Source organism: Aporhodopirellula aestuarii (assembly GCF_023701485.1).
Taxonomy (GTDB): Bacteria; Planctomycetota; Planctomycetia; order Pirellulales; family Pirellulaceae; genus Rhodopirellula; species Rhodopirellula aestuarii.
Genome location: NZ_JAMQBK010000029.1, coordinates 207,501 through 265,171, shown reverse-complemented (window position 1 = coordinate 265,171; position 57,671 = coordinate 207,501). Strand labels below are relative to the sequence as shown.

Sequence of the window (57,671 nt, the reverse complement as noted above, 5' to 3'; positions counted from 1 at the left end):
GCCGAACGCCAGACGCGGAGGAGATTGAAATCCTGGAACGGTTACTCGATGAACAGCGTGCGGCGTTTCAAGCCGATTCCGACTCGGCACCGAACGAAGAACTCAATCAACGCCTCGAACAAATTACCGGTGTCCCTTTTGCATCGTGTTTGCAATTGACCGGACAAACACCTGCTGAGTTGGCTGCATGGATTGTCGTCAGCCGCACGATTTTGAACCTTGACGAAACGATTACAAAATCATGAGCAGCAATTCCACTTCCAGCATGACTGAAAATGCAACCCGTCTCGCTCGACGCGATTGGCTATTGCGTCAGTGCCGAATCGGACTGGGGCATATCGCGCTGACGACGTTGCTCGCGGAATCAGGACTGGCGTCGGACCAGACGGCATCCGCTCTCGATCCAACGGCGACCAACCCGATGGCGCCAAAGCAACCACATTTCCCGGCCAAGATCAAAAACGTCATTCTGCTGTTCATGGGTGGCGGGCCGAGTCAGTTCGAGATGTTCGACTACAAACCCCAACTCGAACGTCTCGACGGAACGCTGCCGCCGGCCGAACTCCTTGACGGTTATCGCGCGGCGTTCATCAATCCCAACTCGAAACTGCTCGGTCCTCGATTTAAATTTGCCAAACATGGGCAATCGGGTACCGAAATCAGCGAACTGCTGCCGCATACCGCAGGTGTGCTCGACGACATTTGCTTGATCCGGTCGATGAAAACCGATGCGTTCAATCACGCCCCGGCGCAATTGATGATGAGCACGGGGTCGCAACAATTCGGCCGGCCGAGCATGGGATCATGGTTGACCTACGGTCTCGGCAGTGAATCAAAGGACTTGCCGGCATACGTTGTTTTCAACAGCGGCACCAAAGGTCCCAGCGCCGGTGCGGGGAACTGGAACTCGGGTTTTCTGCCGACGCTGCATTCGGGTGTCGAGTTCCGCAGCAGTGGTGATCCGGTGCTGTATCTTTCGAACCCGCCCGGAATGAACGAGCAGACGCAGCGGAGCACGCTCCGCGCAGTCAATGAACTCAATCGAAAAAGACTCGATGTCGTCGGCGACCCCGAAATCGCGACCCGTGTGAACTCCTACGAGATGGCGTTCCGGATGCAATCGAGTGCACCGGAGGTGATGAATCTCGCCGATGAATCCGAAGCGATGCTCAAACTCTACGGCGCCGAGCCCGGCACGATGTCGTTTGCGAACAATTGCTTGTTGGCTCGCAGATTGGTTCAGCGGGGCGTTCGATTTGTGCAATTGTTCCATGAGTCATGGGATCAACACGGCGGGCTCACCGCGGGCTTGAAAGCCAACTGCGAGAAGACCGATCAAGCTTGCGCGGCACTTGTGAAGGATTTGAAGCAACAAGGAATGCTCGATGAAACTTTGGTGATTTGGGGTGGCGAGTTTGGACGAACGCCGATGGTCCAAGGCGGCGACGACGGCCGCGACCATCACCCCAACGCGTTTTCGATGTGGATGGCGGGCGGTGGTTTGAAAGCGGGCACGGTTTACGGCAGCACCGACGAACTCGGTTTTGATGTCGCCGAAAACCCGGTGCATGTGCACGATCTCCACGCGACCATCCTGCACCTCCTCGGGTTCGATCACAAACGTTTGACGTATCGCTTCCAAGGTCGCGATTATCGCCTGACGGACGTTCATGGCGAATTGGTCCAGGGCATCCTCGCCTGACGAGTGAACGCAGGCAGACGCCTCGGCGACATCGATTCGCCAATCCGGCTAGAATGACAGTTCAGGGCCGGCTGGCTATGATCCTGGATCGGCCATCCCGAATTTTCTACGGGGAGTGTGTTCCAGTGCGGGGGAAACAAACGATGAAATGTTCACGACCGTGGGCGGTCTCATTGCTGCATTCCGCTCTCGCGAGCACCGTTTTTCTGGGCCTTTTGGCGATCTGCGACGTTCGCCCCTCGTGCGGGCAAACGGTTCAGTTGCCCGCCATCCGGCAGTTTTCGTACAGCGGGGGCGTCTTGGTGCCGGATCAGGGCAGTGCATTTCTAGGCGGGAACCGCTCGTCGGCGATGTCGTCGTCATCACGCGGGATTCCCCTTCTTCCGAATCTTCCCGGCAGCAATCTGAGTTCACGAGGCTCCGCTGGAGGGGTCTCGGCGTCGGTCACCATCATTGACCTCGATGAGATGGATCGGCAAATCCTCGGTTACGATCCGCACGACCGCAAACGGGGGCGAGCCGTCACAGGGACAAACACCGCTGGTAACGAACGGTCGCGTTCCGATGAAATCGCCGAAGCCAAGTCGCTGGTACGCAACGCCCGCCGGGCACTGACCAACGGACAGCGGACGACCGCCCAATACGCCTATGAGTTGGCGATTGAAAAACTCGATCGGCTGGTCAGACAAAACCGATCGCAACCCGCATCGTCGAATGACGGTCATGGGATTGATACGGGAAATCGAAACGACCAACCCGAATATCTGTTGGCCTACGCACGTGCCGAATACGGCAAGGCGTTCGCGACTGTGGAACGTCCAAACTTCGCGACCACTCGCCCCCACGCGTTTTCTCAAGGAAATGGTTCTTCGCGAAAGGAAGCACCTTGATCGGACAGCGGATGAAATTGAAAGCCGCGAGAGATTTTTGTCGGCGGTTTGGGATCGGGATGCGGGCGGGCGCCGACATGTTGCGGTTGCTCGATAGCGAAAGCAAAAACGGGCCACCGAAACAACGCGAAGCGATGCGGGCGATTCGCGAAGAAGCGATGCATGGCTCGACGCTCGCCGATGCCATGAACAAACGTGCGAAGTTCTTTCCGCCGCTCTTGCGATCGATGACCAAAGTCGGCGAGGCGAGCGGGAGTCTGGAACGCACGATGCTCAAACTCGCTGAATATTACGAACAGCAAGTCACGCTTCGCAATAACTTCCAACGCGCGATCGCCTGGCCGTCGATCCAGTTTGTCATCGGCGTCGGCGTGATTTCGCTGGTGATCTACATCATGGGAGTGATGACTGCGGGCAGCGGGGGCCAGATGGCCGATGTGTTGGGGCTCGGCCTGCGAGGTCCAACGGGGGTTTTGAAGTTTTGGGGGATCCTGCTGCTGTTTTTCGGATTCGTCGCGGCGTTGATCATCGGTTTCCAGAGAAACGTGGGGGGGGTCCAAAACGCCATCCCGTTGCTCTACAAGATTCCCGTCATCGGCGGTTCGCTCCAGACGATTACGTTGTCGCGGTTCACGTGGACGCTGTCACTGGCACTCGAGACGGGGCTCGATCCGATCAAAGCGATTCGCCTCTCCCTGGATGCGACCGACAGTGATTTCTACCGCAGCGGGGCTGACGACGCGGAATTGGCGATTCGAGACGGAGCGACCTTAACCGAAGCCTTGAAGGCAACCGCCGTCTTCCCCGAGGAGTTTTTGACGCAGGTCGAAGTCGCGGAATTGTCGGGAACCGATGCCGAGTCGATTTCCCATGTCGCCCGCGATTACGATGAACGGGCGCGGTCGGCGATGAAAGTGATCGCGGGGTTGGCGACCGGCTTGATTTGGTTGCTGGTCGCCGGATTCCTCATTTTCTTCATCATCCGGATCGTCATGATGATCGCGGGTGTGTACCAGGAAGCCCTCGAACCGATCTAAGCGGGGGAGGGGGGGCAGAAATCGCAGCAAAACAGCGTTTTCAACGGCCGGGACAAAACACTAGACGATCGTTTATACTTCTGCGTCCTCTTGAATGATTTTCCCAGGAACCGGTTTGCATGATTGCTTCGTCGAATAACGCTAACACTGAGCCAAGCGAGTCTGCCACTCCCGCTCGGTCGCCCTTTTTTGTCGATAAAAACGAGCCCAAAAACGATGCGGTCGATTATCCGGCGATCGAGGCTGCTGTCCGGGTGATCCTCGAAGCGGTCGGCGAAGATCCCAACCGAGACGGGTTGCTCGAAACACCGGCGCGGGTCGCCCGCATGTACGCCGAGATGTTTGCGGGCCTGAAATCGGATCCGGGACGGCATTTGGACAAAGTATTCGACGAGGATTACGACGAGATCGTACTCGTCCGCGACATCAGCTTTTGCAGCATGTGCGAACACCATTTGCTGCCATTCACCGGAAAAGCTCACATCGCGTACCTGCCCAGCGGCAAGGTTGTCGGATTGAGCAAGCTCGCCCGGGTGGTCGAAGAAGTCGCGCGGCGGCCCCAAGTTCAGGAGCGACTGACGCACACGGTCGCCAATTTGATTGAAGAACGCTTGTCCGCGCGGGGTGTCGCGGTCGTGGTCGAATCGACGCACAGTTGCATGACGATGCGTGGAATTCGCAAACCCGGCAGCCTGTGCCTGACCAGCGCGATGCGGGGTGCGTTCAAAACCGATCCAAAATCGCGTGCCGAAGTCCTCGGATTGATCAACCGATCGGCCAGCTAGGTTGCTGCAGAGGCCATAAATTCTGCTTTTCCGGGCGTTTGTGTTAGAATAGTGTCGTGCGCAGGCGACGACACACCGAATCGGCAACTTCTCTAGATGGTCCGACCGTCGCCAGTGGTGGTGCGGAAGTGAGTACATCACTACCGATGACGCGTTTAGGACGTCAGATGCGACAAAAAACCATCCACAAAGAGGTGTGGTTCCTCTTCTCTTTTGTCTCGCAAAGTGTTCCCGATCAAGTTGAAATTGATGCACCTTTCACTGAACCGATCTGATTGCTTGCAACCTTGTCTCGGCATCCTGTTCGCCGGACTCGTCAGCGTCGCAACGGCGTCTTTCGCCCCGGCCGCCGGACCAGCGGTGCCACCTCAGGTCGAAATGATCAACGATTCGATCGAACAGGTTTGGCGAGATTACGAGATCCGCCCGGCCGGCGAGGTCGATGACGCACAGTGGTGCCGCCGGGTGTACCTCGATGTGATCGGACGGATTCCGAAGTACGAAGAATTGTCGGAGTTCATGTCAGATCGGTCCGCGGACAAACGCGCCGCATTGGTTCAGAAATTACTTCAGGATGATCGCTACACCGAAGAATACGCCAACCACTGGGGAACGATCTGGACGAACCTGTTGATCGGACGCGGCGGCGGAAACGACCGACGCGATTTGACCAACCGCACAGGCATGCAGAAATACCTGCGTGACAGTTTTGCGCGGAACAAAACATACGACCGAATGGTCTTTGAACTAATCACCGCAGAAGGTTCGACCAAACCCGGGAATCCCAATTTCAACGGGGCGGTCAACTTTCTGATCGGCAAGGTCAATGAGGAAAAGGGGACACTCGCAACAAGCAGTGTGTCACGAATCTTCTTGGGGCAACAAGTACAGTGCACCCAGTGCCACAACCATCCGTTCAATCAATGGAAGCAACAGAAGTTCTGGGAATTCAACGCGTTCTTCCGACAGACCCGGGCGTTGCGTCGATTCGTCGATGGCACCAACGACATCGAGTCGGCGGAACTGGTCAGCGAAGACTTTGCCGGTGAATCGGGCAACCCCGAAAACGCCTTGCTGTTTTATGAACTTCGCAATGGTTTGCAGAAAGTCGCCTATCCGGTCTTCACCGATGGAACTGAAGTCGGCAGAAGCGGCTACATCGAAGACGTCAATCGCCGCGAAGAACTCGCGCGGCTGATGCTCGAAAGCGAGTATCTCGACAAGATGATCGTCAACCGCATGTGGTCGTTGTTCTTAGGCTTTGGCTTTACACGACCGATTGACGACCTCGGTCCACACAACCCATCCTCGCACCCTGAACTCCTCGATTCACTTGGTAAGGAGTTCCGCAAATCGAGCTACGATCTCAAACAATTGATCACATGGATCACGCTGAGCCGCCCCTATCAGCTCGCCGCGGTACTGGGCAAGCAAAACGCGGTCGACGATCCATCGATCGGAGAGTCTCCCAAGTTCTCGCGTTTTTACCTGCGTCAAATGAGTGCCGAGCAACTCTACGCGTCGCTGGTGGCGGCGTCGGATGCGAAGGGCAAAGGAAGTTACGCCGAACAGGAAGCCGAACGACGCCAATGGCTATCACAATTTGTTGTCGCGTTCGGAACCGATGAAGGAGATGAAGCGACGACGTTTAACGGATCGATTCCGCAAGCTTTGATGCTATTCAACGGAGCGTTGACGAAGAACGCGACGAGTGTCGAACCGGGGTCCTTTATCGATCGCCTGTCCAAATCGGGGAGTTCACCGCGTGATCGGCTCACGCAATTGTACCTGACCGGATTGGCTCGCCGTCCGACCAAGATTGAAACGAATGTTGCGGGCAAACTGCTTGCTGCCCGTGGCGGCAACGAAAAAGAAATGCTGCAGGACGTTTGGTGGGCGATCATCAACAGCAACGAATTCATCATGCAGCATTAACAATCGAAAGCATTCGGCGGTCAGCATTCACGTGTGATGCCGCCGTCCCCTCGATCGCTTTCATCCGCCACCTGTTCCCACCTGTTACCTATCACCTGAAGATCTACCATGGACCTCTCAACCCCTTCGGGCATGACCCGCCGTCACTTCATGAGCCATTTGGCGGGATCGTCAGCGGCTGCCGCGGCGGCGTTCTCACTCGGCAACGCGATCCAGGCCAATGCGGCCGAGATGAAGCGGAATCGCAAGTCGGCGATTTTGTTGTGGATGGGTGGCGGTCCGTCGACGATCGACATCTGGGACTTAAAACCGGGAGCACCGACGAGCGGCCCGTTCCGGCCGATCTCCACCACCGGCGACATGCAAATCTGCGAACACATGCCGATGACGGCCCAGCAGATGAAACACCTTTCGATCGTCCGGAGCATGTCGACCCGCGAGGCCGATCACGCTCGCGGCCGGTACTACATGCACACCGGATACGTTCCCAATCCAAACATCGAACACCCCGGTTACGGCAGCGTGATCGCTCACGAGCTGATCTCACAGCGTCCCGAACTGGAAATCCCGCCGTTCGTCGCCGTCGGTGGCGCCGGCACAGGCCCGGGATTCTTGGGCATGGCCTGGTCGCCTTTCGCGGTCTCGAGCAACGGACGTGTTCGCAACCTTGAAATGAAGATGAGCGACCAACGTCTGCTGCAGCGGATGGCGGCGCTGAAACTGATCGAAGATGGTTTCTCCAGCCGCACGCGTGACACGCCCGCAGCGGAACACGCCAAAGTCCTTCAAAAGACGTTCGACCTGATGACGAGCGACCAGATGAAGGCTTTTAAAGTCGACGAGGAGCCCGAAGAGGTCAAAGAACGCTACGGCACCAATGGGTTTGGGCAAGGATGCTTGCTCGCCCGACGTTTGGTCGAAGCCGGGGTCCCGTTTGTCGAAGTCGACCTGGGCGGATGGGACAACCACAATGGCATTCACACCATCCTCAAAGATCAAAAACTGCCCCAACTCGACAAAGCGATGAGTGCGCTGGTCGAAGATTTGGCGCAGCGGGAATTGATCGACGACACCGTCGTGATGTGGATGGGCGAATTCGGAAGAACCCCGAGAATCAACCAGGGCGCCGGCCGCGATCACTTCGCGAGGGCCTGGTCCTGCGTGGTTGGCGGCGGCGATATCAAGGGCGGATTGGCGGTCGGCGAAACCAGCAGCGACGGCAGCGCCGTCGTGACCGAGCCCTACAGCGCCGAAGATTTAATGACCACCGTCTGCAAAGGATTGGGCATTTCGACCGACACGACCTTCACCAGCAAGAACGGGCGTCCGATGAAGATCGCCGGCGGCGGAAAGCTGATCAGTGAACTGATTGCGTGAGTGAGCGTTCTCCCGCCGAATTGATTCAGCGGCACCAGAATGGAATCTGGCGATACCTTCGCGTGCTCGGTTGCGACGCCACCACCGCGGACGATTTGACGCAGGAGACGTTTCTGCGGGTACTTCGTCGTGACAATTTCGTTCAACATTCCGACCAAGCAACGTCGGAATATCTCCGCCGAACCGCGTACAACCTACTCGTTTCCAACCATCGCAAGTTGGGCCGAATGCAGGTCACCGACTCCACCTCGCTGCTAGATGAAAGCTGGCAACGTTGGGCGGGTAAGGATTTGACAGGCGACGAAGCGGTCGACGCGTTGCGTCGATGCATGGAGCAGTTAAGCGACCGAGCTCGGCGAGCTTTGGAGATGCGATTTGTCGAAAACGCCCCGCGGGTCGAAATCGGTGAAGAACTCGGCATTTCCGATCACGGGGCTCGCAATTTGATGCAACGAGCCAAAGCGCAACTGCGAGAGTGCGTTGCCGAACGACTACGGTCCTCCATCGACACCACAAACGTTTGAATTTGTTTTGGAGCGAAACGCTTCCCACCACCGATCGACACACCCCGTCCCCTGAGGCGGCCCAACATGAATCCCTCTGAACCACTCGACTCCGATCTTCCTGACGATTCCCGCGGCGCGAGTCCTGCGGACGCTGAAGATGCGATGCTCGATGCCCTCTTGTCGGAGGTCATCGGCGGCCAATCGCCGCCCGATCAAAGCCGTGTGATCCTGCAACGGCTGGACACCTCAGGTGCCCGCACATCACAAAAGAAATCCCTTCGCACCCAAAAGAACACTTCGTCGAATTGGCGGTTCGCCTTAGCCTCCGCTTCGATCGTGCTGTTTGCGATCGGCACCATCATCGGCCTGCGGTACCGAAACCAAATCAACATCGCCCAAACCCCGACATCGTCGGCCCCCACTGAAACGTTTGCCAACTCGGACCTGGATTCGAATTCCGCCGCACAATCACAACCAACCTTTGCACCGGAGACTGCTGGCGAGGATGACGGCACCGGTGGTACATTGCCTTCGCGGACGATTGAATTGGCTGACGGTTCGACCGATCCCGATGCATTTCGGCCGGATTCCATTGGCCTGTTTGATAACGCCCCGCTAAACGGCAGCGATCAAACCGATGCGTCCAAACCGACTCCCCAAGCATTGACATTGGTGTCGACGGTGATGACCGACCGCTTGGAACGGTATTGGGATCGTGTCGGAGTGCAACCAACCGACATGATGCCAGCGGACGCTGTTTCCAAACGCTTGCACGACAAGTTTGGTATCCGTGTGCCCGAACATGCGATCGGCAACAGCGAACGGATGTTGGCGGCACTCTCCGAGACTCGCAATACAGACGCATTGGCAAGCCAAGTGCTTGCGGCGATCGCGTCTCGGCCGGCCGAATCGCTGACATCGTCATCGGATCGATTGATGGGCAAACAGATCAGCCAAACGCTCAGTTCAGGACACGGATTCGATCGTCTGATTGCGTCGTGGTTCGTTGAACGAAAAACAAGCTCGGGCAAATCAGAAACTGCCAAAGACACCAACGCTGCCGCGACGGCATCGTTTCATGAGTTGTTGCGACCGCTCGGCGAGCATGAAACGTTAGTGACGACGGCGGCCGTTGCACTCAATGCGGACCTCCGTTGCCAACGCTGCCATGATTTGCCGCAGGTCGGCGGTGACCGCAACCAAGCGATCTCACAGCATGATTACTGGCAACTCGCCGCGACGATTTCGCCGTGGCTGCCGATTCGACCCAACGCACCGGCAGGTCGGTTTTACGACTTACCTGATGGCCGGCGTCGCTTGGCCCCAGCCGATCCGGATGCCGACTGGCCGGAACGACTGCTCGGTTCGCGATCACTCGCCGAAGGACTCGTCGGTGCGATGTGGAAAATGGTCCACGGGCGTCCGCTCGCGTCGAGCCCCTACGATTTGTCAGGCGGCGCCGCTGATTCTGACCTGCAACGTTTGCGCAACGAACTCGCCGACGATCTCCTGGCCAGCGATTTCAACCTGCTGCGTACGATCTCATTGATGATGAGTGATTCGATTGTCGCCCGCAGCACGCCATCGGCGATGACACCAGCGGGCGTCTTAACGGCGAGCGACACCGATTGGATCCGCGCGGTAGCGGCGATCGAATCATTTGCCGCGTCACCGCCTGAGTCGATGCCGACATCGCGAGGCCATCGCATGCGTTTGGTTCAGGACAGTTCGCTGCCACGCCTGGGAGCGGGAGGAGCGAGCGGAGCGGTTTTGGCCCAACCTCTTGGCAGTGACGACTCGCCGGGTGCCGACAAAGCAAATTCACGAAACCGGAAATCGGCCGCGCCGTCCAAACCCTCGCCAGCAATTTTGGCGGGCTTGCCGATGCGACCCACCGTCGTGATGCCCGCCTGGATCAGTGAGCTTTCGGACTTTGACAGTCGCCTGCAACATGTCTCGTATTTGGCAGGTCTGGACGGGACGCCGGAACCGGCAGCCAAACTCGCAACCCAAATGCGAGATGCTCGGGTGGAAGAGGCGTTGATTCTGCAGCGGATTTGGTGGATCATTCGGCCGCAAGGTTAATACGCGATCCATCCTCTGTGGCGTCCTCGTCACGCATCCAATCGCCAGGCTCGAATGATATCGATCGATCTGCTCAATCAAATCCATGCCGGCGATTGCGTTGCGGGAATGGCAGAACTTCCCGCAGGCACGGTGGATCTGGTTTTTGCCGATCCTCCTTTCAATATCGGCTATCAATACGACGTCTACGAAGACTCCCTGGAGTCGGATGACTACCTGCGATGGTCTGAAAACTGGATCCGCGGCGTGCATCGTGTTCTCAAATCAGACGGCGCCTTCTGGCTGGCGATCGGCGACGAGTACGCGGCCGAACTCAAAGTTCTCTCCCAACGAATCGGGTTCACGTGCCGCAGTTGGGTGATTTGGTACTACACGTTCGGCGTGCATTGCAAATACAAGTTCACGCGTTCGCACGCACATCTGTTTCATTTCGTCAAAGACCCAAACAAGTTTACGTTCAACGCAGACGATCCGAACCTGCGCGTGCCATCGGCTCGACAATTGGTCTACAACGACAAACGCGCGAATTCCAAAGGGCGGATGCCGGACGATACTTGGATCCTACGCCCGCAAGATTTGCCATCGGGATTTTCGGCCGATGAAGACGTGTGGTATTTCCCTCGTGTCGCCGGCACATTCAAAGAACGAGCGGGGTTCCATGGCTGCCAAATGCCAGAACACCTGCTCGGCAGAATCATCCGCTCTTCGAGCAACGGAGATGAAATCGTTCTCGATCCGTTTAGCGGCAGCGGCACGACGGCGGCCGTAGCCAAGAAACTCGGCCGGCAATACATCACGTTCGACATGAGCGAAGAGTACGCTCAATTGGGTAACGAGCGTTTGCAACAAATCACCGTCGGTGACCCTCTCGTGGGCTCCGCGGATCCATTGCGAAGCGTGCCTTCGACCGCCGCAGGCAAACGCGACAAGAAGATCCCCGACAAACAGCGGGCGGCCGAAAAACGAAAGGCCACTCAAAGCCTGGGACTGCAAATGTCCTTGGAGTTTGGCAGTTCGCCGGACGATGAGAACGATGAAATCGTCATTGAAGCGTTTCGGCAATCGCATGCTGGATTTTCGGTTGATCGCGTCCTGCTCGATTCCGTCATGAATGAGCGATTCATCACCGCATGCCGCGAGGGAGGATCCACCGCCAGCGAACTCGAGCTACGCAAGCAGCTTGCACAGCTTCGGTTTGTCGGCACGTTATCCGCCGAGAACTTGCAACCGAGCGAGCCAACCATCGTGCCTGACGAGACGCTCGAGCGTTATCGTTTTGCGAGTGAAATCGCATGGCGATTGACCGCCGATCGCTATCCCAAGTGGACGCTCGATGATCTGCTGATCGATCCTGAGATCGTGCGTCAGTTTGATACGATTGCATCTCAAGTCGCACCGGCCTGTGACCCGTTCACGCTACGGTGGGGCACATTGAAATTGCGATCACTTGCTCCGGCCGTGATCGCTCAGGCCAACAAGCGCGGCGGCAGGGCAGGGCAGGGCGGCAAGAAAAACGCAACCGACCTGTTTAAGAAAACGACCGCAGTGACACCCGAGAAGATCCATTGGCCGAACTCAAACGAACCGTTTGGCGGTGTCTACAAGATCGAGTCTGGCCAAGGCACCGTTTTGTATGTCGGTGAATCAACCAACCTTCCGATGCGGATGCGTGACCACTTTGATCACGCGTCGTCGCTTGATTTTTGGTCGACACTCGCGGGAGGAACGCCGCGAGTTCGTTTGGCATTCGTCGAGCCGAACGAATCAGACAGCGTTCAGATTCGTCTGCAGCCTTGGTACCGCGAATTGCTGGGTCACGATGATGTCGCCTGCAATTGCGTCGACTTGTGGCTGCCGAGCGAAACAGAAGACTGAGGGTCGATCGGAAAGGCCATCGGGGACTCGCCAGAATTGTTTGCCCTAAGGATTTCTGGCGAATTCCCCTGCGTTGTTCCACTTTCGCTCGGTTTTGAACTGCCGACTTACGGCCAAGTGGCGACTACGGCCAGGTGATGACTTCGCGACCGTTGCGGGTCGAAAGTCCTTGCCACAATTGGCGGTCGACCGAATCGGTGACGAAGCGAACCGAGCCATCGAGGACGCCGACCTGAACACCACCAACGTGATAGCTGCGTGAGGTGACTGCGGAGTAGGTGCGAGCCGGGTCGGTGATGTCCTTGCCTTCTCGCATATTCGTCCAATCGACGTCGTATTCGACACCCGATGCTTCACAAAGCACTTTGGTGTTCGGAGTGAACGTGGTCGTGAAGCCTGCTTGATGGACCCGTCCGTCGACCCACTCGGTGTGACCGGTATCGGTCTTGAAACTACCGCCGAGCGTGCAGATCACCTCCGGTTGAACTGGCATGGTGATGTCGCCGGCGGTGGCCACGTCGCGGTAATAAGGAGTCCAGCCTTTCACTTCGGCGAGTGCGAGCGTGTTACTCAAACCGTCGAGACAATCGCGAAAGCCCATGTAACGGTTTGGACCGAACATGCCATCACCGATGTTGTCGTTAGCCGGATCGAATACGAACCACACGCCTTCATTGGCGGCGTAGTTGAGCTTGTAATTCTCTGGTCCGCTGCTGCCCAAGCGAGGTTGGTCCAACGGATCACTGGGGCACTGATACGCTGCGACACGGAACGACGCGACCGGCACCGGGATCCCATCATCCTGCAACGTGGAGTTGGAATAGCCTTGCGAGAAATCGATTCCGTCGGCGAGTCCGCCTTCTTCGATAAACGGCAAAATCCGAGCCTGCATCGACCATCCGCTGCCGCTACCGCTATTGGTCCATGACGGCGGGAGTTTCTTGTAGGCGGATTCGTAGTTGTGGATCGCCAACGAGATCTGCTTGAGGTTGTTGCTACAACTCATCCGCCGAGCCGCTTCCCGAGCTGCTTGGACAGCGGGCAACAGCAAACCGACCAAGATTCCGATGATGGCGATCACCACCAACAGTTCGACGAGGGTGAAGGCGGCGCGTTCGGGACGCGAGTTTTTTGATGTCGGTACGAGAGGGTACGAAACGGGGCAGCGCATTGAACTTGTCCTGTGGCATGAAGCAATCTCGAAAACTGCACGGCAACATTACCGGGCAGCTTACGGAGAAACGGGATCAAGCATGGCTGGCGACAGACGAACGCTTGCTGATGCATCGATGCACGTTCGGCACCGGGACTCATCGGGAGGTCGTCAAAGAATGGCTGGCTAGCTATTTGATAGGCAAACGTTAATGCGAATCACTTGCATTAGCAAGCCAGGTTGGCGGGATTGTCCTAAAAATGCGACATCGCCGTGGGCCACTTCGTTTTTTGGGTGCACATTGGCACACCATCAGCATGCAATGGCAGCCGCCGCCTCGCTCCTGGGGCCGTCGTCCCTAGGGATGGGAAACCCGTTCTCAGCAGATTATCTTGGCTCGGACGTGAAAGCCCGTTCCCTTTTTGTTTGACTGTAACCCCCACCATGGACTTTCTGCTCTACCTGGCCCTCGTGCCTGCGCTAGGCGTGACAGCCCAATGGCTGGCGTGGCGTACAGGCCTTCCCAGTATCCTGGTGCTGCTGGTGTTCGGCGTCTTGCTGGGGTGGTTCGTCCAACCGGACGCTTTTCTGTCCGCTTTGACCGAAGGCGACCAAACTGCCGGGCCCAACCTGTTGTTCCCGCTGGTGGCTCTGTCGGTCGGCGTGATCATGTTCGAGGGAGGCCTGACGCTTAAGTTCGCGGAGCTCGGCGAATCGGGTTCGGCATCACTGCGGTTGGTCACCCTCGGTGCGCTGCTCGCGTTTGCGGGCAACACCATTGCGGTCCACTTCATCCTGAATTGGGGATGGCAGCTCAGCGCGTTATTGGGTGCGATTTTGGTGGTCACCGGGCCAACCGTGATCGGCCCGCTGCTGCGACAGGTGCGTCCGAGCCGCCGGGTGTCGTCGACGCTGAAATGGGAAGGCATCGTGATCGACCCGATCGGCGCGGTGCTGGCGGTGCTCGTTTACGAGGAAGTGCTGCTTCAGCACTCCGCTCCCGAATGGTCGAGCGTGGTGGCGTCGCTGGTCTGGACGCTGACTGTCGGCTTGGTACTCGGATGCGTCGGTGGTGCATTGCTCACACAATCGCTACGTCGCTATTGGGTACCCGATCACTTACACGGCGTGACCGCGTTGACGCTCGCGTTACTGCTGTTCGCGATCAGCAACAAACTGGCGCACGAATCAGGTTTGATCACCGTGACCGTCCTCGGGATCTGGCTAACGAATCAAAAACACTATGACGTCGAACACATCATTGAGTTGAAAGAGAACCTGCGAACGCTCCTGATCGGGTGTCTGTTCATCGTGCTCGGTTCGCGGGTGAATCTCGCAGACATCGGAGCGATCGGAGTGCCCGGTCTGATGCTAGTGCTGACTTTGGTTCTGATCATCCGTCCGCTGTCGGTCTATTTTTCGTTGCTCGGAAGTCCGCTGAACTACCGGGAACGAACCTTCATCGCCGGTCTGGCGCCGCGTGGGATCGTGGCTGCCGCAGTCAGCAGTGTGTTTGCGTTGGGCATGGAAAGCCGCAGCGATCTGTCGATTCCCGGATCGGAGCAGCTCGCGACGGTCACGTTCCTCGTCATCATCGGCACCGTCGCGATCTATGGAATGGCAGCCGGACCACTGGCGCGATTTCTGAACCTGGCTGACGAAGCCAGCCATGGCGTCTTGATTGCCGGCGCCGACGCATGGGTTCGCGACTTTGCCCACGAACTCAAAGAAGCGAAGATCCCACTGCTGTTAGTCGACACGAACTACAACAAAATTTCGCAGGCCCGCATGGACGGCATACGGGCCGAATGCGTGAATATTCTCAATGAACATGTGCGTGAGGAGCTGGACCTCGCGGGGATCGGCCGGTTTCTGGCGTTGACTCCCAACGACGAGGTCAACTCGCTCGCTCTACGTGAGTGCAAACATCTGTTTGATTCCTCGCGGCTGTATCAATTGACGTTCAAGTCGAAAAACATGGCGGGGCGTCGCGGCCTGACCAAAAACCTAATGGGTCGTGAACTATTTGGCGAAGGGATGACGTTCACTCACCTGCGTAGCCTTCACAGCGCCGGTGCGCTGATGAAGTCGACCAAGTTGACGGCAGAGTTTACGTATCAAGACTTTCTCGAAAAATATGGCGAGCAAACGGTCGTGATGTGTTCGATCGATCAGGACAGCGCGATCAAGATCAACACCATCGACAGTCCACTGGTTCCCACGGCGGGCCAAACCCTGATCGCCCTCGTCAGCGTTACGCCCGTCCCATCAAAACACGCCTCAAGAACCAACGGGGAAAATCCCGCTAATGTTTGATCCGTTCCCTGCGGTGGTCGCATTCACACCGCTGATCGTTTACTTGTTCACCCTTGCGTTGATTCGGATTGGTGGTTTCGTTTGGGTGACCACCGGTGGACGCGACTTGGCCGCCGTCCTGACTGCGATTTCCGGAATGATCGTGATCGGTCCGATGGAACTGTTTTTTCCGAACGCGACGGCATCGTTCCTTGGGGTGTGGGTTTGGGCACCATTGCTGATGTTGTATCTGTTGTTCGCATGCCTGTTGATCCTGGGGGCCCGTCCGAAATTGGTCGCTTATGGCAGAACAACGGAAGAGGTTTACCCGGCCGTGATCCGCGCCGCACGTTCGATGGATCCTGAATCGACCGCAAAGATTGACCAGTTACAGGTCCACCTTCCGGCGTTCCACGCTCACCTCCGCTTGGATGTCTCACCGGGGCACGACTGCGTCAGCGTGCTGGCATTTGAACCCGGTCTGCCCCCGAAATTCTGGAATGCCCTCCGCACGAAGTTACGATCTGAACTTCGGAATACCGCCCCACCGCGGCCAAGGCGTGGCTGGGCTCTACTGAGCATTTCGCTCCTGATGGGGCTTTGGTTGGTTCGATACGTTGCCGCCGAGCCGGCGCTATTGGTCGAGGGGTTCCAGGAATGGATCATCCGCTGACCTGAAGGCTTACGAGCGGGGCGATCAAGAACTATTCTGTGACTCCATGTCAAACAAACCCAAAACGATCGCGATCACGCTCGTCAAATTTCTCGTCCCGGTAGTTATTATCGGGTACTTGCTATGGCGGATGCCCGCCTCGGATTGGACGAATTTATCGGAACGCTCGATCGCCTACCCGGTCTTGTTCGCCGCACTCGGCGTCGCCTTTGCCGCGATCGTGTTGTCGTTTGTGCGTTGGTGGGTTTTGGTGCGATGTCAGGGCATTCCACTTAGCCTGATGGAGGCGTTGCGGCTCAGCTCGATTTGCTTCCTGTTGAGTTTTGTCTCCGCCGGCAGTGTCGGAGGTGACGTGTTTAAAGCCGTGTTCCTTGCTCGCCGAACCCCGGGAAAACGCATCGCCGCGGTCGCATCGGTATTGGTGGATCGCGGGGCAGGGCTGTACGGGTTGCTGCTGCTCGTTTCCATGGGATTGATGATCCGAACATCGACCGATCCGTTTGAATTCAACGGCGTCGGTCTCGACGACATCAAATGGATCGTGGGCGTGTTGTTGGGCACGGGCACGGCGGTGTTGGTCACGCTGGTGTTTGGTGGAAAGATCGTCGACCGCGTTATCAAACAGCTTTCCCAGGTATCGATCATCGGCCCCGTGATCGAAAAGATCGGTCCTCCGCTGCGTGCGTTTCACAACCACCCTTGGGCCTTCGCACTGTCGCTCGTGATGAGCGTCGGCGTGCAGGGGTTGCTGGTCGTGAGCATGTTCTTGATCGCAACTTCGATGTACGCATCACCTCCCACACTCGCCGAACACTTTGTGATCGTGCCGATCGGGATGCTGGCCTCCGCTTTACCGCTCACGCCCGCGGGCATCGGTGTTCTGGAAGCGACGGTCGAAACGCTTTATCACCTCGTCCCCGCTGAAAATACCGACGCGTCGGGCACACTCGTCGCCCTGGTCTTCGAGCTGGTCAAACTCGTCCTGGCTATCGTCGGAACCATTTTTTACTGGACGGCCGGCAAAGACGTTCAGGAGAGTTTGGAATACGCCGAAGAGCACGGCGAAGAATTCGAATCAGACACGCTCGCGGCGTCGTCCACGGTCACCGAAACGTCCTAACACACTCGCGCATCCATGCGATCGGTCTCATCATGTCGCCAATCGAGGAAGATTTCCGGCCCCAAACGCTGCCCCAACAGCTAAGAGAGATCTGGAATCGTAGCGGTATCGGAAACCATCGGAGATTGTGGATCGCGGTGATCGGTTGGGGCATTATCAATCTGTTCTTGTCAGCTGCCATTTACGCGTGGCACTGGGCAAACTCCGCCGGATGGGTGCCACCGAAGTTAAACATCGGTCCGATTGGTACGTTCATTTTCACCTTTAGCTATGCCCTCCAACGAAACGTGACCTTGATTGGCATCGTCCACTTCGTGCTTTGGTCTCAGTGGCGGGCGCCGAATCGCCCACCGACTTGGCAACTCATCCTGGGCGTGTTCCTGTTCGGTTTCTATTCCATGGCGATACAGTACGCGCCGTTTTTCACGCATACTCATACCTCCATTTGGGTACGGTCGTGGGTGAACTATCTCGTGACGTGCGCATGGTACGTGCTCCTATTTCGCTCCACCGCCACGTTCGTTGGACATCAACTCGTTGAGGCAGACCGGAACGATACTTCACCGAATACCCGACGCGACGTCTGGTCGCTTCGAGGTATGTTCCTCGCTGCAACTCTGGTCGCCTCCACGATTGCGATCAAACGCTGGATACACGTTTATTTTATCGAGACCGACCCGCTATCCATGCCGGGCTATTCGGTGTGGATCAATGTGTCGTCCGAGATCGCTGAATTCATCACCACCGTTCTTTTGGTTTACGCCGTCGTGGCAATCGTCACCCGCCGCGGCATACTGGTTCCCGCATCACTCGTATTTGCATCCGCTGTCATCGACTGGAGCGCGATGCATCTCACCTCACGTCTGTTGCCGGCATTCTACGGACGAGCGGAACTCAGCCAACAACTTTCTTACATCGGTATCAGCATCACCACCATCATGATGCTGCACTGGATCGCGTTTCGCGTCTGGCGTTGGGCCGGGTATCAGCTCCGAGAAGTTTCCCCCAACGCAAGAACCGTCTAACGCCCCGTCTCAACCGAAGAGCAATTCATCCTGGGGCGGTTTGCCGCCGTCGGTACTCTTGCGATACAAACCGATTTTCTGCAAGGCGAGCAGCGTCACGTAGGTGGGATTGAGATACAGATAGCGGCGCCAGAGACGTCCGGGCTCGCGGGTTAAACGGAACAACCACTCAAGCCCAGAGCGTTGCATCCAGGGCGGTGCTTGCTTGAGCACGCCGGCGTGAAAGGCAAATGCCGCCCCCACCGCGATCAGTGGCATCGGGAGTCGCTCACGCATCTCGTAGGCAAAGATTTCTTGTCGGGGACAGCCCAGACCGACGAAGCACATTTGCGCACCACTGGCAATAATTTCAGCAGCTAAGTCATCGCGTTCCTGCGACGTGATCTGCCGAAAGGCGGATGCCCGTTGGCCGACGATCTGCAAACCTTCAAAACGCTCGCCGAGCTTCGTGGCGAACCGGGAAAGCATCTCTTCCGTGGCCCCAAACAAGAAAACAGTCACATCTTGTTTCGCCGCGGCCTCGCACAGCCGCAGGGTCAGCTCAGGGCCATACACCCGATCGGACAATTTTCCGCCGGCAAACCGTTTGGCATGCAGCGAGTTAAGGGCCCACCGTACCGGCTGACCGTCGGGACAAACCAAGTCGAACTGGTTTAACCGATATTGATATTCGCGATCGAGAACACCCGTCATCACCCCATGCACCGCGAGCGCCGTGACCGTCATGGCTCGCTTCGCTTTTGCCCCATCGATGATTTTTTCCACAGCGGAGTCGTAGTCAATCGCGTCGACGCCAATTCCGAGAACACTGTGTTTGCCGTAATCAAGCATGAGAGGCGAGGGGCTGAGGACTGAACTGGCAGACTTGATCGTGCATCGTGCTGACGGCGAACTGTTGGCTGTACAGCGTCAACGCCCACGTCATGAATTCGAGCTTGGCGTTTCGTTTCATTATCATCCCTGGGAAATAGGCCATGTCCGCATCGTCCTCGCACCCGAGGAAGTCCGGGGGGTGCAGCAGCAGCGAGGGTGCGGTCCCAAACAGACGACACATCATTAAAGCAGTGCGAAAATAAGCCTTCGCAACCGCAACACTGTATCCGGCGACAAACGTTAAATAGCTAAAGTGGATCGGCGTCCGCAGAAAAGGCAAGACGGTGACAGGAACTTCCCAAATCTTTGCTTCAGCGGCATCCAACGTGTCGGAACGTTCGGGGCAGGGCAGGGCACGCAAATAGGGCCAATTGGGGTTTCTCATCGCCGCGAAACCGCCGTAGAGTTTCTTGGCTTTCTCCCGCTGCTCACCTTCGAGCTTTGTCCTCGCCAGAAACACTGCCCGAGCAATCGGCGCCATCGACGTTGGAAAAATCGACGCGTCGTATTGATATCCCAGCATCCCGAGCACCCGCAGGACTTCCCCCGGACAACTGAAGCCGGGCCCACGAAAACCGACTGGCGTCTGGCCAGTCTTGGAAACAATGAGATCGTGTGTGCCCCCAATTTCTCTTTCGATTTCATCATCATTCATCGTGTGCATCCACGGCAAATGATTGAGCGAATGATTCGCCGCTTCCCATTTCGAAAGAGAGTCGAATGCTGAAATGGACTGCACGTCGTCATCACGCTGCAAATCGCGTCCGACCAAGAACACGGTCAATGGCAGACCGAGCGGCCCTAGAACATCGACGATATTGGAGATCGCGAGTGAGAAGTAACTATCGCACGACTCCCAATTTTCGCGTCCCGCAGCACGAAGGTACGCCCATTTGTTATCAAGGTCGAGCGAAAGACTCGCCGGCGGACACTGCCTCATGCCTGCGGGCCTTGACCTGACGGGCGGTCAGAATGCAATACCGATCGGATCGCCTCGAGGGCACCTGCGGCACTGCGTTGGGGCGTGTACGCCGCAGCGGTCTCGAACGCATTATGACGCATCGCGGCCACCTCCGAGTCATCGACCGCGAGATACTTCTGCATCACATCGGCAAGGCATGCCGCCGAATCTGCGGAATGTGTTTTTGCACTCCGGTGCAACGGATCGTACTGCCATCCGTTACGTCCATCGTTGACCATTGCCGTCACCGCCTGCGCATAGACACTCCCGATCACGGGCAACCCGGCATGCATGGCCTCGTTGACGACGAGCAACCACTCATCGGCCAACGTCGGCGCAATCAGAGCACCATGGGTGCTCATCAGGGCCGGAAGCTGTGCCGCCGGTTGGTTCCCCAACACGTGGATCTTGAGACGTCGATCGGGTGCCGATTGATTCTCAATTGCTCGGCCCGACGCGAGGGTTTCCACCGAGCAACGCAATGGTCCATCACCGACAAGGGTAAGCTCAAGCGACCCGTTAGATCGAACACAAAACTCGCTGAGTTGATCAATCATCGGCAAGACGCCTTTGCGTTTGCTCAACTGCCCGATGCACAGCACCCGACGACGAACATCGTGTTCATCACGCGTCGGCAATTGCGGCGAGATATTTCGATCGTCGGCCGCATAAGGCATGTAGAACAACTGTTCCTGTCGGGCACCAAGCGCTAACAAGTAGCGCCGACAAGACGGGCCGTTATAGGTGATCGCATCGGCATGAGAGATGAGATACTTGCGAGCACGTTGGCGGAGCCATCCTCGCCCCTTCTCGGTGTGTTCGCTCATGAACGTCGCGAGAACCAATTTCGCACCGCTGCGCCGACAATACAGGGCAGCCGAAAGAGAACGTACCCCGAGCTCGTGAGAAAATACGACGTCCGGTCGCAAACTGCTTAATTGGCGATTTGTGTCATAGGGGACGTGCACATACAGAGGATCTTCAAAACCGGCATCACGGTGTCGCCATCGCCTGCAAATGGTGAACGCCTGTTGCACCTCAACGTCCAAACCGGTCCAGTCTGGTTCGAAGTCACGGTTGGGCTCGATCGGCGTACTCAACAGGACTTTAAACTCGGCCAAGCTGCGCGTGAGTTCCTGCAGCACCCGAACCTGATAAAGAGGGATGTAGTGCGTCAGAAAAACAACACGGGCGTTGACGGAATCAATCGGCACGCGACAGTCGATGGATGCGGAACGGGTACTCACACCCCCATCATAACGAGCGATCGACTGCTCGACGGCGCGAAACTTAACTCCAGCCGTCTCACCCCTTGAAGCAGCAGGCCGTGCCCCGCATTCCAGGCTCAACGGGGAACGTCGCGCCGCCTCAATCCAATTACCTTCGGAGCATCCTGCTTCAAACCGTAGATACGGCTGGGTCGAAGGAGCGTCGGGGGCAGTTTTTTTGGGCACAGGGATCCGCAACACGTTTCGGGTTCATATTAGTCGCCGCCCCGTCCGGTTACGGGAACGACCACCGTTCGCGCGATCAACTGCAGATCCTTAAAGAAGCCCAATCGATCGATGTATTGCAAATCCATCCGCATCCAATCGTCGAATGTTTCGGCTTTTGATTTGTCGATCTGCCAGATGCAAGTTAAACCGGGGCGAACGTCTAAACGACGACGGTGCCATCGCTCACAAGCGCGACTTTCATGCCAAGGCAATGGGCGCGGCCCAACCAAGGACATGTCACCTTTGAGTACATTAATCAGTTGGGGTAATTCATCCAGACAAGTCGCTCGTAAAAAGTGCCCCACTTTCGTAACACGTGGGTCTCTGCTGATTTTAAAGGCTGGTCCGTCGCGATGGCTGGCCGCCCGCAAGGCTGCTTGCGACTTTTCAGCGTCAACGACCATCGACCGTAGTTTGTAGATCGTGAAAGGGCGACCGTGGAGTCCTTCACGGGTTTGACAAAACAACGCCGGCCCACCATCGGTCCACTTGATCACAATCATCGACGCGGCGATGAACGGACCGGTTAAAACCAGCCCGACGCAAGCACCCACGATATCAACGGTCCGTTTGACAACCCGAGCCGCCAAAGGCCGATGGTAGGTTGAATCTTCACTGGCAATACTCACTCGACTCTCGACGCCACCGTCCACCCGCGTCGCCGTCAAAGGCTGGCGATGAACCAATGTCGATGCATCGGAAGGTTCCCCCGGAACATGAATCGGTGACGCCATGGCAGCATCCGAATGGAGGGTCGTTTGCTGCAAGACCGCGGTCGCGGTCTGCACCGTTCCGGAGAGTCTGCGTCCCCAATCACCGTCGTTGTTGTCGTCTCCTCGCCGGTTTTCGGATCCGCCGCTCGAAACGATCGCATTCTCTTCGTTGTCGCCGAAACCTTCGGGGTCATAAACTTCTAAATTCAGTTGCACGTGCAGATCGGCCGCTGAAAGAAGCTGCGTCATTCGGTCTAAAACCGCACGCCCGCCCATCTCCGGTGTGTCGACAAGCAACACTCCAAATTGGGTCGCCGAAAGAACCCCTTTCTCATCTGTCATTCGCAGATTGCGGTGCAACAGATCGACGAGCTGACGCGACTCTTTTTTCAAAACTGACGCGCGTCTCCCCAACCGCACCTTTGCGGACGGAGCGGTGGAACGGCTACGCGCTGCCAACACCGCCGCCTCGGCGTATTGCATCTCCACCGTAAGAATGCAAAACGGGATCGAGCGCCGAGTGGACCGAACCCGCTCTCGCGCGACTTCACGCCCAAACTGTCGTGGTGACAACAGCAGCGCGCGGCGACTCCCCAGAGCGGATACGGTCGGCCAAGCCAACCACCCCCGGTCGCGAACTCGTCGTTTAAGGAATGGAAACACGATGTCGTCCTAGATGATAAATAACTTAATACAGTCTCGTCGCGGCCACCGGAGCAAACAAGCTTTGCCCAACAACACCCGGCAGCAATTTTTCAAAGCATCAACGTGGCAGAGTAACGGAGGAACCGGCTCCCGATTTAGGCAAGGAAACAACCTGTGTACCTGTGAATTCTTGCTCGACGTCATTGTCGACCGCACGAACCTCCACTGAGTCTTCGTCCCCGTTTGATTCAAATATGTTGTCATGGTGCTCATCGTCTTCCTCATCAGACGCCGAGTCGTTCTTGGTCTCCGGCAGGTCGCGGGTAGCTCTCGGATCGACAGGGGAATCTCGCAAGATCGCCTGCAATAAACCGAGTGACAAAGCGAACATCGCTCCGACAATCGATAGCAGACCCCGCATCGGGCCAGACTTCTTCAGATTCAACGTCGCGTCCTGAATCACACTCACGTCAGACATTTGGCTTTTGTCCAACTCTGTGTTTACGCGTGCTTCCTCCAACGATCGCGCATGGTCTCGAAATGTTTCTTCCGCCAGCTCAGCTTCCCATGATAATTGGGCCATCGTGGTAATGTCATTATTGAGCCGTTTAAGATCCGATTGAGTCACCCGGAGCCTATCGGCGATCGAATCACGACGGCTTTCCAAACCAACCGCCTTGGCACGAACGGTTTGGAATTGCGTTTCCAGTTGCTGGTATACCGGGTTAATCGCTTCTCGCGTTTCTTGTCGCTCGCCGCGTTCGCTGTCGGCCAAGTTCTCACTCTTCTCGACTTTGTCCTTGATACGTTTGTATCGAGGATGCGACGGACTGAGTCTCGCAAGTTCATCACCGTCTTGAACTTGGACATCGTATAGCTGGCTGCGGACTTGATCACCGGCCGCGTTAGCAATTCCGAGCGTGACTTCCACGGGGACCCACCGGTCCGTTGCAGCCAATTGCCGGCGGAGTTCTTCCGCCTGGCTGATCGCTTCGGCAAACTCGCTATCAGCGGTACTCAACTTAGTTTCCAGGTCGATGATCCGCTCGCTGAGTGTTCGCTCGGCTGACTCGGCACTGATCCACCCCATCTCGTTACGAGTCTCCTGGAGTTTTTTGCGTGCAGCGATCGCCAGTTCACGACTCTCGGATGCCTGGACTTCGAAAAAGCTCTCTGACCCCTTCACCCGGTGAGCTTCCACGTGATAGCTGCCGAATTCATCCATCACCGCTTGGACGATGGATTGCACGAGCAACGGATCGTCTTCCTTACCCACAACCGAGACGGTGTAACCATTTTTAGCCACCTTGATCTGGATCGCGTCGCTAACAACTTTGATGGCCTTCTCACGTTCGATCTGAGCTTCGTATTGCTCGGGAGTCATGTCACCGACGGTCTTGGGCCCGCGACTGGGGATCCAAGACACCCATCTGCTGTCAGAATCCAAGAAGGTCGAGAAATCTTCGGCGGCTTGCTCCATCCAGTTGCGAGGCTGGTTGATCGTGTCCCCCCCGATCCGATCCACGACACGTTCGGCGATTTCACGACTGCCGATCATCTCTCCGATACTGACGACCTCGGCGGTGCGACTCTCCTGCATCGACACTGAACCGGTCGGCTTCGCGGTGGGGTCCCCCCCCATGGCGCCACGTCCCAACCGGACGTACATCATCCCTTCGCTGCGGTACTGATTGGGCCACACAATGAGCATCGCGACGACTGCGACGGTGACGAGAACCGTTGTAAAGAAAACCGAGGGAAGTCGTCGACCGATCGATCGCAACACATCCGCGGGGGTGACCATCGCCCAAGATTCCGCAGTCGGCGGCCCGTTCCACCCCGCTGACTGCTCCGATTTCGATAGTGAACGCATGGCGCCGGAACCGGATTTTGGTCGTTTCATTTATCTCGCCTAAAAATTTCGGAATCAGAATCACCAGAGTATTCCTCTGACGCCATAAATTCCAAGCCTCTTTCCACAACGGCAATAATCCCCTATCTCACGTGACCGCGAAAGTCAGCAGGCTTTGAGTCTACGTTTTAGTTGACAAACCGAGTATGAGGGCCCGGATTTCAGAAAATTTTAACTAAAGCCCCTAAGGCCTCAGACATGGAGCAGTTGGAGGGATTAAAAGCCGGAACAACGCTCTTAATCCTCCCATTCGCCCTATTGCAACTCACTTGTCGATCCACCATCAACCACCGCCAGACACCCCTCTGAAACACCAACGACAACCCACCCTAAAGAACCAGTTGTTATATCTCTCCCGCTCACTGCCGGCAAACAAGACGGAGCCCAGCGATCGAAGCGGGGTAGGGCAGGGCGGTTAGAAAAAGGGCAAACAGGTTGATGCTGTTGAAGACACCTAGTCGTCAACCAAACGCACGTCGACCAATCGGCACAATATTCGAGCACCGCAAAGTCGAAACCCCCAAAGGTTAATGCGTCTTTTTACACCGGCCTAATAGTGCTTTATCAGCATCGAAAAGTGGGTGAGACCGGCCGGCTCGCGCCGTTCCGCTACGCTTTTTAGCGGTAGACCGCGAGCCCAACGCCATCTGCTTTCCCGCTAACCGGGTGGTTTTTATGGCGGAACGGCGCGAGCCGCTCGGTAAATTTCGAACATCTTACTCGCTGCAACCGGGCGGCTTGCGGGAGGGCGAAAGCAAATGTCTACGAATAGGTAGCTTCTAAGACAGCAGCAACTCAAACGGTGGCGGTGAATTCGACTGCGAGATATAACGCCGACCAAGACGTCGTCGACCTCTGCCTCCAAACCAAACCTCCTGCAATGTTGCCCCGTGTTTGCGAACCACCCCCGCTCGATCCCAAGCTCGAAGCCGATGTGTATCGCGAGATGGATCACGGTGACGTCAATCGCGGCTTCGTCCGCGATCTTTTTGAGTCGGGACCTGTCGGCCCCCGGGTAATCGACCTGGGATGCGGCCCCGCATTGATCCCGATCACGCTCTGCGAGACCGCCGCGGCAATCGTCGAGGGATCCCGGCCGGCCGTCAGCCACGGCAGTGACCTCAGCAGCCTGCAGGTGATGGGAGTCGATCATTGCGTCGACATGCTGGAACTTGCCCGCGTCGAGCTGGAGTTTGCGGGAATGCTCGGTCAAATCCAACTCGAACAGGTCGACCTCAACGATCCCGACGGGTTGCAGAGCGAGCTAGCCGAGACCGTCATAAGCAACACGGTGCTGCATCACCTCGAATCCCCAATCAACGCACTGCGTCTGGGGATCAAAGCACTTCGGCCGGGTGGGAGATTGTTTGTCCGCGACCTGTATCGTCCCGAGACGGATCGCGAAGTCGAACGACTCGTTGAACTCCATGGCGGATCGGCAGAGGCGGCAACCTCCGGTATCGACCCTCGCCAATTGCTGCGTCAATCCCTTCACGCCGCGTTGACACTTGAGGAAATCCGAGAGATCGTGGCGACACTCGGAATTGACCCGGGCTGCGTCAACATGACCAGCAACCGCCACTGGACGTTGGACTGTGTTCGTCCCGAACGACAATCATAGTGCCACCGAACTCACCACCTACTTCATAACCACAGCGACCACGACCAAAGAACTGGATTCATGCACGGCTACTTAGAACTCCTCGACGAGGTTCTTCATCAAGGACTCGATCGCGATGATCGAACAGGCGTGGGCACACGCAGCCTCTTCGGCAGGCAAATGCGTTTTGATTTGGCCGATGGCTTCCCATTGCTAACGACAAAAAAACTCCATGTGCGGTCGATCATCTACGAACTGCTGTGGTTCCTCCGTGGCGAAACGAACATCCGTTGGCTCAAGGAAAACGGGGTTTCGATTTGGGACGAATGGGCCGACGCGGACGGTGAACTCGGCCCGGTGTACGGACACCAGTGGCGGAGCTGGCCGGCAAGATCCGCCGAACCTAGCCGAACAAGCGACTCAGCGACGAAGAACAAATCAGCAGCGAAGAGCAATACCGCGGCCAACAACAGCGATCGCGACGTGATCGACCAAATCGCTTGGGTCGAAAACGAAATTCGAACCAACCCTCAATCGCGTCGTCTGATCGTTTCGGCTTGGAACGTCGCCGACGTTCCCCACATGGCCCTGCCCCCGTGCCACTTGATGTTCCAGTTCTACGTGGCCGGCGGACGTCTTTCGTGCCAGATGTATCAACGCAGCGCCGACTTGTTTCTGGGCGTGCCGTTCAACATCGCGAGTTACGCATTGCTAACGACGATGATGGCCAAAGTAACCGGGCTCGAGCCCGGGGAGTTTGTTCACACCCTCGGCGATGTGCACCTGTATTCAAACCACTACGCACAGGCCCGCGAACAACTCACACGGACACCCCGACCGCGCCCCAAACTGATCATCAACCGAGATGTCGCATCAATCGACGACTTCCGATTCGAGGACTTTGAACTGATCGACTACGACCCACACCCGCATATCAAAGCGCCGGTTGCCGTATAAAAGGTCTGCACCGGATCACTCAGGCAGCAGTTCCTTTTTCAGTTTTTCCATCGCTTCCTCGCGTGGTTTCGGATCCTCGATCGGGAAACCGATCTCCATCACGATAAATCCATACTTGGGATGCTCGGCCGATTCGTTCATCCCAAAATCGGCAAGCGAACGATCGCTCAACAAAATGATCGTCGCTGCCGCTGCATCACAGACGAGCGTTTGCACCAACGTGCCCCTGGCGTATTGCTGCTCACTCGCGGGGCGTTCGTCACCAAGGAACTTGGCGACGACGGGAATACTACTCTTGTCCCCGAATCGCGCGATCGCTTGCATTGCCATGCTTATCGTGATCGGATCGGTCGACTTCTCGAGTGTTGCGAATGCCAATGGCAACACCTCGACCAGATCCCAACTCAACGCGAACCACAACATCTCTTCGCGATTGGAAACATCATCGCGTGAAATCCATCCGCCTAGCATGGAACGAAACGGCCCCGACAATTGCGCGTCGCTCAGCAATTTGTTGGTGGCATCGCGGCGCAGCACCGTGTAGATAGCATTTTCCTCAACCCGCGAGACGGGCATGCCGTGATCATTGGCGAGCAGTATGAGGGCGATCAAGTCCGCTTCCGTCGGCAACCGCTGCTCGACAAACATCCCACGCTGGACTCCCACGACGGTCGCCTGAAACGCCAATTGTCGATCCGTCGATGTGCCTTCGAGTGAAGAAGCGACGTCGCCATGTCGCATCAAAAAATCCACAAACAGCTCGCGTATCCGCACCCCGTCCCCAAGAATCTTCTTAAAAACTTCCCAACCGTCGAGCGATACGTCTTGCCCAGCAAGAAACGCATCGATCCGCCCGGCGGTTTCGCCTCCGGTGATTCCTTTGGCAACATCATTCGCCCTCATGCGGACCTCCGGATCGGGGTGTTCACGTGATGTTTTTTCTAACACCGAGAGAGCCCGTTTCCCGACCTTGCGAAGCTTCAAGGTCGCTTGCTCTCGCGCGGCAAACTCGGTCGACCCGAGTTGATCTACCCATTGCACGATTTCAGCGGCAGTTGCTTCCGTGGGATCGGACTGCGATCCTGACGGCGAAGCCGCGTCTTGTTGTTCGTCGGTTGTTCCTTCCTCACCCGCCCGGTCCGGATCGTTCGGTCCCAAAGCATCTACTTCTGAAGCTTCCATTTCGTTCAAGGAATCAAACACCGCTGCGATCTGATCGCTGGGAAGATGCGGTTGAGAACTGATTGCGAGCTTTACGGGTTTATTTGCCTCGCCGGTATCGGTGGCACCGGGCAAGGGTTCCTGCGCCGTCAAAGGCATCGCCAACACGACCAATGTCACCGCGAAAACACTCTGCAGGACACGGCAGCGAGCGGCCGAGCCAGCGTCACCGACGCAACCGACTCGCCGACATCGACGGTGTGTTTTTCGATCTTTTCTAAACATATTCATCAAAGCGAACCGTGACAGTTGCGGTGGTTGATCCTGATTTTGAGGTCCTTTTCGCTCGGTCTCCTTCGGACATATTCACCCCACCCATTCCCGCCGAATCTCCTGCGATCAAGACGAGTTCATTGTAGGCCATCGTCAGGGAGAGCAAAGCAGGACAGCGGTGTTAACGGCTGACAAATATCGGCTTTGGAACTCCGCCCAAAGTTCCCAAAGAAAATCGCTTGCCCAAAAGCGGGCAAGTGGCTAACCTGAGAATCACTCTAGCCGGGTTTCCTCGGAAGTCCGGCTCGCAAACATGTAGGGATTTGCGGCCGCTTGCAGCCTCACTGCTAAAAAGCCATTGAAATGAAAACCAATTCGATTGAATCGGTGGAAACCACCGATTTGCTGACGTGCGTCACCACCGGCCCGTGCACCCCACCGGCCACTTCTTCGTCCGACAACTCGAGTGCGGACACGGGTCTCGTCGCCCCACTCAGTCCCCATGGCACGTCGACGCAATGCGTGCACGGCGGTGAGCGACGACAGAAATCAGAAGGAGCCATTGCGACTCCCATCTATTCGGCGTCGACCTTCACGTTTGAGTCCACCAACGAGCTGCTGGAATTCGTTGAGGGGCGTGAGCAACGCGAAGAGTACGGCCGCTACGGCAATCCCAACGAGCGTGTCGTCGAAGCCAAACTGGCCGCGCTCGAAGGCGCCGAAGATGCCATCCTGTACTCCAGTGGAATGGCAGCCATCGTCGGGCTATTGATGAGCCGGCTGTCAGCGGGCGATGAAATCGTCTTCTTTGACCAGTGCTATCACCGCAGCCGTGAGTTTTGCTCGAAACACCTCGCCCGCTTCGGCGTCGTGACGCGGCAGGTTCCCACCGGCGACTTTGCCGCCATGGAAGCGGCGATTACACCGAAAACGAAAATGCTCGTTTCGGAATCCCCGACCAACCCACACCTCACCTGCGTTGACCTCGAACAGTTCGCAGCGATTGGCAAAGCTCACGAAGTCGAGACACTGATCGACGCGACACTGGCCACGCCGTTCAATCTCAAACCGATTGACTATGGCGTGGACTACGTTCTGCATTCGGCAACCAAGTACCTCGGCGGACATAACGATCTGCTTGCCGGCGTGATCTGCGGTCGGCGAGAACTGCTCGATCCGGTGCGGGCACTTCGTGGATGCTTGGGTAGCGTGAGTTCCCCGCACAGCCTCTATTTACTCGAACGTGGCCTGAAGACGTTCGCACTCCGCATGGCGCGGCACAACGAAAACGGCTTGGCCGTTGCCAAGTTCCTCGAAGATCACCCGCGTGTGGATCGCGTTTATTATCCCGGGCTACCCTCCCATCGCACACACGCAATCGCTCGCGAGCAAATGCGGGGTTTCGGCGGCTTGATCACGTTCACCGTCAAAGATGCCGACTGGCGAGAAACCTCTCGCGTTGTGGACGCAGCCAAACTGGCACGCATCGCTCCGAGCTTGGGCGGCGTGGAATCTCTTATCGAACAACCGCTGGTGATGAGCTATTTCGGCTACACGCCGGAGCAACGTGAGTCGTTCGGGATCTCCGACAACATGATTCGGTTCTCGTGCGGTATTGAGGACTCCGCCGACTTGATCGCGGACCTTGACCAAGCATTGGCGACGCTTGAGGTATGAGCGACCGTCACGAAGCAACCGGTAATCGACTGACGAACGGTTTCCGCACACGAGCGATCCACGTCGGTGGTGAAGTCGACCCGGCCACGGGCGCCGTCGTTCCGCCGATCCACTTTGCAAGCACGTTTCGTCAGCCCGGGGCAGGGCAGTGGGGCGAATATGATTACTCCCGCAGCGGCAATCCGACCCGCACAGCACTGCAAACAACGCTCGCGTCACTTGAGAGCGAAAACACCACCCAGTGCGCCGGGGCACTGGCGTTCTCCTCAGGTATGGCAGCCATTCATGCCGTAACGATGCTGCTGCGATCCGGCGATCACGTGGTGGCGGGCACCGACATTTACGGCGGCGCCTATCGCCTGCTGCATCGGATTTGCGACGCCAGCGGGATTCGCGTCACACTTGTCGACATGACCGACTTGGAAGCCGTCGAAGCGGCGATCTCGCCCGACACCAAATTGATTTGGGGCGAAACGGTCGGCAATCCGAGGCTGACCATCCCCGACCTCCCCGCGATCGCCCGCATCGCCAAACGACACGGAATCCTGACGGGCGTCGACAACACCTTTGGCACCCCGGCTCTCATGCGGCCACTGTCGTGGGGCATCGACATCGTCATGCACTCGGCGACGAAGTACCTAGGCGGACATAGCGATTGCCTGGGCGGCACACTCGCCGTTGCCGACCAAGACCTACTCGATCGGCTTTACTTCATCCAAAACGCGACCGGCGCGGTGCTCGATCCGATGAGCTGTTTCCTGGTTTCCCGAGGGCTCAAAACCCTTGATCTTCGCATCCGCGAACAATCCGCGACCGCGATGAAACTGGCCACGTGGCTGGAGACTCACGAACGAGTTCGCTCAGTCATTTACCCGGGGCTCGATTCGCATCCCCAATCTCGGATGGCTCGCCGCCTGTTCGATGAAAACTTAGCGGATGACCAGAAACGATTCGGTGCCATGATCACATTCGAACTCGACGGGTCGCTGGAAACGGTTCGCAATGTTTGCCAAAACACGCGTCTGTTTCACCTCGCCGTCAGCCTCGGCGCGGTCGAATCGCTGATCGAACAACCTGCCACGATGTCCCATGCTTCCTACGCGGCAGAGGACCGAGCCAAACACGGAATCACCGATTCCCTGATCCGACTTTCCGTCGGGCTCGAACACGTTGACGATCTCAAGAACGACTTGCAGCAAGCTTTTGAAGCCGGCTCGGCCGAGTGAACAACCCCGGCGAGCGAGCAAGCTCGTTCGCCGGCAAACTTTGTCTGAGCCGTCGGACAACCCCGGCGCCATCGGATACGCCGGCGTCATCAGACGCTCAGGTTCAATTACGAGGCGGGAGAAAGCTCGCGCCGTTTGTCCGCGATCAATTTCAGCAACGCACGCTGAGGCTTGACGAACTTATCGACGCCCTCGGCCATCAAGAACTCGTGCATCTTTTGCACGTCGACAGCCGCGTCGATTTCGCTGAGCACTTCGTCGGACGGCATGTCATCAACCGTTCGCGTGAACGTCACGTCGCTCTCCGCGATCGCTGCGTTGGTTTCCGGCGGGTTGGTCTGAATGTCGCTTCCGGCAAGCGCGACGACGTACTTCCACGGCGGGTCTTTGGGATCCTTCGTTCCCGTGCTGGCAAAGATCAACTCTTGCTGTAGCGGCAATCCCTTGTCTGCCCAGAAAGCTTGGTTTTCTTTCCAAACGCGTTTCGCATTCACAATCCCGACCATGCCTTGTGCTTTTTCCGAAAGCGACACGTTCTTGCTCGTATAAACATCGATACGAGAAATGAAAATGCTGTAAACCGACTTGAACTGAGCAGGATCAACCTTCCCATTGACTCCGCGCCAGATCGCTTCGCGGGCAATGCGATACTGCTCGTCGGTGAAGATCAACGTCACGTTGAGCGTGACCCCAGCGGCGGCGAGTGGCTCGAGAGCCTTCAGCCCGGCCGGTGTTGCGGGCACTTTGATCATCCGGTTCGTATGTCCGGCGGACCATTTCTTGCCCAGCTCGATGTATTTCTCAACGACATCATCTTCCTTCAAACCAAGCGAAGGATCTTCCAAAAGCGGATCGAGTTCAAAGCTGACCCAGCCCGCGTTCCCCTTGGTCGCTTTGTGAATGTCGGCGAACTTCGCCTCCGCTTCGCTCACCAACTGGTCCGTCAGCGCCCACGCGATCTCTTCGTCGGTCTTACCATCGGCCAACATCGATTCGATCTCGGAATCGAGCCCGCCCTCAGCCACGATGCCAGAGATAATCGCAGGGTTGCTGGTGGCCCCGACGGCTCCGTACGCGAGATTTTTGTCGACTTCCGCCGGCTCGACCGAATCCAGATACAGTTTGGTGCCGGTGTCGATAAGTGATTTGAGCGGGGTGGACATGTGTGTCAGCCTTACGTTTTAAGGTGTGAAATTGGGTGAACGAGGCCCCGAGCCTCTATTGCATCGGAAAGTTTATCAACTTCCGCCGCCGCTCGGACCCTGACCAATTGTCAACAGAGCGGCGAGACGCATCGACGGTATCGCCTTTTTCAAAGCATACCGTGTTCCAATACCAACGACAGATGCCACGAACTCGCGACCGAGGCAGCACCGATCAAGCAGCTCAGCAGGAATGCTTCGCAAAAACGGGTTCCCACGTTCCTCAATCGCCACAAAGAATACCGCGATGCCGTGAAACGTTGTCGCTCAGGGCTCAAGCAATTGCGTCTACCCCAGCGCCCCCGGTCTGTGCTTGGCCAACACGCTGCGATACATCTTCTCGACACGCTCGCACCAGCGTTCCGCCGAAAAGAACTCCTCGCTGCGTTGCTTTGCTGAACATGCCAATCGCTCAATCAGGGTGCGGTCGTGATGCAACCGACGAATCGCAGCGGCAAGCCCTGCGACATCTTCTTTTTGAAACACCAATCCATCGACCTCGTGACGCACCACCTCAGGTAGTCCACCCGCATCCGAAACAACCGGACAGACACCACACGAAATCGCCTCCAACAACGCCAGACATAACGCTTCCTGGCGAGAAGGCATCACGAACAGATTCATGGCAGGCAAGAATTCTGGCGCGTTGGCGTGATAGCCGATCGCGTGGATTCGGCTACTCATCTCAGAGTTTTGGATCAATTGCTCGACCCGCTTGTCTTTCACGCTACCGACCAGCAAGACGTGGACGTCGTCCAGATCAGAACATTCGATCGCCGCGTTCAACAGCACGTCAATTCCTTTAACCGGTCGCATCGTCGCGACGGTACCGATAACAAACGCTGACGGAGGCACACCCAATCGCGACAACAGCTCTTCCCTCGTTACCTTTGGCTGCACCGGAGGGACTCGGTTATAGGTCACATAACAACGCTCTGCAGCGATCCCCGACGCCACCATCGCATCTCGGACCGCGTTTGACTCGCAGGCGTGACCGACAAACCGAGGGTTGAGGTAGGTCAACCAATCCGACGGATCAAAGCGATGCAAGCGTGAGGTGATTCCCCGAAACGAAACCAGTAACGGCCGCTGCCGCATCGCCGACGTTGCCAACACCGAATGAGACATTGCCCGACCATAAAACGCGTGAAGTAGATCGGGCTTTTCTTCTTGGATCGCTCGCCTCATCTCCATCGCCGATCGCGGATCGCACTTTGCTCGTCCCACCGTGTATTCGTAGCTCTGGCCCCCGACCCCCATTGCTCGATATCGCTCTACTTGATCCCGCGTCGCCAACCAAGAGACTTGCATTTGCGGGTCGGCCTCGAGATGCTCAATGAGCTCCGGGATTGGAGTCGACAACATGATTCGCATGACGTTAGGTCGCGTTCGCGATGGTTCGGATAACAAGTAAAACAGAGCGTTGATCGTCGCACGCACGATTCGCCGCATGCAGGATTTTGATGCCAGAGTCTAGCAAGGTTTGATACCGAGACAGCGCGGCAGAAACCTGACTCCCAACCGGGCTGACCTCGCGTTTCACCGGCATCGATCGTGAAAACTCAGAACGACTGAGCATCGCCGGACCAGGGCAGGGCAGAGTGCGGCGGCGGGACGGCAACCCGTTGTGGATCAGCCGGCAAGGCCTGCCAATAATTGCCGGGAGAGTAGCCTGGGGTCGGCTGCGACGGGGCAGGGTAGGGCGGTAACGAATTCGGCTCGCTCTGCTGCGGATAGAGCGATGCCGGTGACTCCGGCCCCCACGTCGGCTCAGGAATCGCATAACGCTCACGCTCCAGCCGCACGCGCTGCCGAAGCCGATCCAAAATCGCGTGGTCACCCCACGCCAGATAGCACAGCAAAACGAGCTTGCCCCATACCGAGACGTTCGCCCACCAATCGTTCCCGAAAAACTTCAACGCCGTACCGAAGGACTTTTTGACGCGAAACCGACCACTGCTGAAATCCAGACTCCAGATTTCATCCAAAATCAAATGCGTTAAAAAACCGAGTAACACCGCGAGTGATTTGTAAACGCGAATCGCTTCGCTCGGACACGGCATAATCAGATACGCGCCCAGCCCGGCAACAAGCGCCGCCGGAATGCTGTGCCACATCCCGCGATGCACGGTGTACCGCCGAAAGAACTCAACGGCAACAAACCGAATCCCGATGTAGACCAACATCGCGGCGAGCGCCATCGATTCGTTCGAGAGCCCCATGTCGCGAAAACGATCGATCATCAACATCGGCGCGATCGCGGCCATGAAGAGACTCGTCTCTCGCAACGGCACCCCCGAGTCCGAATCGAGATCGGGCAACATCCCCGCGACGCTGCACAAACCGCCCGCCAACAGTCCGCTCTCGAGTGACATTCCCTGAGACGTCACGCCCCAATACCCGTAGGCAACGCCCACCACCGTGCTCGTCGAGATATGGGTCTTGAAGCCAGCCAAGGGAGACGAAATGCAATGAGGGGTGACGGGGACTGAAAAACGTAACGGCAGAGGCGAGGTGCGAGCGGAGCAGGGAAGGGCGGTCGAAAAAAATATTGCCGATCGATCACCCTTCGGGATATCAGAAAATCCTCCAGCAACGCCACCTCGGAAGCACCGCGTCAAGGCTGAAGCGGTCAAAATTTTTTTGATCTACGCCCTACTCCGCTGATTTTGCTACAAGCGACCGATTCGAACGCCTGCCCATCTCGATTCATCCTTTCGGCAAATCCGGTCCTGTGCAAACTTACGACATCTTGATGGCGATCGTTTTGATCGGCGCGATGCTGTTTGGCGCCATCAAAGGATTCGCCTGGCAACTCGCTTCGATCGCTTCGATCGTTGTCAGCTACGCGGTCGCGTACCATTACCGTGAACCGTTCAGCCAGAACATTCACGCCGAACCGCCGTGGAACCGTTTTCTGGCAATGCTGATTTTGTACGTCGGGACGTCTTTGGTGATTTGGGTGGCATTCCGGATGATCAGCGGCACGATCGATCGGATGAAGCTGAAGGAATTTGACCGTCAGATCGGCGCGCTTTTTGGGCTCGGCAAAGGCGCGATTTTCTGCACGCTGATCACGTTGTTCGCCATGACGCTACTCGGCGACCGATCCCGATCGGCGATCATCGAAAGCCGCAGCGGCCGCTGGATCGCGCAACTGCTCGATCAATCCGATGCGATCATGCCCGAAGAACTCGCGTCCGTCGTGCAGCCTTATTTGGATCAATTCGAATCCAAAACGAACAACGACGGACTGCTGCAACCATGGCTCAGCGAAGCACAACAAACGCGATCGACAACCGGCTTTCCGACCTGGCAATCGCAGCCCGATCCCGCCTGGTCAGCGGACAAAAATCCGGCCTCCAATTTCACGCCGAACTTCACGCCACCACCGCAGTGGCAACAGGCAACCGGCCCCGCGCCGTGGCAGAGATAAACGCCGCACAAAGACCGCTCGCAACGAGGCAGGGCGGCGCCTAGACACAGGCGAGATAACGATACAGGACCAGGAGGGCGAAACCTGAATCCGCCTGAAACTATCGTTTCAGACAGATTGAATACAACATAAGAGGCATTATCGGACGTTGCAGGGCGGTCGAATTCCGCTTGATCCCCTGCGGGACATCGCTGAGACGCCTCCGCAAACCGACCGCTGAGCCGTGCTGAAGCCGCGCTGCGGTCGGCACTTTGGACAGCTCAAAACCGGCGACCTAAATGGCCGCATCAAACGGCCACTCCGTCTTCCAAAAACACTCCGATGCGCCGGAACTTTTCATAGCGTGCCTCGACCAATTCTTCGATCGACTGAGCCTCCAAAGTCGCGAGCTGGCGAGACAAATAAGTCTTCATCCGAGTCGCCATTTGGTGATGATCGCGATGAGCGCCGCCGAGCGGTTCTTCGAGCACATCATCGACGACGCCGAGACGTTTCAAATGGTCGCTCGTGAACCGCAACGCGGCGGCTGCCTTGGGTGCGTGTTCGTGACTCTTCCACAAAATGCCCGCACAGCCTTCCGGGCTGATGACGCTGTAATAGGCGTGCTGCATGACGGCGACGCGGTCTCCGACGCCTATGCCCAATGCGCCGCCTGAGCCGCCTTCTCCGATGACGACGCAGATAATTGGAGTCTTGAGTCGACTCATCAAAAACATGCTCTCAGCGATCACCTGAGCCTGCCCACGTTCTTCGGCACCGATTCCGGGATACGCGCCGGGAGTGTCGATGAAACAGATCACGGGGAGTTTGTACTTTTCGGCGAGTTTCATCCGCAGCATCGCTTTGCGGTATCCCTCGGGATGAGCGCAGCCGAAGTGACAGGCGGCGCGTTCTTTGTACGTCCGACCCTTTTGGTGACCGATCACCATCACCTTAAAGCGATCGAGTTTTGCGAAGCCAGACAACATGGCACGGTCATCACCGTAGTGCCGGTCACCATGCAGTTCAACGAATTCATCGAATGCAAGGTTGAGGTAATCTCGCGTGTACGGTCGATTCTTGTGCCGCGCCACTTGCACGGTCTGCCATGAATTGAGCGATCCGTAAGTTTCCTTCAGCTTGGTCACTCGCGCAAGACGCAGCGACCGGATCGCTGACTCGATCTCCGCGTTGCGATCTGTCGTCCGCTCAAGTGATGCGATCTTCTCTTCGAGGTCCGCAATCTCGTACTCAAATTCTAATCCTGGGCCCGCCATCGTTTAGCCTTCCTCGTTGTTGCCGTTGCTTTTGTCTCTTTTTTCGTAGTTGCCGTCCGGGCGCTTGATCATGTCCTCGGCTGACATCATGCCACCAATGTCATCGAACACACTTTCCTCCGGCACGCGTGGCCGTTTCCGCCAAATCTCGATCGTGCGGAACTCCTTTAAGAACTCCCAAACCGACTCGGGACGATCGTCCGGCTTCTTCGCCATCATTCGCTTGACGATTCCCGCGAAGTCCGTCGTCACGTTTTCGTTGTAGACGATCGGGCTCGGGATCGACGCGCTGAGGTGTTTCGACAACAAATCGTTAGGTGTTTGTCCCGTGAACGGCGGCTTGCCCGTCACCAACTCAAACAGCACGCAGCCGAATGAATAGATGTCGCTGCGTTCGTCACACAGCTTGCCACGAATTTGCTCCGGCGACATATAGCTTCGAGTGCCCTGGACCGTCTTCGCCTTGTAGAACAGCTTCTTCAATCCGGTGCGTTTCGGCTCAGCGATCGTGAAGTCGATCAATTTGGTTTCACCGTCGCGGGCAACGAGATAGTTGTCCGGCTTGATATCGCGGTGAATCCAATTCTTGGTGTGCATGTAATAGAGGCCCTCGGCGGCCTGCTCGATAATCTTGTCCAGCATAAAGGCAAGCGAATCAGGCCCCTTCCGCAGCGCCTGCTTCATATTCAATTCGCTGAACAGCTCGAGCACCAAGAACGGTCGCCCCTTGTCCGTTTGGTGGTCAAGAACTTTGATGATCCGCGGACTCGACAATGATTTGCCGACATTGAACTCGTGCTTGAGCAGCGCCAGCTCATTTTTGTCCTCCGCACAGCTTGCCCGGAGCACCTTCAACGCGTACCGCTTGTTGTCCGAGCTCGTTTCGTCGATCGCTTCCCAAACTTCAGCGGTTGACCCCACCCGGATCAATCGGGCGAGTCGGTAGGGACCGAGGAAATCGCGGGATTTGGACATCAGGCAGCCACACGGTAGAAAAGTCGAAAATGCGGATCAGGTAGAATTTGCCGACGCATGATAGCCCAACTCCCCCCGCGAACGAAAGGGAAGAGATCCTGCCCACGGAACCGCCGGAAATCCGGCCGCGTCGCGATCCCGCCGGGAGGCTCGATTTTTGCGGACCGCCCTACCCTCGCCCGCGAGTTTTCCCCAAGAATGGTTGCGTCCGTGAACCTGATTCCAGCCCAGCCTCGATGATTTTCCCGGCCGCCTGCCCTCCCCTCGTTCACCGCTCTTTGACCGCCACATGAATATTCTCATCCTCACCGGAGCCGGAATTTCCGCCGAATCAGGCATCCCGACGTTTCGCGACGCCGATGGCCTTTGGGAAGGCCACGCGGTCGAAGAGGTGGCAACCCCGGAGGGATTTGCCCGCAATCCCGAGCTCGTCCACCGGTTTTACAACGAACGCCGGCGGGCCCTGCAATCACCCGAGATCCAGCCCAATGCCGCCCACGTCGCTCTGGCCGATTTCGAGCAAAAACACGCCGCTCGGTCTGCCGGCGATTTTCTCATCGTCACCCAGAACATCGACGATTTGCACACGCGGGCGGGCAGTCGCAATGTGCTGCACATGCACGGCGAACTCTTCAAAGCTCGATGCATCTACTCGAACAAATTGTTCGCATGGAGAGGAGATCTCGGCATGGACACGCCGCACCCCAACGCCCCCGAAAACGAAAAGATGCGTGGCTGCCTGCGGCCACACGTGGTTTGGTTCGGGGAGGTGCCGATCGGGTTGGAACAAATCGAAGACGCCGCGACGGATGCGGACGTCTTTATCGCCATCGGCACCTCAGGCCTCGTTTATCCCGCCGCGGGAATCGTGCAATTGACCAAGCGCAGTTGCCGAAAAATCGAAATCAACCTTGGCGACACGCCCGCCTCGGATGCGTTTGACGAATGCCGCCGGGGACGAGCGAGTGAAGAAGTGCCCCGACTGCTCGCAGAACTCACCTGAAGGAACTGCCCTTCCCGTTTTTGACTCCCCTGCCCTGCCCCGCGATCAGACGACCAATCACACGATCAGCCATGCCGTTGATCTCGCAACCGGAGCCGCTCATGCAACTGAGCCTTCAGGCGGGCAACCACATCTGGAAACTCGGAGGCAACGTTCGAAGTTTCCGCCGGGTCCACGCGGTGGTCATACAATTCGACAAAACCATCTCGATGAAGCACTAACCGAAATTCATCAGTGCGTATCGTTTGGTCGCGACTGTAGGAGACCGCAACATGTCCCTCCTTAGCCGGATCCTGCAAAATTTCGGTCAGCGAAACGCCATCCGTTTGATCGGGTGCTGATTGCGACGCCGCCAATTCGCACAACGTCGGATAGATATCGATCGACTCCACAATCGCATCGGTGTGAGTCCCCTCAGCGACCCGTCCGGGCGCGCGGACGATCAACGGCGATCGAAGGTCTTCCTCAAACAACGCATGCTTACCCCAAATCGCGTGTTCACCTAAGTGCCAACCATGATCACCCCATAACACAACAATCGTGGAATCACGAAGACCAAGTCGATCGAGTTCGTCCAGCATGCGTCCAACATTCCGGTCCGCATAGGTCACACACGCCGCATAGTGTTTGCGTACCGCGGTTGCAAATTCACGATCTTGATTGGGGTCATTCCCCCAGCGGTTGTACGCCATGAACTCGCCAGAACGATGCCATGTTGTTTTCCCTTTTGGCTTGGTCGGGCTCGCGATCGCCGGCAGCACCGCATCGTGGTAAGGCTGCATGTCGATGGCGGGAGCACCAAAGGGAAGGTGCGGCCGAATAAAACCGACGGCCAAAAAGAACGGCCTTTCATCTACATCGCTCGCCAAAGTCCGGAGTTGGTCCAACGACGTTTGCGCAATCAGGTCATCGGGATATCGATCGTTCTCGCCGGAAGCAGATTGGAACACGTCCATGTCACTTGCGTTGGCACGGATCTCGCCATTGGCCAAACCGTGCATCGCCCCACGCGGATGCTGCCACGGACCGGTCGGCATCAGGTGTCGATCCCAATCCCCCGGCATCTCGATCTCGCGATCGTCATCCCAATCGCTTCCGCCACGACCACCTGGATGGTGCGATATTTTCCCGACCGAAACCGTCGTGTATCCAAGATCACGAAACCAACGCGGCATGCTGGGAGCGACCGCATCAGGATTCTGCGACAACCTGTTAGCACGCTTGAACAATGCGTCGTTTCCCGAATCGCTGTACTGTCCCGTCAAGAGCGCACATCGTGATGCACCACACGTGGGCGCCTGCACGTAGTGCCGATCAAACCGACATCCCTGTTCAGCCAACCGATCGATATTCGGCGATCGGATGTAGTCGCGACCATAGCAATTCAGTTCAGGCCGCAAGTCATCCACACAAATCAACAACACGTTGCGCGGAGTCTCCGCCAGGCAACGCTCCGCCGCGCCGTAAAACAGCAATCCCACCAGCAAACCGCAAACAATCAACGCCATCCTGCGTCGAAGCCCAATTCGTACACTCATGCTTTTCAATTCTCTCAACACAAAATAGGAACACACAATCATTTCGACACCGAAAGCTACCTCGTCAACGTCGGTTCGATCCAAACGCCCCAATCGCCTCCGTTTCCGTCCCCTGAATCACTGACGACCAGCGAAAGTGTGGTGATGTCCGAAATATCTAAATCAAACCTACCGCCCTGCCCTGCCCCGATGACGCGTGAACTCCATCGCAACCGATCATCTCCGATGATTTGGAAAACGACATTCCCACCGTGGCCGTCTTGGACGCCGCATCGGCCCACCAATCGGTTCCACTGGCGTTGAATCGCATAGACATGCTTCGCGGGTGCGTGCGCGTAGATCCCTTGAGCAAAATACTCGCCACCGAGTGACAATAGCTTGGCCTTTTCGGGAACCGCATCGTAAACGGGACGCAGCCAACCGACGCGTTCTGAGGTCGGCTTGATCTTCGACAACGAAATCGAACGCTTCTCCGCATCGACCATTCCAAGACCGATCATCTCGTGACTGTCCGACTCACGAAATCGGTCGAGCACCTGTCGTCCGATGCGGAGTAGCGATTCGTCGCCCGCAGCGATTTCAACAAGCGAGGCTTCCGCGGCGTCGTAGTTCGATCGCCGTAGCGAGTTGATCATAGGTGCCAATTCCAACTCGAGCCGAATGGCAGACAAATCCGGGCTCCCGTCATTTCTAATTCGGTAAAAAAGGGAGCGCCCACTTTTTGACCCGTTCACGTGACAGGCGGTTAATCGCAACTCGCCATTGAGCGGACGCAGTGGTCCACTCCGCATCGCGAACCGCCCCTGTTCATCGGGCACTGCCGTGGCGGTCGTCGCGTCGTAGTCCCCACGTCCGTCTGGATCGAAGTACGCGACAACTCCATGAATCGGGATTTCCGATTGCACGGTACCGCGAATACGAATTTGATTGTCGTCGGTGGCATCAATCTTGAGATCAGACCAATCCGCCGGTGCACGCTTTGTTAAGTCCTTCGTCATCTGCCGATTGAACACCGGATGCGCCGCCAATTGCAGAGCATGAGCTTGGGTCAAGAATGTCCCGCGACCTTCGCCACGCAACTCCTGCGCGTAAGTTCGATTTCCTGCCCCCATTAAGGCCGTACCCCTCACCGCTTCATCTTCTCGCTGCCGACAATGTGGCAAGGCCAATGCGTGACCAAGTTCATGAATCACACCGCCAATAAAAATCGAATTGTGGCGACCGATCGTGATGGCACCGTATTCCCCGTCGTGCAGCGGAGTGAGGTCACGAAACCGGAGCGGATCGAGGATCTCCGAATCACATTGCCATGCCGTTCCCGAAAGATACGATCCACCGCCGTAGTAAGGACTGTGATGCGAGATCGTTCCTTTCGCGGCGTCGTAGTCCATCAGATTGCAAAACAGCAAGATGACAGACCGAGCCGGATCGATCCCCCGAGTTTCCAGAACTGGAACGATTTCGTTCCGAATTTTGTCCCCGTCGGGCTTCCCATAATCACCGCCCTGCCCTGCCCCGACGACGTCGATGATATCGATCTCACCTCGATCATTTCGCAAAACATTCATTCTGCGTCCGTCAAATCCGTGGCGACGGAGTTCGCGTTCATAGAACCCAGCTGCCTCACTAACGATACGCCTTATCCGCTCGACATGTCGCAATGCCGGATCTCGATCCGACGGTGTGAAATAGACAACCGTCACACGCCCCGTTGAGGCTACCGCTCCCTCGGCGATGGATTCTGCGATGCGTTCGGCTGCCACGGTGAGTTCGTCGACATCAGCGTGGGTGTCCGCAGCCCCCGTAATCGTTTCGTGTGATCGCGAGTCCTCCGACTGCCCCCGAACAGATGCGGCCAGACAACCAAGGACCAGGGATAGCTTCAAAACGATCGGTAATAATTTCAGCAACACCTCGGGCCCTCTCACTACGGTTAAAAAACGACGTCAGGCCCAGCGAGGGCGCCAACGAACCGACCGAACAGGATAGCCGACCGCGGGGACAAGCAGCGGAATCGCCAAGCAAACGGCGGCGCCAACCCGCCGAGACAGTGTGCACACGCGTTCACACATCACGTTATTCCGAGCAACCCTTGGTCGCGACGCCCCAACAGAGCCGGTTGGCAGACGCCACGTCAGGCCCGAAGGCCGGTCCCGAGAGATCCCCGGCTGAAGCCATTGCGGATCGGCGTGGTTACGACCGCTAGCGTTTATCAGGCAAATCACCGCCTAAAACTCGAATGCACACCAGCGACCGGACACAAACTACAAAATTCCAACGCTTCAACGCGCAACTTGAACAGGCGCAAGGCCGGTATTAGTACGTTATTGATGCATAATGGAGATTGCGACGAAACTCGCAAACCAGTGAACTTTGGCTTGAAAACCCAATCACATACAACCTGCGTTTTTTGACTGTTTTCCAGCAGGTTTAATTTCCACCCGATCCTTATTCGAGATGATGTAGGTAACCGATGTCTAAAATTCCGGCCAAATACATGCCTGGGAAATTCTCGCTGGCGTCGTGGCCAGCCTGGATTCAAATGGTTGTCGCCTGCTTTGCAGGGGCACTTTTCGGCGGATATGCCGCCTCGACGGTCGCCGTCTCCAAGCATGAGCAAACGACTCAACGGCAGATGAGATCGAGCATGATGGACCATTTCATGAAACTCGGCGGCGAAATCATCCGAAAACCCGACGTCGTCTCCACCAATGGGCTTCCCGCCATCAACCGACTCGGCTTTTACGCAATCGATAGTCGGTACCGATTGCAGCAGGCTATTTTCTGCGGCGGCAGCTTTGAAGACGTTCGGCAACTTGATTTTGCGCCGATTGGGGCCAATCGCGTCGGAGCGGGAATCGCAGATGGCGACACGTTGAAGGTGGTCGCAAGAAATTTCCCGAACGTCGAATACCTCGACGTCTCACACTGCGACGTCGCCGAACTGGCGCCGATCCAAAAAATGAAGAACGTTCGCGTGCTGAAAATCATGAACAATCCGCTCGAATACGCGGAATTGCAAGGCTTCCGGCACCTCGACAGTGTCTCGGAACTGTGGGTCGGCTGGCCCGATCCGAAGCTCGATTCCGATAGCCTCTACCGAAACCTTGATGTACGCAAAACGATGCTGCAATCGATTGCGGAAATGAAGAACCTCAAGAAGCTCTATCTCTTTGACATGCGGTTACGTGAGACCGAGCGAAAGATTCTGGAGAGCATTGAAGTCATCAATGCACGCATGAACTGACCGGCGCAGGCGGCTAACCAGCACCTTTCCTATTGGCAGCGTGTGAAGCCCTGAAGCGGCGCAGTCAGGTTGGCAGGAGTTTATCGCGAGGCGAGTCACGAAGTCGCCCCCGGACTGGCGTCTGGGGTTTTCGCTTGTCATCGCTATCGCGACTAAGAATCGAGGCAAGACTTGCGCAGCCTCAATCTCCACGTCTTCGCAAAGATCTAGCAGCCCTGTTAACCTCCAAGCGGCCAACAGGATTTCGCACAATGATTCCTGGCTAGCTCACTGTCGGATGGGTGAAAACCGTTTGCCGACATCGTGAGAGCAAATTCGTCGCGACCGGTTACGGTCGTGGAGCAGCCTCGGCCAATTCGGCTAGTTTCTCGACGCCCACTCGTGCGCAGAAGTCGCCGAAGGATTCGGAGCCTTCTCGGTTGGCTTTGAACGCGGAAAACAGCCCCACCATCTCGTCAACGACTTCGTCGTCTTTCACCGAGTCCTTATAGATTTCGGCCAAACGATTGCCGAGCCAGCCTCCGCCGGTAAACATCGTATACTTACCAACCGCTCGTCCGACCAACGCCAGATCTGCGTTGTAAGGGCGGGCACAGCCGTTGGGGCACCCCGTCATCCGAATCGTGAATCGCTCACCAGATAACCCGAGTTTTGCAAGTGGTTCCTCGATCGAGTCGATCAGGCTCGGTAGGCGACGCTCGCTCTCGGTGATCGCGAGACCACACGTCGGCAGTGCCACGCAAGACATCGACCAACGTCGCACCGTACTGGTTTGCTCGGTCGTTGGGATTCCGTGCTCTTGAATCAGCTCGATCAACCGATCTTTCTCGTTCTCTTCGATATCACAGAAGATAATGCTCTGGTGGCCGGTAAACCGAATCTCCCGATTGAATTCCGCGCAAATTTTACGAAACGCAGTCTTGAACTGGATTTTTTCGTTGTCGTAGAGCCGGCCGTTTTCGACGTTGAGCCCGTATGACCATTTCCCATCACCCTGGGCTTGCCATCCCATGTGATCATCGAAACCGTGCACATCGTCTTCGGTGCAATCGGCGAGCTTTTCACCAAAGACCGATTCGACTTCGGCGCGGAAACGCTCGATTCCCCAGTCCGCGATGAGATACTTCATCCGTGCGACCTTGCGGTCCGAACGATTTCCGTTGTCTCGCTGAACGATGATGACCGCCTTGGCCACGTCGATCGCTTGCTCCGGGGTGACGAACGCCATCCGTTTGGCCAGGGCGGGGAAAGTCTTCTTCGCACTCGGGGTGCGTCCCATCCCGCCACCAACGATGACGTTGTAGCCGATGATTTTGTCGTCACGCACTACCGCGATGAACCCCAGGTCCTGGGTGTAAATGTCGATGCAGTTGTCTTCCGGTAACGCGATGCCGCATTTGAATTTCCGCGGCAGATACGTGGGCCCATACAAGGGCTCATCGATCACCGGGTTGCTAGTCGGACTGGGCTCACCCCCATCGGCGAGTGATTTTTCACCCGTGTCAGGGTCGGTGATCCATAACTCATGATACGCAGGTGTCTGTGGCGCCAAAGCTGCGGTCAATTCGTCGGTAAACCGCTCAAGCTGAGCATGAATCGGACCGACCCGCTTGGCGGGGCAACACATGATGTTCCGGTTGACGTCACCGCAGGCGGCCAGCGTGGAAAGCCCGCATGCGTTGATGCGATCGATCGTTTCCCGCAAATTCTGCTTAAGAATTCCGTGGAGTTGCAGTGTTTGCCGCGTGGTGATTTTCAGCGTCGAATTACCGAGTTCGTCACACATATCGAGATGCGCGACGAGTTGATCCGACGTCATTCGGCCTCCCGGAATGCGGCATCGCAGCATCATCGAATAGGCTTTGCCGCCGCCGGATTTCTTCAACTCCACACGCCGATCACGGTCGTCTTGCTGGTAGCTGCCGTGGAATTTCAGCAATTGAAGGTTGTCGTTGTTGAAGTGGTCGACCGGATCGAGCAATTCTTGATCGATCGTCCCCATCAAATAATTGCTCTCCAGCTTGATCTTTTCGACCGCGCTGAGCTTGATCGGTGCCTCAGTTTGGGAGCTAGATTCGGAAGCGTCGGTAGACATCGAGAGGAAAATCCTGTGTATTTTGCGTCCGGTCGTTCGACCGTCTTTGAGCGAAATGTTCGCAGTCGTCCACGTTTGCTGGGATGACTGGGCGCCTAACTATAGCGATTAGGCGGAGTTATCACTACGTCGAACTCAAAACTCCCTAGTTTTCCTAAACCGAAGGTTTGATCATGCCCGCAACACGGCTGGATGGCAAGAAAATCGCACTCGAAATTCGAGCGGAAGTCGCACAAGCGGTCGAGCAGTTCGTCGCTGCGGGCAACGCTGCTCCCAAACTGGCCGCGATCCTCGTCGGTGATGATCCGGCCAGTCAGGTGTATGTCCGAAACAAAGAGCGTGCGTGCGAAAAGGCCGGTATCTCCAGTCAACTCGATCGGCTGCCCGCCTCCACGACGCCCGCTGAATTGTTGCAACGGATCGACGAACTCAACGGGGACCCGTCGGTTAACGGGATTTTGGTCCAACTTCCCCTGCCCCAACCGATTGGCGACGCCCCGCCGCTGGATGAACGGGCGGTGCTCGACGCCGTCGACCCGCTCAAGGATGTTGACGCGTTTTCGCCGATTAATGTCGGGTTGCTGATGCAGGGCCGTCCGCGTTTTCTGCCCTGCACCCCGCACGGCATCGTGCAGATGCTGCACCGCTGCAATATTCAAACCTCCGGACAACATGTCGTCGTGGTCGGGCGCAGTGAGATTGTCGGCAAGCCGATGGCGATGATGCTCGCACAAAAAGACGGATCGTGCGGCCCCGAAACCGCCAACGCCACGGTCACGCTGGCCCACAGCCGGACCAAGAACCTCAAGGAAATCTGCCTGACCGCCGATATCCTGATCGCCGCGGTCGGACGCCCTGAAATGATCCGTGGGGAGATGATCCGGCCCGGCGCCGTGGTCGTCGATGTCGGTATCAATCGCGTTGGAGACCGACTGGTCGGGGACGTCCATTTCGACGAAGCCGAACAGGTCGCGTCGGCGATCACCCCCGTCCCCGGTGGCGTGGGCCCCCTGACAATCGCAATGCTGCTACACAACACGTTGCTCGCGGCAAAACTGCAATCGGCGAAGTAATCCGCGGCACCGCCTGGTATTCCGGTGCGATTTCGCGTCATGAGAAACCTTCAACCAAAACTCCGACCGTTCGCAACCATGCTTACGGTCGGAGATTGAATTTTGGCTCGCGACTGCGAATCAACTCGCTTTCATAGGCGCGCCGCATCAGCACGCGTTTGCCAGGGGAATCTTTGGCGAAAACATGCAGTTCGAGCGTGATGGGCGGTTGCCCTTCGCCACCGGCCTGAGCCAAACATTTGGCGAGTCCCCGGTTGTGACTGCCCCCGAGATGTTCCGCAATCCTCGCGGACAGATTCGCCGCTTCGCCGATGTACAGATACCCCTGCTCGCTGCGGAAAAGATAAACGCCAGGGGAATCGGGCAGCTCTTCAAGATTGATGTCGTCAAACGCCATCGTCAGAACCTGTGTCTGCCAATCAGCCACCCTCAACACCAACTCCGGTCGCAATTGACGCACTTTCCGGAGCTTCAGGACGGCTTTGCGGATCCTCTCGGGGGGTGCGTCGTCGTCGATCGCAGCAGCTTCCGCTTGCAACTCGGATCGCAACCTCGGATCACACATCACCACATCAATACTGACCTGGTGTCGGTCCAGGACCGTTCGGATAGCGATTTCGGCGGTGTCGATCCAAGGTGAAACATCGACATGATTCCGCCGAGTCGCAGGGACCTGCAGTTTCCCAGTCTTGCGCAACCTCAACAGTGACAGCAACGCTGCGGTTTGCACCTCGGCTTCATCGGTGTCCGACGGATCAATCGACAACTCTCTTAGAAAGTCGCTGCGAAGTTGATCACTCACGATCAACTCATCGCTGCTGTATCCATCATGAGTCCTCGAAAAAGCGCCACGAATTTGGTCGTCGCGGAACTCACGGACCGGGGGTTCACTCGATTGCGACTTCACCCCAGCGTTGAAAAACGCCGAGATCATAAAAACGAAAACGAGACGCCAGGGGGCTCTAACCAGCCCGCACGGGCCAGTTGCGACGGCACGAAATGAGAGATCACGCATAAGCTGCAACGATTAGGAAGCCGAGCCCAATCAAGGCAAACGGACGGAAAAGCCAGACTTTGAGTGTAGTGCATGATAAACGGGTGATGGAAAACAAGCTTCCGTAAAATCCCTTAGTGTTCATTTGCATTTCGCCCAAAAGTATGCCGATGAGAAAGGCTAGTTCACTCTCGCATCTCAACATCGCGGACTTTCAGGCGATCGAGACTCGTTTTCGAAGTGGCGCCGTGAGTCGTTATGACGGCGACCGTCGTAACAACCACAGTCATCCTAAGAGATTATCGCTATGACACGTATCAACACTAACGTCCCTTCGCTTGTCGCTCAGAACCGATTGCAGTCGAGCAACGCGGATTTGCAACAGGCTTTGACACGATTGAGCACAGGTTTGCGAATCAATAGCGGTGCCGATGACCCCGCGGGTTTGATTGCCAGTGAGGCGTTGCGGAGTGAAGTGACCAGCCTTGGACGGGCGATCTCTAACACCCGTCGGGCGAGCCAGATCATCAGCACGGCCGATAGTGCACTTGGTCAAACCAGCAACCTGCTCAACGACATCCGGGGCCTCGTGGTTGAGGCGGCTAACAGCGGCGCGCTCAGCGACGAAGAAATCGCAGCTAACCAGTTGCAGATCGACAGTTCGCTCGAAGCGATCAACCGGATCGCCCAAACAACGACCTTCCAAGGTCGAAAACTCCTCGATGGTTCGCTCGATTTCGTCAGCTCGGCTGGTTCGATCGGATCACTCACGGACGTCAAGATCGACCAAGCCAACCTGGGCAACACCGGACGAATCGACGTCGCGATCGATATCAAGGCTGCCGCCCAACGAGCCAGCGTCAGCGTCGGCGACAGTGCCTTCAACCCAGCCAATGTTGATCCGTCAGCGACCAATACCGTTGCGACCAAAACGATCGACATCGTTGTCGGCGGCGAAACGGTGACCATCACCGGTAATGCGGACTTCGCAAGCGTTACGATCACGGATGATACCGCCTCGAACGCAACCGCAACGGCAACCAACACGGCCGGCGCTGTCGAAATCACGTTTGACAGCGACTCGAACCCCTCTGACGTCCAAGACGTCCTGGATGCCCTCAACGGACTCGAAGGAATTGTTGCCACCAGCGACGGCGCTGGCACCGGCACGGTTGTGGGAGGTGACGCAGCCGCGCTCGCCGCCACCAGCGACGGCGCCGACATCGGACTCGAAGTTACCGGAGCGGGACTCGACGACCTGACCGTCAACTACACCGCTGGAACCGACGCCGACGTCGTCGCCACGTTCGACGCTGCCACCAACACGCTGAACGTTGCCCTGGGAACGACCACTACCAACAACACATTAACCAACATCAAATCAAAGATCGACGCACTGACTGATCTTACCGCTGCAGTCGTCGATGACGCCGGCGATCCACTCACCGGGTTCGACGATCTCACGGTTTCTACGGCCGACCTTCCTGCCGAAGCCACCGGAACGAAAATCACCGCGGGACTCAAAGACACGCTCGTCTTCCAACTCAATGGAGCCGACGGGGCCGAGACCTTCAACTTCGGAGCCGGAACAACCGTGGCCCAAATCAAGGCCGCCGTGAACCTCGTCAGTGACTCCACCGGCGTCACCGCGGATGACACGGGAGGGCTTTCTTTCACCAGCGATGCATACGGTTCAGACGCGTTGGTGAACATCGAAATCATCAGCGAAGGCGCTGTCGGTGAATTCGAATCGAGCCTCTCGAGCTCCCGGCAAACAGGTGTCGATATCCAAGCGACGGTCAACGGCGTTGAAGCCAGCGGCGACGGTAATACCTTCTCCATCAACACCGCAACCCTCGACCTCAGTCTGACTGTGACCGAAGGCAGCTCAACCGACTTCACGTTCAGCATCACCGGTGGCGGTGCCCTGTTCCAACTCGGCCCCGACGTGACGAGCAACCAACAAGCTCGTTTGGGAATCGGCAGTGTCAGTACCGGCCAACTCGGCGGCGTTTCGGGTCGTCTCTACGAACTCGGCAGCGGTCAAGCAAAGAGCTTGACCAACGACGTCAACGGAGCGGCTCGGATCATCGACGAAGTGATCAACAAAGTCACCAGCCTTCGTGGCCGACTCGGTGCATTCCAAGCAACCAGCCTGGAAAGCAACCTTGTCAGCCTTGGCGAAACGCTCGCTAACCTGGAAGAAGCCGAAAGCTCGATCCGCGACGCCGACTTCGCCCAAGAATCCGCCAACCTGACACGGGCTCAGATCCTTGTTCAGTCCGGTACCAACGTGCTTTCGCTGGCTAACCAGAACCCCCAAAACGTGTTGTCGCTCCTGCGATAAACGCCTGATCAAGGCGACTGATTGATCCTCGAGGTCGTTATCGGCCTCGGGGCAGCCGCCCCGCCATCTTCCCCACTGCTCGCCACCTGCGTATCCTGCCTATTCGATACAGGCACACAGGCGGCACCAGCGGGGAATCGAGCGTGACGAAGGACCAGTCAGAGCGGACGTGGACAGCTGAGCGTAAAAAGAGACCTTCCCGGCGAAGGGTGGGACGATCTCGATCTTACCGTCGACGGCCAGGATACGAATCGCTCGAAAGCAGACGACTCCTCGCCGCTGCCACGGATCTTGCCAATCTTTCTGGTCGTGTCTACGACGACTTCACCGGCGACGGGTATACGACCGGTGAAGAGGTTGCGGGAGCATCGCTAACGCTCTATCGAGACGACGGCGACAATCAATTCGAACCGGGGACGGGCGACGTCGAAGTCGGCACCGCGACGACCGACGCGGACGGCCGATACAGCTTTGAAAGGCTCACCGCAGGCGAGTACTTCGTCCTGCAACCGGCCCAAATCGCATCGGGCAAAACCCTGCTTCGCTCCGTTTCGCCGCGACTCACTGTGACCGCCCAGCAAGTTGTCGGTCGCTTGATAACCACGATCGATGGGTTTGACGGAACGTTCCAAACCGTCGAAGACGAAACGCAAAATGACGGCCCGGTCACCTCGACCGCAGCGGCGTCCGAAGCAATCGGCGGTTCACGTGATCTGCTCGTCGAGAAGACCAGTGACATCGGATCGGTCAGCTTGATCGTCAACGATCCGGCCTCACCCAATTTGCTCCAGGTCAGCTCGGACGGATTCGGCGGCGGAAGACGCGTCGTCATCTGGGATGGTAGCGGAGATGATCCAACCGTTGTCGACGACAGCGGCCTCGGATCCATCGACTTAACCAACAACGGCGAAGCGGCCGGGTTGCGATTGGTCATCGGTGCCGACTTGGCCGCCGGTTCGGCCGTCATCCGTCTGTACACCAACGACGGCGTTGACGGGTCACTCACGCAAGTCAGCGCCGCCCAACTCGACATTCCTCCGTTGACTTCGCAACCTACCTCGGTTGAGTTTCTCCCATTCACCGAATTCTCGATTGCGGACGGTGCCAGCGGGCCTGCCGATCTGACGAACATCGGCGCGATCGAATTCGAGGTCATCGCTGGTCCCAACTACGACGCACTCGCGGACCTGATCGGAACCATCGGTCCCAACGTGATCCCGGTCGCTGACTTCGACAACTTTGAATCGATCGATCTGAACCTCTCAAAAGAACTCATCACCACCGACGCGAATGTCAACGGACTCGTCTCATTCGTCTTGTCCCTGACAAATGAAGGCGACGAGACCGCGACGAACGTCGTTGTCACAGATTCGCTGCCCTCCGGGATCTCGTACCGCAGCGATCAGCCTTCATCCGGCACCATGTTCGACTCTGAATCCGGACGCTGGACGATTCCGACTCTCGCGTCAGGTGCAACGGCAACGATCACACTCACCGGACTGTTGACTTCGAGCACACCGCAAACCAACACCGCGGAAGTCACGGCCGCCGACCAGTTCGACACCGACAGCACACCCAACAATTCGCTCGACGATGAAGATGATCAAGCATCGGCAGTCGTGACGGCGTCGCAGATCAACCTTTCTCTCGACAAAGAAGTCTCTGATCTAAGTCCGAACGTGGGCGACACGATCACGTTCACACTGACGTTGACGAACTCCGGTATCAACGACGCCACGAACATCATCGTACAAGACACCCTGCCGTCTGGATTTTCGATTTCAAGCAGCGATCCCGATAGCGGCTCGTTCAGCGTCGCTAATTCTCAGTGGACCGTTCCGCTCCTCGCCGCGGGCCAATCCACCGCGTTAACTCTTACCAGCACCGTCAACACGGCCGGGACGTTCACAAATACGGCCGAAGTCATCTCGGTCGATCAATTTGATATTAACAGCACTCCGGGCAACAACGTTCTCGCCGAAGACGATCAAGATCAAGTCACTTTCCAAACTCCGGTCGCGGATTTGTCAATCGACAAAACGATCGTCGGTCAGGTCGCGAGCATCGGCGACAACGTCACCTTTTCGATCACCGTCAATAACGCCGGCCCCGACCCGGCAACCAACGTTCGCATCCGGGAAGTGCTGCCCGCCGGTCTGACGTATGTCTCCGACACGAACAGCCTCGGCGAATACGACGCAACGACCGGAATCTGGACACTGCCTGACATGCCAGTCACGACCGCGGACTCCACTCCGGTCACCCTCACGCTGATCGCCGCCGTGAACACTGTCGGCACCAAAACGAACGTCGCTGAGATCATCGCCTCGGATCAGACCGACCCCGACAGCACACCGGGCAACGGATCGGCGGGTGCCGCTGGCGAAGAAGACGACATCGATTCGGTGCTGATCACCCCCGTCACGATCGATCTCGAACTCGATAAAACAGTCACCTCGTCGCGCCCCGTCCCGGGCGAAACATTCACGTACAACGTGACTGTTCGCAACACCAGCAACGACGACGCAACCGGCGTGATTGTCACCGATATCCTGCCGGACGGACTGATTTTTCAATCCGCCACTGCGGGCGAAATCTACTCGGCCGGCACCGGGATTTGGAACGTCGGCCAAATCCCCGGGGGCTCCTCACGAACTTTGGCAATCGATGTCATTCTCGACCCGTCCCGAACCAATGTCCTCGACGGGATCAGCAATACGGCGCAAATCACTGCGGCAGACCAGTTCGATACCGATAGCACTCCCGACAACAACGCACCCAACGAAGACGACCAAACGAGCGTCTCGATCACTCCCGCACGCGCCGACCTCTCAATCACCAAGACCGCAGCAACCGACAAAGCGGATGTGGGAGACGAAATCACGTTTACGATCATCGCCCGCAACGACGGACCGGATCCCTCAGGCACGTTTATTGTCTCTGATCCCATTCCAAGCGGGGCGTCTTTCTCGAATGCGACGGCACCGAGCGGCAGCCTCTACGATCCGACGACCCAGGAATGGACCATCAGCGGACTCGCTGCCGACGAATCCATGACACTAACCCTTGTCTTGCTCAGCGTATCGAGTGGCACTGTCAACAACGTAGCCGAGATCACCTCCGCTTCGCTGCACGATCCCGACAGCACTCCCGGAAACGGTGTGTCCTCGGAAGACGACCAGGACGATGCATCCATCCAAGCAGAACAGATCAACCTGTCGCTCACGAAGGAAGTCGACAATCCCACGCCACGGGCCGGTGAGACATTTAGCTACACCATCACGGTCACCAACTCCGGTCCAGACGCTGCCACTAACATCGTCGTCGGGGACACGCTACCTTCATCCATCACGATCGTCGATAACGATCCCCAAACCGGCTCGTTCGTCACCTCAACCCGACGCTGGACGATCCCGTCACTCGCTAGCGGCGTGACAACGACACTGCGTCTCGACGCTCGCATCGCCTCGATTGCAAACCTGCCCGCCGGTGATCCGATCAACACCGGACTCGTCAACACAGCCGAAATCCTGTCCGTCGATCAGGTCGATGTCAACAGCACACCTGGCAACAACGTTGAAAGCGAAGACGACCAAGACTCCGTGACCGTCCGTGTCCCGATTGCGGATATTTCGGTTGAAAAAAACACGCTCACTCCAGCGCCCAACATGGGTGACATCGCTCGTTTCGAAGTCATCGTTCGCAACGACGGCCCCGATCCGGCGACCAACCTCGTGGTTCGTGACCTGCTTCCCGCGGGACTGACATACCGCTCGGATAGTCAGAGCGATGCGACAAGCAACTATGTCCCTTCCACCGGATTGTGGACCATTCCGTTGCTCGGAGTCGGCAGCACCACACGGCTTCAAATCAACGCCGATGTCACGACATCGGGGACCTTCACGAACACCGCCGAACTGATCGCGTCGGATCAAGATGACTCTGATTCGACACCTGACAACGCGATTGCCGACGAAGACGATCAGTCCAGCGATACCCTCTCGACTCCGGTCATTGACCTCGTTCTGACCAAATCCTCGACGCCGAATCGCCCATCCGTTGGCAGCGAAATCACATTCACGTTGCAACTCCAAAACACGGGCCCCGACGACGCGTCGGGCGTGCAAGTTCGCGATACTCTCCCCAACGGATTTCAATTCCTATCATCCTCGCCGTCGGCTGCCTTTGAAAACTCAACCGGAATTTGGAACGTCGAGACCCTCGCCGCTGGGGCATCCACGCAGCTCGAAATTCGCGGCACCGTGGAATCCTCCGAGGCGTTTACAAATCTCGCAGAAGTCATCGCCGCGGATCAATTCGACCGTGACAGCACACCTGACAACGGTTTCGACAACAACGAAGACGACTTCGCCAGCGTCACGATTACGCCGGCCAACGCCGATTTGTCGCTAACCAAAACAGTCAATGACAGCACACCCAACGTCGGCGAAGATGTGATCTTCACACTAACGATCCGCAATGACGGGAACGACAGTGCCGCAAACATCGAGGTCCTCGATTCGCTTCCGTCGGGGCTTACCAACATACGATCATCCACCGCGACGGGCGAGTTCACCAACAGCGATAGCATCTGGCGTATTCCCGAATTGGCGGCTGGCTCGACGGCATCGCTCACGCTAACCGCGACCGTCGACTTCGACTCCAACAACAGCACGCAACCCATCACGCGGACCAACTACGCGGAGATCATTGCCTCCTCGCAGTTCGATCCTGATAGCACGCCGAACAACAACAGTGACGACGAAGACGATGATGACTCGGTCGAATTTACACCTCAGTTGATCGACCTCGCCCTCAGTAAAGCAGTTGATAACGACCGCCCAAACGTCGGTGAAACCGTCGAATATCTCGTGACCGTGTCGAATGAGGGCCCGAGCGACGCCACCAACGTCGTCGTGGAAGATCAACTGCCTGCCGACCTCGCGTTTGTCTCCGCGTCACCCTCGACCGGTGGATCCTATAGCTCGCAAACCGGGCGCTGGACGATCCCGCTCATTCCCGCAGGCGAAACCAGAGAACTGACTATTCGGGCCTCGGTATCGCCCAACATCAGCAATCTCGACGCGATACTGACGGAGGGCATCGTCAACATCGCCCAAGTGATCGCTGCCGACCAGCCTGACCGTGATAGCACGCCAAACAATGGCGAAGGGGAAGACGACTATCAATCGATTGCACTCACTCTCGCACGCGCGAACCTGTCGCTCGACAAAGTCGTCGACATCGCAAACCCTAACCGAGGTGATCTCGTGACGTTTACGGTCACGGTCAGCAATGCGGGCCCCGACACCGCCACCAACATCGTCGTGCAAGACACGATCCCGACCGGCCTCGCGGACGTTCAGATTACGTCGCCACTCGGTCAGTTCAACCCATCAACGGGACGTTGGACGATCGATCAGCTCGGTGTGGGCGAAAACGCCGTACTCCAAATCCAAGCACGTGTTTCGACGTCTGACATCCTGACGAATACCGCCGAAATCATCGCGGTCGATCAACTCGACCCGAATAGCACCCCAGCTAACGGCAATCCGGCGGAAGACGACATCGGCTCCGTCGTCGTCTCTCCCAAAGTTGTCGACATCAGCGTTTCAGCGACGGTAACACCGAACCAAGCCACGGTCGGCGATATCATTGAGCTGACCGTGGTCGCGACAAATGGGCAAATCGCCTCGGTTCTCTCCGCGGTGTCCACCTCACCTCTGGCGGCTACTGCCGATCGGACAATCTCAGACGCGACCGGTGTCGTTGTGGAAATCTCCATTCCCGATGGATTGACACTTCTCAGCGAAGATCCGGCGGGGGTGTACGACCAACAGACCCGACAATGGCAAATCGGAAACTTGGCCGCAGGAGCGTCAACGCAGCTCATACTCCGATTCCGGGTCGACGCCCAAAGCCTCAAAACATTCAACGTCGAGGTCGTCGAAACCAACGAATTCGACATCGACAGCACCGCGGGCAACAATATTCCCAGCGAAGACGACCAAAGTTCCGCGACCGTCACGCCGCCTCGGACATTGTCCAAGCGTTTGTTCCTCGCACGATAAATCCGGACGCCGCAATCCCTTTGGAACATCCGCGAACCGCTTCCCAGTCGTCAGAACGGCGACGTGGACGCTATTTCCATGGTAAAACCGCGGCCAACACCCCCCGATACCCTACCTCTGGACGGCCTGCTATCGTTTCAGAAGATAGGAACTTTCAATTTCTCCACCTCAAACACTCCAGTAACATCATGGCCTACACACTTCCCGAATTGCCATACGCCTACGACGCTTTGGAGCCCCATGTCGATGCTCGGACGATGGAAATCCACCATACCAAGCACCACAACGCTTACATCACCAAAGTCAACGACGCACTCGCGGGCAGCGACCTAGCGTCAAAACCGATTGAAGAAGTCATCTCTGACCTCTCGGCCGTCCCAGCAGATAAACGCGGCGCAGTTCGCAACAACGGTGGTGGCCACGCGAACCACTCCCTATTCTGGACCGTCATGGGTCCTGGCAAAGGCGGCGCCCCAAGCGGC

Annotated in this window: 42 protein-coding genes (2 of these 42 cut by a window edge); 26 read left to right on the top strand and 16 right to left on the bottom strand. The window is 57.1% G+C overall.

Annotated elements, in window-relative coordinates; translation table 11 throughout:
- The 10 genes from NB063_RS11555 to NB063_RS11510 all read left to right on the top strand — a co-directional run.
- Window positions 1–245, top strand: partial view of a PSD1 and planctomycete cytochrome C domain-containing protein gene (locus NB063_RS11555; RefSeq protein WP_250928881.1) — the final stretch only. 3,022 nt of this gene lie to the left of the window's left edge; the window shows 245 of its 3,267 coding nt (coding positions 3,023–3,267); the start codon falls outside the window, past its left edge; the stop codon is at window positions 243–245.
- On the top strand, window positions 242–1,702 hold the full coding sequence (locus tag NB063_RS11550; RefSeq protein ID WP_250928880.1) for a DUF1501 domain-containing protein: 1,461 nt from the start codon (window positions 242–244) through the stop codon (window positions 1,700–1,702). Before NB063_RS11555 ends, NB063_RS11550 begins: the two co-directional genes overlap by 4 nt.
- 143 nt (window positions 1,703–1,845) lie before the next feature.
- Window positions 1,846–2,592: a hypothetical protein gene (locus tag NB063_RS11545; RefSeq protein ID WP_250928879.1), complete on the top strand. Its 747-nt coding sequence runs from the start codon at window positions 1,846–1,848 to the stop codon at window positions 2,590–2,592.
- A gap of 11 nt (window positions 2,593–2,603) precedes the next feature.
- Window positions 2,604–3,629, top strand: coding sequence for a type II secretion system F family protein (locus tag NB063_RS11540; protein WP_250928878.1), 1,026 nt, complete (start codon window positions 2,604–2,606; stop codon window positions 3,627–3,629).
- A gap of 119 nt (window positions 3,630–3,748) precedes the next feature.
- Window positions 3,749–4,414, top strand: a complete 666-nt coding sequence (gene folE / locus NB063_RS11535; protein ID WP_250928877.1) for a GTP cyclohydrolase I FolE — start codon at window positions 3,749–3,751, stop codon at window positions 4,412–4,414.
- 249 nt (window positions 4,415–4,663) lie between these two features.
- Entirely contained in the window at window positions 4,664–6,349 is a 1,686-nt protein-coding gene (locus NB063_RS11530; protein ID WP_250928876.1) for a DUF1549 domain-containing protein, read from the top strand.
- A 108-nt stretch (window positions 6,350–6,457) separates the two neighbouring features.
- Window positions 6,458–7,726: a DUF1501 domain-containing protein gene (locus tag NB063_RS11525; RefSeq protein ID WP_250928875.1), complete on the top strand. Its 1,269-nt coding sequence runs from the start codon at window positions 6,458–6,460 to the stop codon at window positions 7,724–7,726.
- Window positions 7,723–8,250: an RNA polymerase sigma factor gene (locus tag NB063_RS11520; RefSeq protein WP_250928874.1), complete on the top strand. Its 528-nt coding sequence runs from the start codon at window positions 7,723–7,725 to the stop codon at window positions 8,248–8,250. The genes NB063_RS11525 and NB063_RS11520 overlap by 4 nt, the downstream gene beginning before the upstream one ends.
- A 66-nt stretch (window positions 8,251–8,316) precedes the next feature.
- Window positions 8,317–10,317, top strand: coding sequence for a hypothetical protein (locus tag NB063_RS11515; RefSeq protein ID WP_250928873.1), 2,001 nt, complete (start codon window positions 8,317–8,319; stop codon window positions 10,315–10,317).
- A 54-nt stretch (window positions 10,318–10,371) separates the two neighbouring features.
- Window positions 10,372–12,192, top strand: a complete 1,821-nt coding sequence (locus NB063_RS11510; protein ID WP_250928872.1) for a DNA methyltransferase — start codon at window positions 10,372–10,374, stop codon at window positions 12,190–12,192.
- A 124-nt stretch (window positions 12,193–12,316) separates the two neighbouring features.
- Here the strand turns inward: NB063_RS11510 and NB063_RS11505 are convergent, their stop codons facing one another.
- The gene (locus NB063_RS11505; protein ID WP_250928871.1) at window positions 12,317–13,363 is read right to left on the bottom strand and encodes a DUF1559 domain-containing protein; all 1,047 of its coding nucleotides are present in this window, start codon (window positions 13,361–13,363) and stop codon (window positions 12,317–12,319) included.
- Window positions 13,364–13,380: 17 nt separating this feature from the next.
- Between NB063_RS11505 and NB063_RS11500 the strand changes: the two genes are divergently transcribed.
- From NB063_RS11500 to NB063_RS11480, 5 genes are all read left to right on the top strand, one after another.
- Window positions 13,381–13,557, top strand: coding sequence for a hypothetical protein (locus NB063_RS11500; protein WP_250928870.1), 177 nt, complete (start codon window positions 13,381–13,383; stop codon window positions 13,555–13,557).
- Window positions 13,558–13,789: 232 nt separating this feature from the next.
- Complete coding sequence (locus NB063_RS11495; RefSeq protein ID WP_250928869.1) at window positions 13,790–15,661, top strand: cation:proton antiporter; 1,872 nt, start codon at window positions 13,790–13,792, stop codon at window positions 15,659–15,661.
- Entirely contained in the window at window positions 15,654–16,313 is a 660-nt protein-coding gene (locus NB063_RS11490; protein ID WP_250928868.1) for a hypothetical protein, read from the top strand. The genes NB063_RS11495 and NB063_RS11490 overlap by 8 nt, the downstream gene beginning before the upstream one ends.
- 46 nt (window positions 16,314–16,359) lie before the next feature.
- The gene (locus NB063_RS11485) at window positions 16,360–17,433 is read left to right on the top strand and encodes a lysylphosphatidylglycerol synthase transmembrane domain-containing protein (protein ID WP_250928867.1); all 1,074 of its coding nucleotides are present in this window, start codon (window positions 16,360–16,362) and stop codon (window positions 17,431–17,433) included.
- 32 nt (window positions 17,434–17,465) lie between these two features.
- Window positions 17,466–18,458: a hypothetical protein gene (locus NB063_RS11480; protein ID WP_250928866.1), complete on the top strand. Its 993-nt coding sequence runs from the start codon at window positions 17,466–17,468 to the stop codon at window positions 18,456–18,458.
- A gap of 9 nt (window positions 18,459–18,467) precedes the next feature.
- Here NB063_RS11480 and NB063_RS11475 read toward each other — a convergent pair whose 3' ends face one another.
- The 5 genes from NB063_RS11475 to NB063_RS11455 form a co-directional block, all read right to left on the bottom strand.
- Window positions 18,468–19,289 carry a WecB/TagA/CpsF family glycosyltransferase gene (locus NB063_RS11475; RefSeq protein ID WP_250928865.1) on the bottom strand — a complete coding sequence of 274 codons (822 nt, stop codon included), beginning with the start codon at window positions 19,287–19,289 and terminating at the stop codon, window positions 18,468–18,470.
- Window positions 19,282–20,271, bottom strand: coding sequence for a polysaccharide deacetylase family protein (locus NB063_RS11470; RefSeq protein ID WP_250928864.1), 990 nt, complete (start codon window positions 20,269–20,271; stop codon window positions 19,282–19,284). The genes NB063_RS11475 and NB063_RS11470 overlap by 8 nt, the downstream gene beginning before the upstream one ends.
- Complete coding sequence (locus NB063_RS11465; protein WP_250928863.1) at window positions 20,268–21,539, bottom strand: glycosyltransferase family 4 protein; 1,272 nt, start codon at window positions 21,537–21,539, stop codon at window positions 20,268–20,270. The genes NB063_RS11470 and NB063_RS11465 overlap by 4 nt, the downstream gene beginning before the upstream one ends.
- Window positions 21,540–21,775: 236 nt before the next feature.
- Window positions 21,776–23,164 carry a sugar transferase gene (locus NB063_RS11460; protein ID WP_250928862.1) on the bottom strand — a complete coding sequence of 463 codons (1,389 nt, stop codon included), beginning with the start codon at window positions 23,162–23,164 and terminating at the stop codon, window positions 21,776–21,778.
- A gap of 100 nt (window positions 23,165–23,264) precedes the next feature.
- Entirely contained in the window at window positions 23,265–25,049 is a 1,785-nt protein-coding gene (locus tag NB063_RS11455) for a GumC family protein (protein ID WP_250928861.1), read from the bottom strand.
- A gap of 889 nt (window positions 25,050–25,938) precedes the next feature.
- Here NB063_RS11455 and NB063_RS11450 point away from each other — a divergent pair.
- Both NB063_RS11450 and NB063_RS11445 read left to right on the top strand, forming a co-directional pair.
- Window positions 25,939–26,679 (top strand): class I SAM-dependent methyltransferase, encoded by a 741-nt coding sequence (locus NB063_RS11450; protein WP_250928860.1) that lies wholly within the window; start codon window positions 25,939–25,941, stop codon window positions 26,677–26,679.
- A 60-nt stretch (window positions 26,680–26,739) separates the two neighbouring features.
- Entirely contained in the window at window positions 26,740–27,615 is an 876-nt protein-coding gene (locus NB063_RS11445; RefSeq protein ID WP_250928859.1) for a thymidylate synthase, read from the top strand.
- 15 nt (window positions 27,616–27,630) lie between these two features.
- On the opposite strand, the gene NB063_RS11440 is transcribed toward NB063_RS11445, so the two are convergent.
- The gene (locus tag NB063_RS11440) at window positions 27,631–29,067 is read right to left on the bottom strand and encodes a hypothetical protein (protein ID WP_250928858.1); all 1,437 of its coding nucleotides are present in this window, start codon (window positions 29,065–29,067) and stop codon (window positions 27,631–27,633) included.
- Between the two features lie 345 nt (window positions 29,068–29,412).
- Here NB063_RS11440 and NB063_RS11435 point away from each other — a divergent pair, with 345 nt between their 5' ends.
- A complete protein-coding gene (locus tag NB063_RS11435; protein WP_250928857.1) occupies window positions 29,413–30,726 on the top strand; it encodes a trans-sulfuration enzyme family protein in 1,314 nt (437 codons plus the stop codon).
- A complete protein-coding gene (locus NB063_RS11430; RefSeq protein WP_250928856.1) occupies window positions 30,723–31,952 on the top strand; it encodes a trans-sulfuration enzyme family protein in 1,230 nt (409 codons plus the stop codon). Before NB063_RS11435 ends, NB063_RS11430 begins: the two co-directional genes overlap by 4 nt.
- Before the next feature lie 107 nt (window positions 31,953–32,059).
- Here NB063_RS11430 and NB063_RS11425 read toward each other — a convergent pair whose 3' ends face one another.
- The 3 genes from NB063_RS11425 to NB063_RS11415 form a co-directional block, all read right to left on the bottom strand.
- Window positions 32,060–33,115: a transaldolase family protein gene (locus NB063_RS11425; protein WP_250928855.1), complete on the bottom strand. Its 1,056-nt coding sequence runs from the start codon at window positions 33,113–33,115 to the stop codon at window positions 32,060–32,062.
- Between the two features lie 327 nt (window positions 33,116–33,442).
- Window positions 33,443–34,606, bottom strand: a complete 1,164-nt coding sequence (locus tag NB063_RS11420) for a glycosyltransferase family 4 protein (RefSeq protein WP_250928854.1) — start codon at window positions 34,604–34,606, stop codon at window positions 33,443–33,445.
- 110 nt (window positions 34,607–34,716) lie between these two features.
- A complete protein-coding gene (locus NB063_RS11415) occupies window positions 34,717–35,610 on the bottom strand; it encodes a metal-dependent hydrolase (RefSeq protein ID WP_250928853.1) in 894 nt (297 codons plus the stop codon).
- 278 nt (window positions 35,611–35,888) lie between these two features.
- Between NB063_RS11415 and NB063_RS11410 the strand changes: the two genes are divergently transcribed.
- On the top strand, window positions 35,889–36,590 hold the full coding sequence (locus NB063_RS11410; RefSeq protein WP_250928852.1) for a CvpA family protein: 702 nt from the start codon (window positions 35,889–35,891) through the stop codon (window positions 36,588–36,590).
- A gap of 287 nt (window positions 36,591–36,877) precedes the next feature.
- Here the strand turns inward: NB063_RS11410 and NB063_RS11405 are convergent, their stop codons facing one another.
- The gene (locus NB063_RS11405) at window positions 36,878–37,846 is read right to left on the bottom strand and encodes an acetyl-CoA carboxylase carboxyltransferase subunit alpha (RefSeq protein WP_250928851.1); all 969 of its coding nucleotides are present in this window, start codon (window positions 37,844–37,846) and stop codon (window positions 36,878–36,880) included.
- Between the two features lie 3 nt (window positions 37,847–37,849).
- Window positions 37,850–38,821 carry a serine/threonine-protein kinase gene (locus NB063_RS11400; protein WP_250928850.1) on the bottom strand — a complete coding sequence of 324 codons (972 nt, stop codon included), beginning with the start codon at window positions 38,819–38,821 and terminating at the stop codon, window positions 37,850–37,852.
- Between the two features lie 289 nt (window positions 38,822–39,110).
- Between NB063_RS11400 and NB063_RS11395 the strand changes: the two genes are divergently transcribed.
- On the top strand, window positions 39,111–39,824 hold the full coding sequence (locus NB063_RS11395; protein ID WP_250928849.1) for an NAD-dependent deacylase: 714 nt from the start codon (window positions 39,111–39,113) through the stop codon (window positions 39,822–39,824).
- Window positions 39,825–39,889: 65 nt separating this feature from the next.
- Here NB063_RS11395 and NB063_RS11390 read toward each other — a convergent pair whose 3' ends face one another.
- Both NB063_RS11390 and NB063_RS11385 read right to left on the bottom strand, forming a co-directional pair.
- Window positions 39,890–41,362, bottom strand: a complete 1,473-nt coding sequence (locus NB063_RS11390) for a sulfatase (RefSeq protein WP_250928848.1) — start codon at window positions 41,360–41,362, stop codon at window positions 39,890–39,892.
- 56 nt (window positions 41,363–41,418) lie between these two features.
- On the bottom strand, window positions 41,419–43,275 hold the full coding sequence (locus tag NB063_RS11385) for an NPCBM/NEW2 domain-containing protein (protein WP_250928847.1): 1,857 nt from the start codon (window positions 43,273–43,275) through the stop codon (window positions 41,419–41,421).
- A gap of 560 nt (window positions 43,276–43,835) precedes the next feature.
- Between NB063_RS11385 and NB063_RS11380 the strand changes: the two genes are divergently transcribed.
- The gene (locus tag NB063_RS11380; protein WP_250928846.1) at window positions 43,836–44,609 is read left to right on the top strand and encodes a leucine-rich repeat domain-containing protein; all 774 of its coding nucleotides are present in this window, start codon (window positions 43,836–43,838) and stop codon (window positions 44,607–44,609) included.
- Between the two features lie 328 nt (window positions 44,610–44,937).
- Here the strand turns inward: NB063_RS11380 and NB063_RS11375 are convergent, their stop codons facing one another.
- Window positions 44,938–46,704 carry an NADPH-dependent assimilatory sulfite reductase hemoprotein subunit gene (locus NB063_RS11375; RefSeq protein ID WP_250928845.1) on the bottom strand — a complete coding sequence of 589 codons (1,767 nt, stop codon included), beginning with the start codon at window positions 46,702–46,704 and terminating at the stop codon, window positions 44,938–44,940.
- Between the two features lie 173 nt (window positions 46,705–46,877).
- Between NB063_RS11375 and folD the strand changes: the two genes are divergently transcribed.
- Window positions 46,878–47,777 carry a bifunctional methylenetetrahydrofolate dehydrogenase/methenyltetrahydrofolate cyclohydrolase FolD gene (gene folD / locus NB063_RS11370; RefSeq protein ID WP_250928844.1) on the top strand — a complete coding sequence of 300 codons (900 nt, stop codon included), beginning with the start codon at window positions 46,878–46,880 and terminating at the stop codon, window positions 47,775–47,777.
- Window positions 47,778–47,859: 82 nt separating this feature from the next.
- On the opposite strand, the gene NB063_RS11365 is transcribed toward folD, so the two are convergent.
- Window positions 47,860–48,579, bottom strand: a complete 720-nt coding sequence (locus NB063_RS11365; protein WP_250928843.1) for a GIY-YIG nuclease family protein — start codon at window positions 48,577–48,579, stop codon at window positions 47,860–47,862.
- 499 nt (window positions 48,580–49,078) lie between these two features.
- Here NB063_RS11365 and NB063_RS11360 point away from each other — a divergent pair, with 499 nt between their 5' ends.
- From NB063_RS11360 to NB063_RS11350, 3 genes are all read left to right on the top strand, one after another.
- Window positions 49,079–51,118 (top strand): flagellin N-terminal helical domain-containing protein, encoded by a 2,040-nt coding sequence (locus tag NB063_RS11360; RefSeq protein ID WP_250928842.1) that lies wholly within the window; start codon window positions 49,079–49,081, stop codon window positions 51,116–51,118.
- A 209-nt stretch (window positions 51,119–51,327) separates the two neighbouring features.
- Window positions 51,328–57,189 carry a SpaA isopeptide-forming pilin-related protein gene (locus NB063_RS11355; protein WP_250928841.1) on the top strand — a complete coding sequence of 1,954 codons (5,862 nt, stop codon included), beginning with the start codon at window positions 51,328–51,330 and terminating at the stop codon, window positions 57,187–57,189.
- Between the two features lie 188 nt (window positions 57,190–57,377).
- A protein-coding gene (locus tag NB063_RS11350; protein ID WP_250928840.1) for a superoxide dismutase crosses the window boundary here: on the top strand, window positions 57,378–57,671 show its 5' portion. The gene runs 330 nt beyond the window's last position; 294 of the gene's 624 nt are visible here — the first part of the coding sequence; its start codon is at window positions 57,378–57,380; its stop codon lies beyond the right edge, outside the window.

Excerpts from the sequence above, each read along its gene's own strand:
- NB063_RS11530 (WP_250928876.1), top strand. The coding sequence starts at position 4,664 with ATGCACCTTTCACTGAACCGATCTGATTGCTTGCAACCTTGTCTCGGC.
- NB063_RS11360 (WP_250928842.1), top strand. The coding sequence starts at position 49,079 with ATGACACGTATCAACACTAACGTCCCTTCGCTTGTCGCTCAGAACCGA.
- NB063_RS11545 (WP_250928879.1), top strand. The coding sequence starts at position 1,846 with ATGAAATGTTCACGACCGTGGGCGGTCTCATTGCTGCATTCCGCTCTC.
- NB063_RS11525 (WP_250928875.1), top strand. The coding sequence starts at position 6,458 with ATGGACCTCTCAACCCCTTCGGGCATGACCCGCCGTCACTTCATGAGC.
- NB063_RS11425 (WP_250928855.1), bottom strand. The coding sequence starts at position 33,115 with ATGTCCACCCCGCTCAAATCACTTATCGACACCGGCACCAAACTGTAT.
- NB063_RS11490 (WP_250928868.1), top strand. The coding sequence starts at position 15,654 with ATGTTTGATCCGTTCCCTGCGGTGGTCGCATTCACACCGCTGATCGTT.
- NB063_RS11505 (WP_250928871.1), bottom strand. The coding sequence starts at position 13,363 with ATGCGCTGCCCCGTTTCGTACCCTCTCGTACCGACATCAAAAAACTCG.
- NB063_RS11395 (WP_250928849.1), top strand. The coding sequence starts at position 39,111 with ATGAATATTCTCATCCTCACCGGAGCCGGAATTTCCGCCGAATCAGGC.
- NB063_RS11445 (WP_250928859.1), top strand. The coding sequence starts at position 26,740 with ATGCACGGCTACTTAGAACTCCTCGACGAGGTTCTTCATCAAGGACTC.
- NB063_RS11500 (WP_250928870.1), top strand. The coding sequence starts at position 13,381 with ATGAAGCAATCTCGAAAACTGCACGGCAACATTACCGGGCAGCTTACG.
- NB063_RS11510 (WP_250928872.1), top strand. The coding sequence starts at position 10,372 with ATGATATCGATCGATCTGCTCAATCAAATCCATGCCGGCGATTGCGTT.
- NB063_RS11435 (WP_250928857.1), top strand. The coding sequence starts at position 29,413 with ATGAAAACCAATTCGATTGAATCGGTGGAAACCACCGATTTGCTGACG.
- folE (WP_250928877.1), top strand. The coding sequence starts at position 3,749 with ATGATTGCTTCGTCGAATAACGCTAACACTGAGCCAAGCGAGTCTGCC.
- NB063_RS11475 (WP_250928865.1), bottom strand. The coding sequence starts at position 19,289 with ATGCTTGATTACGGCAAACACAGTGTTCTCGGAATTGGCGTCGACGCG.
- folD (WP_250928844.1), top strand. The coding sequence starts at position 46,878 with ATGCCCGCAACACGGCTGGATGGCAAGAAAATCGCACTCGAAATTCGA.
- NB063_RS11420 (WP_250928854.1), bottom strand. The coding sequence starts at position 34,606 with ATGCGGCGAATCGTGCGTGCGACGATCAACGCTCTGTTTTACTTGTTA.
- NB063_RS11375 (WP_250928845.1), bottom strand. The coding sequence starts at position 46,704 with ATGTCTACCGACGCTTCCGAATCTAGCTCCCAAACTGAGGCACCGATC.
- NB063_RS11390 (WP_250928848.1), bottom strand. The coding sequence starts at position 41,362 with ATGAGTGTACGAATTGGGCTTCGACGCAGGATGGCGTTGATTGTTTGC.
- NB063_RS11430 (WP_250928856.1), top strand. The coding sequence starts at position 30,723 with ATGAGCGACCGTCACGAAGCAACCGGTAATCGACTGACGAACGGTTTC.
- NB063_RS11450 (WP_250928860.1), top strand. The coding sequence starts at position 25,939 with ATGTTGCCCCGTGTTTGCGAACCACCCCCGCTCGATCCCAAGCTCGAA.
- NB063_RS11485 (WP_250928867.1), top strand. The coding sequence starts at position 16,360 with ATGTCAAACAAACCCAAAACGATCGCGATCACGCTCGTCAAATTTCTC.
- NB063_RS11455 (WP_250928861.1), bottom strand. The coding sequence starts at position 25,049 with ATGAAACGACCAAAATCCGGTTCCGGCGCCATGCGTTCACTATCGAAA.
- NB063_RS11480 (WP_250928866.1), top strand. The coding sequence starts at position 17,466 with ATGTCGCCAATCGAGGAAGATTTCCGGCCCCAAACGCTGCCCCAACAG.
- NB063_RS11540 (WP_250928878.1), top strand. The coding sequence starts at position 2,604 with ATGAAATTGAAAGCCGCGAGAGATTTTTGTCGGCGGTTTGGGATCGGG.
- NB063_RS11515 (WP_250928873.1), top strand. The coding sequence starts at position 8,317 with ATGAATCCCTCTGAACCACTCGACTCCGATCTTCCTGACGATTCCCGC.
- NB063_RS11380 (WP_250928846.1), top strand. The coding sequence starts at position 43,836 with ATGTCTAAAATTCCGGCCAAATACATGCCTGGGAAATTCTCGCTGGCG.
- NB063_RS11405 (WP_250928851.1), bottom strand. The coding sequence starts at position 37,846 with ATGGCGGGCCCAGGATTAGAATTTGAGTACGAGATTGCGGACCTCGAA.
- NB063_RS11470 (WP_250928864.1), bottom strand. The coding sequence starts at position 20,271 with ATGAGGCAGTGTCCGCCGGCGAGTCTTTCGCTCGACCTTGATAACAAA.
- NB063_RS11550 (WP_250928880.1), top strand. The coding sequence starts at position 242 with ATGAGCAGCAATTCCACTTCCAGCATGACTGAAAATGCAACCCGTCTC.
- NB063_RS11495 (WP_250928869.1), top strand. The coding sequence starts at position 13,790 with ATGGACTTTCTGCTCTACCTGGCCCTCGTGCCTGCGCTAGGCGTGACA.
- NB063_RS11400 (WP_250928850.1), bottom strand. The coding sequence starts at position 38,821 with ATGTCCAAATCCCGCGATTTCCTCGGTCCCTACCGACTCGCCCGATTG.
- NB063_RS11440 (WP_250928858.1), bottom strand. The coding sequence starts at position 29,067 with ATGAATATGTTTAGAAAAGATCGAAAAACACACCGTCGATGTCGGCGA.